The sequence below is a fragment of the Thioalbus denitrificans genome, from assembly GCF_003337735.1.
Taxonomy (GTDB): Bacteria; Pseudomonadota; Gammaproteobacteria; order DSM-26407; family DSM-26407; genus Thioalbus; species Thioalbus denitrificans.
Genome location: NZ_QPJY01000010.1, coordinates 55,289 through 112,716 on the forward strand (window position 1 = coordinate 55,289; position 57,428 = coordinate 112,716).

The 57,428-nt window shown below is 70.9% G+C and carries 43 protein-coding genes (1 of these 43 cut by a window edge); 21 read left to right on the forward strand and 22 right to left on the reverse strand.

Going from position 1 to position 57,428, the window contains the following annotated elements; genetic code table 11:
• Positions 1-146: 146 nt before the first annotated feature.
• The gene (locus DFQ59_RS16180; protein ID WP_211314976.1) at positions 147-773 is read right to left on the reverse strand and encodes an arylesterase; all 627 of its coding nucleotides are present in this window, start codon (positions 771-773) and stop codon (positions 147-149) included.
• Between the two features lie 193 nt (positions 774-966).
• Between DFQ59_RS16180 and DFQ59_RS16185 the strand changes: the two genes are divergently transcribed.
• Both DFQ59_RS16185 and DFQ59_RS16190 read left to right on the forward strand, forming a co-directional pair.
• Positions 967-1,632 carry a response regulator gene (locus tag DFQ59_RS16185; protein ID WP_114280764.1) on the forward strand — a complete coding sequence of 222 codons (666 nt, stop codon included), beginning with the start codon at positions 967-969 and terminating at the stop codon, positions 1,630-1,632.
• Positions 1,633-1,638: 6 nt separating this feature from the next.
• On the forward strand, positions 1,639-3,009 hold the full coding sequence (locus DFQ59_RS16190; protein WP_114280765.1) for an ATP-binding protein: 1,371 nt from the start codon (positions 1,639-1,641) through the stop codon (positions 3,007-3,009).
• Positions 3,010-3,014: 5 nt separating this feature from the next.
• Here DFQ59_RS16190 and DFQ59_RS16195 read toward each other — a convergent pair whose 3' ends face one another.
• On the reverse strand, positions 3,015-3,836 hold the full coding sequence (locus DFQ59_RS16195; RefSeq protein WP_114280766.1) for a mechanosensitive ion channel family protein: 822 nt from the start codon (positions 3,834-3,836) through the stop codon (positions 3,015-3,017).
• A 431-nt stretch (positions 3,837-4,267) separates the two neighbouring features.
• Between DFQ59_RS16195 and DFQ59_RS16200 the strand changes: the two genes are divergently transcribed.
• The 3 genes from DFQ59_RS16200 to DFQ59_RS16210 are packed head-to-tail and all read left to right on the forward strand — an operon-like array spanning position 4,268 to position 8,255.
• Positions 4,268-4,981 carry an ABC transporter ATP-binding protein gene (locus DFQ59_RS16200; RefSeq protein ID WP_114280767.1) on the forward strand — a complete coding sequence of 238 codons (714 nt, stop codon included), beginning with the start codon at positions 4,268-4,270 and terminating at the stop codon, positions 4,979-4,981.
• Positions 4,982-5,019: 38 nt separating this feature from the next.
• The gene (locus DFQ59_RS16205; RefSeq protein ID WP_114280809.1) at positions 5,020-7,533 is read left to right on the forward strand and encodes an ABC transporter permease; all 2,514 of its coding nucleotides are present in this window, start codon (positions 5,020-5,022) and stop codon (positions 7,531-7,533) included.
• 29 nt (positions 7,534-7,562) lie between these two features.
• Entirely contained in the window at positions 7,563-8,255 is a 693-nt protein-coding gene (locus DFQ59_RS16210; RefSeq protein WP_114280768.1) for an HAD family hydrolase, read from the forward strand.
• Positions 8,256-8,272: 17 nt separating this feature from the next.
• On the opposite strand, the gene scpC is transcribed toward DFQ59_RS16210, so the two are convergent.
• Entirely contained in the window at positions 8,273-9,784 is a 1,512-nt protein-coding gene (gene scpC / locus DFQ59_RS16215; RefSeq protein WP_114280769.1) for a succinyl-CoA:acetate CoA-transferase ScpC, read from the reverse strand.
• A 159-nt stretch (positions 9,785-9,943) separates the two neighbouring features.
• Positions 9,944-10,909 carry a 2-hydroxyacid dehydrogenase gene (locus DFQ59_RS16220; RefSeq protein ID WP_114280770.1) on the reverse strand — a complete coding sequence of 322 codons (966 nt, stop codon included), beginning with the start codon at positions 10,907-10,909 and terminating at the stop codon, positions 9,944-9,946.
• Between the two features lie 136 nt (positions 10,910-11,045).
• Between DFQ59_RS16220 and DFQ59_RS16225 the strand changes: the two genes are divergently transcribed.
• Positions 11,046-14,084 carry a bifunctional diguanylate cyclase/phosphodiesterase gene (locus tag DFQ59_RS16225; protein ID WP_114280771.1) on the forward strand — a complete coding sequence of 1,013 codons (3,039 nt, stop codon included), beginning with the start codon at positions 11,046-11,048 and terminating at the stop codon, positions 14,082-14,084.
• 78 nt (positions 14,085-14,162) lie between these two features.
• Positions 14,163-14,672, forward strand: a complete 510-nt coding sequence (locus tag DFQ59_RS16230; protein ID WP_170142199.1) for a GNAT family N-acetyltransferase — start codon at positions 14,163-14,165, stop codon at positions 14,670-14,672.
• A gap of 194 nt (positions 14,673-14,866) precedes the next feature.
• Here DFQ59_RS16230 and DFQ59_RS16235 read toward each other — a convergent pair whose 3' ends face one another.
• The 6 genes from DFQ59_RS16235 to DFQ59_RS16260 all read right to left on the reverse strand — a co-directional run bounded on the left by DFQ59_RS16235 (position 14,867) and on the right by DFQ59_RS16260 (position 21,282).
• Positions 14,867-15,805, reverse strand: coding sequence for an N-carbamoyl-D-amino-acid hydrolase (locus DFQ59_RS16235; RefSeq protein WP_114280773.1), 939 nt, complete (start codon positions 15,803-15,805; stop codon positions 14,867-14,869).
• A gap of 13 nt (positions 15,806-15,818) precedes the next feature.
• A complete protein-coding gene (locus DFQ59_RS16240) occupies positions 15,819-17,099 on the reverse strand; it encodes a Zn-dependent hydrolase (RefSeq protein ID WP_114280774.1) in 1,281 nt (426 codons plus the stop codon).
• Positions 17,096-18,325, reverse strand: coding sequence for a diaminopropionate ammonia-lyase (locus tag DFQ59_RS16245; RefSeq protein ID WP_114280775.1), 1,230 nt, complete (start codon positions 18,323-18,325; stop codon positions 17,096-17,098). Before DFQ59_RS16245 ends, DFQ59_RS16240 begins: the two co-directional genes overlap by 4 nt.
• Before the next feature lie 67 nt (positions 18,326-18,392).
• Positions 18,393-19,433, reverse strand: coding sequence for a TRAP transporter substrate-binding protein (locus DFQ59_RS16250; protein ID WP_114280776.1), 1,041 nt, complete (start codon positions 19,431-19,433; stop codon positions 18,393-18,395).
• A gap of 26 nt (positions 19,434-19,459) precedes the next feature.
• On the reverse strand, positions 19,460-20,740 hold the full coding sequence (locus tag DFQ59_RS16255) for a TRAP transporter large permease (protein ID WP_211314977.1): 1,281 nt from the start codon (positions 20,738-20,740) through the stop codon (positions 19,460-19,462).
• Positions 20,737-21,282 carry a TRAP transporter small permease gene (locus tag DFQ59_RS16260; RefSeq protein WP_114280777.1) on the reverse strand — a complete coding sequence of 182 codons (546 nt, stop codon included), beginning with the start codon at positions 21,280-21,282 and terminating at the stop codon, positions 20,737-20,739. Before DFQ59_RS16260 ends, DFQ59_RS16255 begins: the two co-directional genes overlap by 4 nt.
• Positions 21,283-21,437: 155 nt before the next feature.
• On the opposite strand from DFQ59_RS16260, the gene DFQ59_RS16265 reads away from it, so the two are divergent.
• Complete coding sequence (locus DFQ59_RS16265) at positions 21,438-22,340, forward strand: MurR/RpiR family transcriptional regulator (protein ID WP_170142200.1); 903 nt, start codon at positions 21,438-21,440, stop codon at positions 22,338-22,340.
• A gap of 60 nt (positions 22,341-22,400) precedes the next feature.
• A complete protein-coding gene (locus tag DFQ59_RS16270; protein ID WP_114280779.1) occupies positions 22,401-23,420 on the forward strand; it encodes an AIR synthase family protein in 1,020 nt (339 codons plus the stop codon).
• Positions 23,421-23,486: 66 nt separating this feature from the next.
• Here DFQ59_RS16270 and DFQ59_RS16275 read toward each other — a convergent pair whose 3' ends face one another.
• Positions 23,487-24,725, reverse strand: a complete 1,239-nt coding sequence (locus tag DFQ59_RS16275; RefSeq protein ID WP_114280780.1) for a hypothetical protein — start codon at positions 24,723-24,725, stop codon at positions 23,487-23,489.
• Between the two features lie 128 nt (positions 24,726-24,853).
• On the opposite strand from DFQ59_RS16275, the gene DFQ59_RS16280 reads away from it, so the two are divergent.
• The 8 genes from DFQ59_RS16280 to DFQ59_RS16315 all read left to right on the forward strand — a co-directional run bounded on the left by DFQ59_RS16280 (position 24,854) and on the right by DFQ59_RS16315 (position 31,298).
• Entirely contained in the window at positions 24,854-25,726 is an 873-nt protein-coding gene (locus DFQ59_RS16280) for an NAD(P)-dependent oxidoreductase (protein ID WP_114280781.1), read from the forward strand.
• Positions 25,727-25,808: 82 nt separating this feature from the next.
• Positions 25,809-26,297 carry a TIGR00645 family protein gene (locus DFQ59_RS16285; protein WP_114280782.1) on the forward strand — a complete coding sequence of 163 codons (489 nt, stop codon included), beginning with the start codon at positions 25,809-25,811 and terminating at the stop codon, positions 26,295-26,297.
• Positions 26,298-26,585: 288 nt separating this feature from the next.
• On the forward strand, positions 26,586-26,951 hold the full coding sequence (locus DFQ59_RS16290; protein WP_114280783.1) for a sirohydrochlorin chelatase: 366 nt from the start codon (positions 26,586-26,588) through the stop codon (positions 26,949-26,951).
• A gap of 96 nt (positions 26,952-27,047) precedes the next feature.
• The gene (locus DFQ59_RS16295) at positions 27,048-27,824 is read left to right on the forward strand and encodes an NYN domain-containing protein (RefSeq protein WP_114280784.1); all 777 of its coding nucleotides are present in this window, start codon (positions 27,048-27,050) and stop codon (positions 27,822-27,824) included.
• 6 nt (positions 27,825-27,830) lie between these two features.
• Positions 27,831-28,961 carry an MlaE family ABC transporter permease gene (locus tag DFQ59_RS16300; RefSeq protein ID WP_245937296.1) on the forward strand — a complete coding sequence of 377 codons (1,131 nt, stop codon included), beginning with the start codon at positions 27,831-27,833 and terminating at the stop codon, positions 28,959-28,961.
• Between the two features lie 2 nt (positions 28,962-28,963).
• Positions 28,964-29,743 (forward strand): ABC transporter ATP-binding protein, encoded by a 780-nt coding sequence (locus DFQ59_RS16305; RefSeq protein WP_114280785.1) that lies wholly within the window; start codon positions 28,964-28,966, stop codon positions 29,741-29,743.
• Positions 29,728-30,672 carry an MlaD family protein gene (locus DFQ59_RS16310; protein WP_114280786.1) on the forward strand — a complete coding sequence of 315 codons (945 nt, stop codon included), beginning with the start codon at positions 29,728-29,730 and terminating at the stop codon, positions 30,670-30,672. Before DFQ59_RS16305 ends, DFQ59_RS16310 begins: the two co-directional genes overlap by 16 nt.
• A 5-nt stretch (positions 30,673-30,677) precedes the next feature.
• A complete protein-coding gene (locus DFQ59_RS16315) occupies positions 30,678-31,298 on the forward strand; it encodes an ABC-type transport auxiliary lipoprotein family protein (protein WP_114280787.1) in 621 nt (206 codons plus the stop codon).
• A gap of 196 nt (positions 31,299-31,494) precedes the next feature.
• Here the strand turns inward: DFQ59_RS16315 and DFQ59_RS16320 are convergent, their stop codons facing one another.
• Positions 31,495-31,980 carry an FKBP-type peptidyl-prolyl cis-trans isomerase gene (locus tag DFQ59_RS16320; RefSeq protein WP_114280788.1) on the reverse strand — a complete coding sequence of 162 codons (486 nt, stop codon included), beginning with the start codon at positions 31,978-31,980 and terminating at the stop codon, positions 31,495-31,497.
• A gap of 340 nt (positions 31,981-32,320) precedes the next feature.
• Here DFQ59_RS16320 and DFQ59_RS16325 point away from each other — a divergent pair, with 340 nt between their 5' ends.
• Positions 32,321-36,256: a PAS domain S-box protein gene (locus DFQ59_RS16325; RefSeq protein WP_114280789.1), complete on the forward strand. Its 3,936-nt coding sequence runs from the start codon at positions 32,321-32,323 to the stop codon at positions 36,254-36,256.
• A gap of 244 nt (positions 36,257-36,500) precedes the next feature.
• Here DFQ59_RS16325 and DFQ59_RS16330 read toward each other — a convergent pair whose 3' ends face one another.
• The 4 genes from DFQ59_RS16330 to DFQ59_RS16345 form a co-directional block, all read right to left on the reverse strand.
• Complete coding sequence (locus DFQ59_RS16330) at positions 36,501-37,400, reverse strand: NAD-dependent epimerase/dehydratase family protein (protein WP_114280790.1); 900 nt, start codon at positions 37,398-37,400, stop codon at positions 36,501-36,503.
• 4 nt (positions 37,401-37,404) lie between these two features.
• Positions 37,405-40,863 (reverse strand): translocation/assembly module TamB domain-containing protein, encoded by a 3,459-nt coding sequence (locus tag DFQ59_RS16335; protein ID WP_114280791.1) that lies wholly within the window; start codon positions 40,861-40,863, stop codon positions 37,405-37,407.
• Positions 40,860-42,614, reverse strand: a complete 1,755-nt coding sequence (locus DFQ59_RS20555) for an autotransporter assembly complex protein TamA (RefSeq protein ID WP_114280792.1) — start codon at positions 42,612-42,614, stop codon at positions 40,860-40,862. The genes DFQ59_RS16335 and DFQ59_RS20555 overlap by 4 nt, the downstream gene beginning before the upstream one ends.
• A gap of 76 nt (positions 42,615-42,690) precedes the next feature.
• Entirely contained in the window at positions 42,691-45,771 is a 3,081-nt protein-coding gene (locus tag DFQ59_RS16345; RefSeq protein WP_114280793.1) for a mechanosensitive ion channel domain-containing protein, read from the reverse strand.
• 129 nt (positions 45,772-45,900) lie between these two features.
• Between DFQ59_RS16345 and DFQ59_RS16350 the strand changes: the two genes are divergently transcribed.
• On the forward strand, positions 45,901-46,878 hold the full coding sequence (locus DFQ59_RS16350) for a YbgA family protein (RefSeq protein ID WP_114280794.1): 978 nt from the start codon (positions 45,901-45,903) through the stop codon (positions 46,876-46,878).
• Between the two features lie 210 nt (positions 46,879-47,088).
• On the opposite strand, the gene DFQ59_RS16355 is transcribed toward DFQ59_RS16350, so the two are convergent.
• Positions 47,089-47,502 (reverse strand): glutamate-ammonia-ligase adenylyltransferase, encoded by a 414-nt coding sequence (locus DFQ59_RS16355; protein ID WP_114280795.1) that lies wholly within the window; start codon positions 47,500-47,502, stop codon positions 47,089-47,091.
• 167 nt (positions 47,503-47,669) lie between these two features.
• Here DFQ59_RS16355 and DFQ59_RS19640 point away from each other — a divergent pair, with 167 nt between their 5' ends.
• A complete protein-coding gene (locus DFQ59_RS19640; protein WP_147275277.1) occupies positions 47,670-48,005 on the forward strand; it encodes a hypothetical protein in 336 nt (111 codons plus the stop codon).
• Between the two features lie 68 nt (positions 48,006-48,073).
• Positions 48,074-48,589: a c-type cytochrome gene (locus DFQ59_RS16360; protein WP_114280796.1), complete on the forward strand. Its 516-nt coding sequence runs from the start codon at positions 48,074-48,076 to the stop codon at positions 48,587-48,589.
• A gap of 81 nt (positions 48,590-48,670) precedes the next feature.
• On the opposite strand, the gene DFQ59_RS16365 is transcribed toward DFQ59_RS16360, so the two are convergent.
• From DFQ59_RS16365 to DFQ59_RS16385, 5 genes are all read right to left on the reverse strand, one after another.
• The gene (locus DFQ59_RS16365; protein ID WP_170142201.1) at positions 48,671-49,243 is read right to left on the reverse strand and encodes a bacteriohemerythrin; all 573 of its coding nucleotides are present in this window, start codon (positions 49,241-49,243) and stop codon (positions 48,671-48,673) included.
• A 151-nt stretch (positions 49,244-49,394) separates the two neighbouring features.
• Positions 49,395-49,760 carry a cupin domain-containing protein gene (locus DFQ59_RS16370; RefSeq protein ID WP_114280798.1) on the reverse strand — a complete coding sequence of 122 codons (366 nt, stop codon included), beginning with the start codon at positions 49,758-49,760 and terminating at the stop codon, positions 49,395-49,397.
• Positions 49,753-54,651, reverse strand: a complete 4,899-nt coding sequence (locus DFQ59_RS16375; RefSeq protein ID WP_114280799.1) for an NAD-glutamate dehydrogenase — start codon at positions 54,649-54,651, stop codon at positions 49,753-49,755. Before DFQ59_RS16375 ends, DFQ59_RS16370 begins: the two co-directional genes overlap by 8 nt.
• 59 nt (positions 54,652-54,710) lie before the next feature.
• Positions 54,711-54,983 (reverse strand): DUF6489 family protein, encoded by a 273-nt coding sequence (locus DFQ59_RS16380; RefSeq protein ID WP_114280800.1) that lies wholly within the window; start codon positions 54,981-54,983, stop codon positions 54,711-54,713.
• Between the two features lie 288 nt (positions 54,984-55,271).
• Positions 55,272-57,428, reverse strand: the 3' portion of a protein-coding gene (locus DFQ59_RS16385) for a putative bifunctional diguanylate cyclase/phosphodiesterase (RefSeq protein WP_114280801.1). It continues 453 nt past the right edge of the window; 2,157 of the gene's 2,610 nt are visible here — the last part of the coding sequence; its start codon lies off the right edge, out of view — the gene reads right to left on this strand; the stop codon is at positions 55,272-55,274.

Here is a 57,428-nt window from a genome sequence, read left to right on the forward strand (position 1 = left end):
CGCACCGAGCCGGCATGGGGTCTTCGCGACAACCCCGTCGCCATGCAGGATGAAGGGCTGACGCAGCTGCACTCCGTCCGCGAACCGCACAGTCCATGGACGTCATCCGTGTAATCTGCGCAATCTACGGATAAACAGAAGATCCCTCACAGCAGCGGGGCGAGGGCGGGCCAGACGTTCTCCAGCAGGCGGGGCTGGGCCTCGGCGGTGGGGTGGATGCCGTCCTCCTGCATCAGCCCGTCGTCGCCGCCGACGCCGTCGAGGAAGCGGGGCACCAGGGGCACGCCGCGGGTCCGGGCCACCTCCCGGAACACGGCGGCGAAGGCGTCGATGTAGAGCGGGCCGTAGTTGGGCGGCAGGCGCACGCCCACCAGCAGGACCCGGGCTTCCCGCTCCAGGGCCAGGTCCACCATCGCCTCCAGGTTGGCGCGCATCTCCTCCAGGGAGATGCCGCGCAGCCCGTCGTTGCCGCCCAGCTCGATCACCACCAGGGCCGGCCGCCAGCGCTCCAGCAGCTCCGGCAGCCGGGCCCGGCCGCCGCGGGTGGTGTCGCCGCTGATGCTGGCGTTCACCACCCGCCACGGGCGGCCGTCGCCGTTGAGCCGCTGCTCCAGCCGCGCCACCCAGCCCCGGGCGGGATCGATGCCATAGCCGGCGCTGAGGCTGTCACCCAGCACCAGCAGCACCGGCGCGGCGGGGGCGGCCACGGCCGGCAGCCCCCAGACGCCCAGGATGAGCAGCAGGATGGCCGGGCCGTGGCGCAGTCGGGGCATGGGCGGGATACTCGGGCTGTCGGGGGTCGGGATGACCGCCAGGATTAAGACGGACTTAAGCTAGTCCCGTTAGGGTGCTCGCCAATGTCGATGATTGTGAGGCTACACTATGGAACACGGACAGTGTAAGACGCTGTCCGTTCCCCTGCCGGCCACGGAACCGGTCCGGGGGGAGCGTGCGGGAGAGGAGTCGATGCGGCTGCTGCTGGTGGAGGACGATTCGCTGCTGGGCGACGGCATTCGCGCCGGCCTCGAACAGGGCGGGAACACGGTGGACTGGGTCCGTGACGGCGTGGCCGCCGACCTGGCCCTGCGCGACGGCGCCTATGACGCCGCCATCCTGGACCTGAACCTGCCGCGACGCGACGGACTGCGGGTGCTGCGCGACCTGCGCGAGCGCGGCGACGAGGTTCCCGTGCTGATCCTCACCGCCCGCGACACCGTCTCCGACCGCGTGACCGGGCTCGACACGGGCGCCGACGACTACCTGGTCAAGCCCTTCGATCTGGACGAGCTATCCGCCCGCCTGCGGGCCCTGGTGCGCCGGCGCGCCGGCCGCGCCACCCCCCTGCTGACCCACGGCAGCCTGGTGCTGGATCCCGCCGCGCGGACCGTCACCGCGGCGGGCCAGGCGGTGGATCTGGCCCCGAAGGAGTTCGCCATCCTGCTCACCCTGCTGGAGAACGCCGGGCGGGTCGTCTCCCGCGGCCGGCTCGAGGAGAGCCTCTACGGCTGGGACGAGGGGGTGGAGAGCAACGCCATCGAGGTCCACATCCACCACCTGCGGCGCAAGCTCGGCCGGGATCTCATCCGCACCGTCCGCGGGGTGGGCTACCTCGTGGATCGTCGCGACGGCTGATCCGGCATGCCCTTCATTCCCTCCATCCGCCGCCGGCTGCTGCTGGTGCTGATGCCGGTGCTGCTGCTCGGCTGGACCGGGATGGCGGCCTGGACCTGGTACGACACCGCCCACGAGATCGAGGAGGTCTACGACGCCACCCTGGCGCAGACGGCGCGGCTGCTCCTGGCCCAGGTCCGCTACCTCCTGCACGAGAAGTCCGAGCAGGAAGCCGACCGCCACGACATGGAGATCTCGGCGGAGGGACCCGGGCACAAGTACGAATCGAAGATCGCCTTCAGCGTCCGCACCACCGCCGGCGCCCGGCTGCTCCATACCCCCGGCGCACCGGACTTCGCCACCGCGGCAGCGGACGGCTACCGGGACGAGGTGCTCGACGACGCGCCCTGGCGGGTCTTCAGCCTGCAGGATCGCGAACGCGGCATCCTGGTGCAGACGGGGCAGAAGTACGAGGTGCGCCACGAGCTCGTACTCTACATCACCCTCAACACCCTGGGTCCCATGCTGCTGGCCCTGCCGCTGCTGGCCCTGCTCACCTGGTTCAGCGTCGGCCGCAGCCTGCGGCCGCTGAACCAGCTGGCGGCGGCCGTGGCACGGCGCCGGCCCGACGCCCTGGAGCCGGTGGCCGAGAGCCGGGTGCCCAGCGAGGCGCGCCCCCTGGTCGCCGCCATCAACCAGCTGATCAAACGGATGGCCCAGGCCTTCGACCGCGAACGGCGCTTCACCGCCGATGCCGCCCACGAGCTGCGCACTCCGCTGGCCGCCCTCAAGACCCAGGCCCAGGTGGCGCTGCGGGCCGGGGACGACACGGTGCGGGCCAACGCCCTGCGCCAGATCAACCACGGCGTGGACCGTTCGACCCGGCTGCTGGAGCAGCTCCTGACCCTGGCGCGGATGGATGCGCACCACGCGACGACCGGGGCGGAGTCGGTGGATCTCGGCAGGCTGGTCGCGGAGTGCGTGGCCGAGGCGGCGCCGGAGGCGCTCGCCCGCGACGTGGAGGTGGGGCTCGACGCGCCCGCCGGGGACTACGTGATCCATGGCAGCGCGGGCGCCCTCGGCGTGCTGCTGCGCAACCTGCTGGACAACGCCCTCCGCTACACGCCGGCGGGGGGCGAGGTCAGCGTCGGCCTCCAGGAGCAGGCCCGGGGCGTCACGCTCTGCGTCACCGACACCGGGCCGGGTATTCCCCCGGAGGAGCGCGAGGCGGTGTTCGAACGCTTCCGCCGCGGCGCCGATGCCGCGGCGCCGGGCAGCGGCCTGGGGCTGTCCATCGTCAAGCGCATCGCCGAGCTGCACGGCAGCCGGGTCCGCCTGGAGGCGGGCCCCGGCGGCGCGGGGCTGCGGGTCTGCGTGACCCTGCCCCGCGACCGCTGAGCGCCTCAGGCGGCCTGCTGCCCCTTGAGGTGCACATCCCGCTGCGGATAGGGGATGGAGATGCCGGCGGCATCGAAGCGGCGCTTCACCGTCTCGTTGAGATCGAAGTAGACGCTCCAGTAGTCGGCCGTCGCCACCCAGGGGCGCACGGCGAAGTTGACGCTGCTGTCCGCCAGCGCCAGCACCCCGATGGTGGGCGCGGGATCCTTCAGCACCCGTTCATCGGCGGCGAGAATCTCCTGCAGGAGCGACTTCACCTGCTGCAGGTCGTCCCCGTAGCCCACGCCGAACACCAGGTCGATGCGGCGGGTCTCCTTGGCCGAGTAGTTGGTGATGCTGTCGCCCATGATCTTGTTGTTGGGGACGTAGACGGTCTTGTTGTCGCCCGTGCGCAGCTTGGTGGTGACGATCTGGATCTCCTCCACCACGCCGGCCACCCCCCCGGCCTCGATGAAGTCACCCACCCTGAAGGGGCGGAACATGATCATCAGCGCGCCGGCGGCGAAGTTGGCCAGCGAGCCCTGGAAAGCGAGGCCGACGGCCAGGCCGGCGGCGCCGATGACCGCGATGAAGGAGGTGGTCTGCATGCCCAGCTGGCCGAGGGCGGAAATGACCACGAACACCAGCAGCGCCACGTAGGCCACGTTGACGATGAAGCTGGTGAGGGTCGCGTCCACTTTCGCCCGGACCAGGCCCCTGCGCAGCAGGTTCGCGAGCATCCTGGCCACCCAGCGGCCGAGGATCAGTACCACCAGTGCGCCGAGCACCTTCAGCCCGTAGAGCGCCAGGAGCTCCTGGCCGCTGGCGAGAATGTTCTGGAAGTCCATGTTGTCTCTCTCCGTCCGGAAACCGCGTGGGAACCAATCAACCCGGCACTTGCCCAACAGGCAGGAGCCCCGCCCCGGAAATCATGTTCAGCGGCGCTTCCCCGGGGCTCTGCATGTACCTTCCGGGTCAAGGCACTACACTAGTGTACTGCGCCGCTCTTGGAGGTACTTTCAGAGCCCCCCGAAAGTGCCAGGACAAGGCGCAGTGCGCAGGCAATGGTTGTTCCCTTGCCAAGCGCTGCAACGCCGTCATGGCGCTTTCGGGGGGCTCCCTGCGGGCGCGCCGCTGGCCGGCGACTCGCTGAATGTGCCTCCAAGAGTGGTGCAGTACACTAACCCGAATGACCGGCGACCGCGGCCATCACTTTGTAAACTTTTGCGGCCCGCCGGCCCGGCGCCCGCAACCGCCCGCAGACAGGAAATCCACCACCATGACGTCGAACCGGGGTTCCACTCCCATGGTCCATGCCGAGGCGCTCGGCAAGCAGGTCACCACCACCGCCGGTGAACTGACCATCCTGGAGGACGTGCGCCTCAGCGTCGCGGCCGGCGAGTCGGTCGCGGTGGTGGGCGCCTCCGGTTCCGGCAAGTCCACCCTGCTGGGGCTGCTGGCGGGGCTGGACACCCCCAGCCACGGCCGGGTCCTCCTCGACGGGGTGGAGCTGGGCGCCCTGGACGAGGACGGCCGCGCGGCCGTGCGCGCCGGCCGCGTGGGCTTCGTGTTCCAGGCCTTCCAGCTGCTGCCGAGCCTCACCGCCCTGGAGAACGTGATGCTGCCCCTGGAGCTGGAGGGGCAGGCCAGCGCCCGCGGGCGGGCCCGCGAGCTGCTGGAGCTGGCCGGGCTCGGCAGCCGGCTCGACCACTATCCCAGCCAGCTCTCCGGCGGCGAGCAGCAGCGGGTGGCCATCGCGCGGGCCTTCGCCAACGAGCCCCGGGTGCTGTTCGCGGACGAACCCACCGGCAACCTGGACCGCGGCACCGGCGCCCGGGTGATGGAGCTGCTGTTCAACCTCAACCGCGATCACCACACCACCCTGGTGCTGGTAACCCACGACGAGGCCCTGGCCGGACGCTGCGACCGCCGCCTGCTGCTCGACGCCGGGCGCATCGTCGGCGAGCAAGCCGGCGCCCTGCGGGCGGGATAAGGGACAAAATCCCCCCCACCCGGCAGGCGACCATGCTCATGCAGACACCACGCCCCTCACTCACCCGCCAGGCCCTGCGCCTCTCCCTGCGGCTGCTCAAGCGCGAGTGGCGCTCGGGTGAGCTGCGGGTGCTGGCGCTGGCGCTGGTGGTGGCGGTGGCGGGCATCACCTCGGTGGGCTTCTTCACCGACCGCATCGCCCGGCTGCTGGAGGACCAGGCCGGGGAGCTGCTGGCCGCGGACCTGGTGGTGCGCGGCTCCCGGCCGCTGGAGTCCGGGCTCTCCGACCAGGCCACGGCCGCCGGGCTCGAGCAGACGCGGACGGTGAGCTTCGCCAGCGTGGTGAGCAGCAACGGCCGGCTGCAGCTCGCGGAGGTGAAGGCGGTGGCCCCGGGCTATCCCCTGCGCGGGCAGCTGCGCACCGCGCCGGCGCCCTATGCCGCGGATGCTCCCACCGACGCCATTCCCGCCCCCGGCGAGGCCTGGCTCGATCCGCGCCTGCTGGCCCAGCTCGGGGTGGGCGTGGGAGACCCCGTCACCGTGGGCGCGGCCGAGCTGCGGGTGGGAGCGGTGCTCGCCTTCGAACCCGACGCCGGCTCGGTGTTCTTCTTCAACTTCGCCCCGCGCATGCTCATGAACGCCGCGGACCTCCCCGCCACCCAGGTCATCCAGCCCGGCAGCCGGGTCTCCTACCGCCTGCTGGTGGCCGGTCCGCGGGACGCCCAGCAGCGCTTCCGCGACTGGCTCGAGCCGCGCCTGCAGGCGGGCCAGCGCCTGATCACGCCCCGCGACGCCCGCCCGCAGCTGCGCACCGCGCTCGATCGCGGCGGGCGCTTTCTCACCCTGTCGGCGCTGGTGAGCGTCATCCTGGCCGGGGTCGCCATCGCCACCGCGGCCCGCCGCTACACCCAGCGCCACTACGACACCGCCGCGGTGCTGCGCTGCCTCGGCGCCACCCAGCCCCTCATCAGCCGTGTCTTCACCCTGCAGCTGCTGTGGCTGGGACTGGCCGCCTCGCTGGCCGGCTGCCTGCTGGGCTACCTGGCCCAGGCCGGGCTGGCGCAGTTCCTCGGCGACCTGGTGGCCGGCCAGCTGCCGCCGCCGTCGTTCGCCCCGGTGCCCCTCGGGTTCGCCACCGGGCTGGTGATTCTGCTCGGCTTCGCCCTGCCGCCCCTGCTGCGCCTGCGCCGGGTCCCGCCGGTGCGGGTGCTGCGCCGCGATCTCGGCCCCGCCGGCACCGGCAACCGGCTGCTCTACCTGCTCGCCACCGCCGCCGTCGCGGCGCTGGTGGTCTGGCATACCCGCGACCCGCGCCTCTCGGGCATGGTGCTGGGCGGCGGCGCCGTCACCCTGGCCGCCCTCTACGGCCTGGCGCTGCTGCTGGTGCGCGCCACCGGCGGACTGCGCGGCCGGGTGGGCGTCGCCTGGCGCTTCGGCCTGGCCAACATCGCCCGCCGCTCCCGCGGCAGCGTGGCCCAGGTGCTGGCCTTCGGCGTCGGCATCATGGCCATGCTCCTGCTCACCCTGGTGCGCGCCGACCTGCTGGCCGGCTGGCGCGACACCATCCCGCCGGACGCCCCCAACCAGTTCCTCATCAACATCCAGCCCGACGAGGTGGCGCCCCTGCGCGCCTTCCTCGCCGGGCGCGGCCACGGCGATCCCGGGCTCCACCCGATGGTGCGCGGGCGGCTGGTGGGCATCAACGGCCGCGCCGTGACGCCGGGGGACTACGAGGAGACCCGCGCCCAGCGGCTGGTGGCGCGGGAGTTCAACCTTTCCTGGACGGGGCGGCTGGCCCCGGACAACCGCATCAGCGCCGGCAGCTGGGCCGACACCGAGCGCCGCGGCGGACTGTCGGTGGAGGAGGGGCTGGCCGAGACCCTCGGCATCGGGCTGGGGGACACCCTGCTCTTCCGGGTCGCCGAGCAGACCTTCAGCGCCCCGGTCACCAGCCTGCGCACGGTGGAATGGGACTCGTTCCGGGTGAACTTCTTCGTGCTGTTTCCGCCCGGGGTGCTGGACGGGATGCCGGCCACCTGGATCACCAGCTTCCACCTGGCGGAGAAGGATCGCGCGCTGCTCGGCGCGCTGGTGCAGCGCTTCCCCAGCGTCACCATCATCGACGTGGAGGCGGTGATGACCCAGGTCCGCTCCATCATCGAGCGGGTGAGCCTGGCGGTGGAGTATGTCTTCCTGTTCACCCTGCTGGCCGGGCTGGTGGTGCTCTACGCCGCCATCCAGTCCACCCAGGACGAGCGCCTCTACGAGGGGGCGGTGCTGCGCACGCTGGGCGCGCGCCGGCGCGTTCTGCTGCAGGGACTGGCGGCGGAGTTCCTCACCCTCGGCCTGCTGGCCGGTCTGCTGGCGGCGCTGGCCGCGAGCGCGGTGGGCTACGTGCTGGCGGCCCACGTGTTCCACCTCGCCTACCACTTCAATCCCTGGCTGTGGCTCGCCGGGGCGCTGGGCGGTACCCTGGGGGTGGGCATCGCCGGGGTGGCCGGCACCCGCGCCGTGCTGCGCCAGCCCCCCCTGCGGGTCCTGCGGGGACTGTGAGAGTTCGGGAGACCATCCAGCCGCTACCCATGGACACCGTTCGCGCCATCACCTTCGACCTCGACGACACCCTGTGGGACAACCGCCCGGTGCTGCTGGCTGCCGAGGCGGCGCTCCACGCCTGGCTGGAGGAGCACTACCCGCGCATCACCGCCCGCCACTCGGTGGAGTCGCTGCGGGCCGAACGGCTGGCCCTGGCCGAGCGGGAGCCGCGGCTGCGCCACCACATGACAGCCCTGCGCAAGGCCTCGCTGGCCGCGGCGGCAACCGCCGCCGGCTACCCGGCGGAACCGACGGCGGAGGCCGCCTTCGAGGTGTTCCTGGCGGCCCGCCAGCGGGTCACCCCCTACCCCGACGTGGTGCCGGCCATCCGCCGGCTGCAGGCGGCGGGCTTCGTGGTGGGCGCGCTCACCAACGGCAATGCCGACGTGCGGCGCATCGGCCTGGGAGACCTGTTCGCCTTCGCCCTCCAGGCCGAGGAGGTGGGTGCGCCGAAGCCCCATCCCCGGCTGTTCGAGGCCGCCTGCGAGCGGGCGGGCGTCGACCCCGGGGCCCTGCTGCACGTGGGCGACGAGCCGGAGACCGACATCGCCGGGGCCCGCGCCGCCGGCGTCCGCGCGGTGTGGATGAACCGCCTCGGCCACCCGCCCCCGGCGGAGCACCGCCCGGACGCGGAGGTCCGCGACATGGACGGGCTGCTGGAGCTGCTCGGCCTCCGCTGACCCGACCGGCTGCCGGGCTACATGTGCCCGTCGCGCCCGTAGCGCAGGTGCCAGCCGAACGCCTCCTCCAGCAGGTGGGGCGTGTGCCGGCCCGGGGCGCCGTCCAGCGCCCGCCGGTAGTAATCGCGCAGGGCCGGCCGGTAGTCGGGATGGGCGCAGTTCTCGATCACCAGCCGCGCCCGCTGCTTCGGCGACAGCCCCCGCAGATCGGCCAGCCCCTGCTCGGTGACGATCACCTGCACGTCGTGCTCGGTGTGGTCCACGTGGGAGACCATGGGCACGATGGCGGAGATGGCCCCGCCCTTCGCCGTGGAGGGCGTCATGAAGATGGAGAGGTAGGCGTTGCGGGCGAAGTCCCCGGAACCGCCGATGCCGTTCATGATGCGGGTGCCCATCACGTGGGTGGAGTTGACGTTGCCGTAGATGTCCGCCTCGATGAGCCCGTTCATGGCGATGACGCCCAGGCGCCGGATCACCTCGGGGTGGTTGCTGGTCTCCTGGGGCCGCAGGATGATGTGCCCGCGGTAGCGTTCCAGGTTGGCGTTGAGATCCGCCAGCGCCTCCGGACCGAGGGAGAAGGCGGTGGCCGAGGCGGTCTCCAGCCGGCCGCAACGGATCAGGTCCAGCATGCCGTCCTGCAGCACCTCGGTGTAGGCGGTCAGGTTTTCGAACGGACCCTCCCCGAGGCCGGCCAGCACGGCGTTGGCGATGTTGCCCACCCCCGACTGCAGCGGCAGCAGCTCCGGCGGCAGCCGCCCCCTCCCCACCTCGTGCTCGAGGAACTCGAGGATGTGGCCGGCGATGCGGCGCGAATCCCCGCCGGGCGGGGTGAAGGCGGAGTTGCGATCCGGGGCGTGGGTCTCCACCACCGCGATGACCTTCTCCGGCGGGCAGCGCAGGTAAGGCTCGCCGATGCGGTCGCCGGGCGCCAGGATGGGGATGGGCTGGCGCCGGGGCGGGCGCGAGGCGCCGTACCAGATGTCGTGCATCCCCTCGAGCCGCTCGCTCTGCCAGCCGTTCACCTCGAGGATCACCCGGTCGGCCTGCTCGAGCCAGGTCTTGTTGTTGCCCACCGAGGAGGAGGGGATCAGTCGGCCGTCCTCCAGCACCCCGGATACCTCCACCACCGCCACGTCCAGGTGGCCGAGAAAGCCGAACCAGACGAACTGGGCGACGTGGGAGAGGTGGATGTCGATGTACTCCATCTCCCCGGCGTTGATGCGCCGGCGGCAGGTGGGATCGGACTGGTAGGGCAGCCGCAGCTCCACCCCGTCCGCCTCGGCCAGGGCCCCGTCCAGCTCCGGCGCCGTGGAGGCGCCGGTCCAGACCCCGATGCGGTACTTCTCCCCCCGCTCGTGCAGGGCACGGATGCGGCGCGCCAGCGCCTGGGGCACCGCTTTCGGATAGCCGGCGCCGGTAAAGCCGCTCATGCCCACGTTGGCGCCGTTCGGTATCAGTGACGCCGCCTCGTCCGCGGACATGATGCGCCCTGGCAGCGCCGGACAGAGAATGCGTTCGCTCCCGGCCATGATGATTGGCGCCTCCGATATTGATTGTCATGACAATTTTATGGACGGTGAAAGCCCCGCCGCCCCTCGCGCGCCGCCCCGGCGCGCAGTTCATGGGCATTGTAGCCCGAACCCCCGCGGGAACCGAACCCCTCCGCCCGCCACCCCCGGGCGCCGACCTCAGGCCACCCGCCGGCGCGGCTCGCCGTGCAGGAAGGCGACGATGTTCTCCGTCACCTGGTCGATGACCCGCTGGCGCGCCTCGCGGCTGGCCCAGGCGGTATGGGGGGTGAGGACGAGATTGGGAATCCCCGGCTCCAGCAGCGGATTGCCTTCCCGCGGCGGTTCCACGCTCAGCACGTCGAAGCCGGCGCCGCCCAGGCGCCCGGCGCGCAGGGCCGTCGCCAGCGCCGCCTCGTCCACGATGCCGCCGCGGGCGGTGTTGATGAGCAGCGCGTCGGGCCGCATCAGGCCGATCTCCCGGGCGCCGATCAGGTTGCGGGTCGCGGGGGTGAGCGGGCAGTGCAGGGTCACGATGTCCGCCGCGCCGAGCAGCTCGTCCAGGGACAGCCGATCCTGCCGCTGGTCCTCCCCGCCGGGGCGCCGGGCCACCAGGACCTCCAGCCCGAAGGCCTCGGCCACCCGCGCCACGCCCCGCCCCAGCTCACCGTAGCCGACGATGCCGATTCGCTTGCCCGCCAGCTCCCGCACCGGGTAGTCGAGCAGGCAGAAGCCGGGCGCCGCCGCCCAGCGCCCCGCCCGCACCGCGCCGGTGTACTCGAACAGGCGGGTGGTGAGCGCCAGGATCAGGGCGAAGGTGTGCTGCACCACCGAGGGGGTGCCGTAGGCCACCACGTTGCACACCGGGATGCCCAGCCGCGCCGCCGCCGCCAGGTCCACGTTGTTGGTGCCGGTGGCGGCCACGCACACCAGCTTCAGCGCGGCACGGTGGCGCTCCAGCGTCCCGGCGTCCAGCACCACCTTGTTGGTGACCACCACCGCCGCCCCGGCGATGCGCCCGTCCACCTCCTCCGCGGTGGTCAGCCCGTGGCTGCGCCACTCCGGCAGGCTCACCTCGAGGGCGGCCAGGTCCAGGTCGCCGCAGTCCACCGTATCGCGGTCGAGAAACACGCCCCTCATCGTCATCGCCCCCTCTGTGTGACCGGGTTCACAGATCGTGCGGCCGGGCTTGGTGCCCTGGCAGCCGCCGACCTAACCTTAACTGATAAATACCTGAGCACATCCGCGTGATATTACCCGCCGGGAGGGAGTCCGGCCTACCATGGAGCGTCGGATCCGGCACTGGTCCGAAGTCGGGATCCTGGCGCTGGCCTATTTCGCGAGCGCCCGCATCGGCCTGGAACTGGCCACCGTCAACGCCACCGTGGCCCTCGTCTGGCCGGCCAGCGGCATCGCTTTGGCCGCCCTGCTGCTGGGCGGCCCCGGACTGTGGCCCGGGATCCTCATCGGCCTGCTCGCCGCCCACCTCAGCCTCGGCACCCCGCCGGCCTTCACCCTGTTCGCCATCGCGGGCAACACCCTGGAAGCCGTGCTCGGCGCCTGGCTGCTGCGGCGCCAGGGCTTCGACCCCGCCCTGGCCCGGCTGCGCGACGTGGTCCTGCTGACGCTCTTCGGGGCCCTCGCCGCCAGCGCCGTGAGCGCCACCCTCGGCAGCCTGGGGCTGCTGGCCGCCGGCATGATAGCGACCCCGGCACTGCCCGGAGCCTGGCTGGCGTGGTGGCTGGGCAATGCCACCGGGGTGCTGCTGCTGGCCCCGCTGCTGCTCACCTGGGGCCCGCCCCGCACTTGGCGCCGCCCGCTCCGCCCGACGGAGGGCGTGCTGCTGGTGCTCACTTTGCTGCTGGCCTCCCGGCTGGTGTTCGGCCACTGGCTGACCGTGGAGGATGCGCGCTACCCCCTCGGCTTCCTCCCCTTCCCCCTCCTGGTCTGGGCCGCGCTGCGGTTCGGCCCCGGGGGGACGGCGCTGGCCAACCTCATCCTGGTGGGGACCGCCATCTGGGAGACGGCCATCGGCCAGGGGCCGTTCGTGAGCGCCGCCGGCGAGGATCGCCTGTTCCTGGCCTGGACCTACCTCGCCGCCTGGATCCTGACCGGGCTGTCCCTGGCCGCGCTGCTGACGGAGCGGCAGCAGGCCCGGCAGCAGGCGGAGGAAAACCAGGCACTGCTCGAGCGACGCGTGAGCGAACGCACCGCCGAACTGGCCGGGACGACCGAGCGGTTGCTGCGGGAGATGGAGGAGCGCACCGGCGCCGAGCGGCAGGCGGATTTTTTCCGTGAACTGCTGGATCACTCCAGCGACAGCATCTTCATTATCGACCCCGACAGCGCCCGGGTCATCGATGCCAACCGCAGTGCCTGGGAAACCCGCGGCTACAGCCGTGCCGAACTGCTCGCGCTCTCGATCCCCGATCTGTCGCTGACCACGCCCGACCAGGATGCCTGGCAGGAGCTGTTGCGACGCCTGCGTCAACAGCAACACCTGACCCTCGAAGGGCAACACCGGACCCGGCGCGACCTGGTGTTCCCGGTGGAGCTGACCGTGGAGCTGATCCGGCGGAATGGCATGGAATACGTCGTCAGCATCGCCCGTGACATCAGCGGGCGGAAACAGGCCGAAACGGAGCTGCGCCTGGCGGCGAGCGTGTTCCGCGACAGCCACGAGGCAATCATGATCACCACCACCGCGGGCCGCATCCTCAAGGTCAACCAGGCCTTCACCGAGATCACCGGCTACACCGAGGCGGAGGCGGTGGGACAGACGCCGGCACTGCTGCACTCCGACCGCCATGACCCCGACTTCTACGAAAACCTGTGGAACACCCTGACCCACAACGGCCAGTGGCAGGGCGAGATCTGGAACCGGCGCCGCAGCGGCGAGCTGTTTCCCGCCTGGGAGAACATCAGCGCGGTCCGGGACGAGAGCGGCCGGCAGACCCGCTACGTCAGCATCTTCTCCGACCTCACCGAAAAGCACCTCTCCGAGCAACGCATCTACCGGCTCGCGCACTACGACGTGCTCACCGGGCTGCCCAACCGCGCCCTGTTCCAGGAACGGCTCGAGCAGGGTCTGCTCCACCACCGGCGCCAGCGGACCACCATGGCGCTGCTGTTCCTCGACCTCGACCGGTTCAAGCGGGTCAACGACTCCCTGGGCCACGCCGCGGGGGATCGCCTGCTGCAGATCGCCGCCGGGCGGCTGGCCGCCTGCGTGCGCGAGTCGGACACCGTCGCCCGGCTCGGCGGCGACGAGTTCACCATCATCCTGGAGGATATCGGGACACCGGAGGACGCCACCGGGGTGGCCCTCAAGATCCTGGCCGCCCTGGCCGAACCGGTCCCGGTGGCGGGGCATGATCTGTTCGTCACCACCAGTATCGGCATCGCCCTCTATCCCCGCGATGCCGGGGATGCCCATACCCTGCTGCGCCACGCCGACGCCGCCATGTACCTGGCCAAGGAGCGCGGGCGCAACAACTGGCAGATGTTCACCGATGCGATCAACGTGGCGGCGGCCGAACGCATGGCCCTGGAGAGCAGCCTGCGCCGGGCGCTGGAGGCCGGCGAGCTCGTCCTCGAGTACCAGCCCCAGGTGGAGCTCGGTGCCGGCCGGGTGGTGGCGGTGGAGGCGCTGGTGCGCTGGTCGAGCCCGCAGCGGGGCATCGTCGCGCCGTCCGAGTTCATCCCGGTGGCCGAGGAGAGCGGAATCATCGTCGATCTCGGCGCCTGGGTGCTGGACACCGCCTGCCGCCAGCTCCACGAGTGGAAGACCGCCGGCCTCGGCCCGGTGCAGATGGCCATCAACCTCTCCGGACGCCAGTTCCGGGACCCGCAGCTGCCCGAGCGGGTGGCCCGGGCGCTCGAGCGGCACGCCATCCCGCCGGGGTGCCTGGAGCTGGAGATTGCGGAGTCCTGCGTGATGACCGACGCCGGGGAGAGCATCGAACGGCTCACCCGGCTCAAGGCGATGGGCCTGCACATGACCGTCGACAACTTCGGCATCGCCTACTCCTCGCTCAACCACCTCAAGCGGCTGCCCATCGACAAGCTGAAGATCGATCGCTCATTCATCCGCGATCTGCCCGAGGACGCCGATGCCGCGGCCATCGCCGCCACCATCATCGCCATGGGCCGCAGCCTCGACCTGACGGTGGTGGCCGAGGGCGTGGAGAGCGAGGAGCAGCTGGCGTTCCTGCGCACCCGGGGCTGTACCCAGATCCAGGGCCACTACTTCTGCCCGCCCCTGCCGGCCCGCGGCTGCACCCACTTCCTCGCCACCCGGCCGCGGCTGGCGCTCGACTGAGCATGCGGGCAGCGGACCCGGAACGCCGCCCGCCATGGCATCATGAACGGTCTGCGAACGGGAAGAGGAGACACGGCCATGGAGGTGCGGGAACTGCTCAGGGAGGATGCGGCGGCGTTCAACGCCATGGTCAACAGCGTCTGCCGGGAGCGGCGCTTCCTCATCCGCCTGGAGGGTTTCAGCCTCGCGGAGACCGCGGGTTTCATCGAGCGGCTGCTCGACGGCGCGTGGCCCCACGTGGTGCTGGAGGAGTCCGGCCGGCTGGCGGGCTGGTGCGTGGTGATGCCGCGGGAGCCGGAGGGTTTCCGCCACGCCGGCCTGCTGGGCATGGGTCTGCTCCCGCCCTGGCGCGGCCGGGGCCTGGGTTGCCGGCTGCTGGACGAGTGCCTGGAGCGGGCCTGGGCGAGCGGCCTGGAGCGGGTGGAGCTGGAGGTCTATGCCGCCAACACCCCCGCCGTGCGGCTCTACGAGCGGGCGGGCTTCGTCCGCGAGGGCCGCAAGCGGCGCGCCCGCAAGCTCGACGGCGCCTACGAGGACATCCTGCTGATGGCCCGCTTCGCCGGAACGGAGACCGGATCTGTCGGGTGACGTGAGTGCGTGAATGCGTGAATGCGTGAATGCGTGAATGCGTGAATGCGTGAATGCGTACAATGTTGCCTTTTCCCATCACCCATCACCCATCACCCATCACCCATCACCGTGAGCGCCTGAAGGCGCCGGCGTCTTCAGTCTTGGTCATGGACGGTGGGAACCGCCCGCAACGGGAGGGAGCGGCACCGGAATCAGGCCGCCGGCGGCACGGCGCCCCGGCGCTCGGCGATGAGACGGTACTCCTCGGGCCGGCGGTGCAGTTCGAAGTTGAAGATATGCTCCTTGATTTCGCGGGTGCGGTCGAGGTCGCACTCGGCGGTGATGAGCTCGTCGCCGAGCGTGGAGCTCATGGCCACGATCTCGCCGGTGGGGGCGATGATGCAGCTCTGACCGAGCAGGTCGCAGCCCTCCTCCCGCCCCGCCTTGGCCACGGCCACCACCCAGGTGCCGTTCTGGTAGGCGCCGGCCTGCATGCACAGGTGGTTGTGAAAGCCCTGCAGGTGATCGTGCCCGGGCACCGGCGGATAGTGCATGGGCGTGTTGTAACCGAGCAGCAGCATCTCCATCCCCTTCAGCGCCAGCACCCGGTAGGTCTCGGGCCAGCGCCGGTCGTTGCACAGCGCCATGCCGAACACCCCGCCGAATGCCTGCCAGGTCCCGAAGCCGAGATCGCCCGGCTCGAAGTAGCGCTTCTCCAGGTGCTGGAAGGCCCGCCAAGGCTCGTTCTCCGCATGGCCCGGCAGGTGGATCTTGCGGTACCGGCCCACCACCTCGCCGCGCCCGTCCACCAGGATGGAGGTGTTGAAACGCCGCACCCGGCCCCCCTCCTCCACCCGCTCGGCATAGCCTAGGTAGAAGCCGATGCCGAGCTCCCGGGCCACGGCGAACAACGGCTCGGTCTCCGGACCCGGCATGGCGGTCTCGAAGAAGGCGTCGATCTCGGCCTGCGATTCCATGTACCAGCGCGGGAAGAAGGTGGTCAGCGCCAGCTCGGGAAAGACCACCAGGTCGCAGCCGCGTGTCCGGGCCCGGCGCATCAGCGCCAGCAGCCGCTCCACCACCCGGGCGCGGGATTCATTGCGGGCGATGGGGCCCAGCTGCGCCGCCCCCACGGTCACGATTCGGGACATGTGCATACCTCGGTCAGAAGGACTGGGACGGGAGCCCGGCCAGCTCCAGGACCGTGTGCAGGAGGACATTGGCCCCCGCCTCCAGGTCCCCCGGCTCGGTGTGTTCCCGGATGTTGTGGCTGATGCCCCCGGCGCTGGGCACGAAGATCATCCCCGCCGGGCACATGCGCGCCAGGATCTGGGCATCATGACCCGCGCCGCTGGGCAGGCGCCGGACGCTGTGGCCCAGCGCCGCGGCGATGCGCTCCACCCGCGCCACCATCTCCGGGGCGAACGCCACCGGCTCGAACCGCGCCAGGGTGCGGCGGCCGACCCGCACTCCTTCCGCGGCCGCCAGCTCGTCGACGAAGGTGAACAGCCGTGCCTCGGCCTCGCGCAGCGTCTCCGCGTCGGTGTTGCGCAGATCCACGGTGAAGCGGGCATGGTTGGGAATCACGTTCACCAGGTTCGGGCCCAGCTCCAGGAAGCCCACCGTGGCCACCTGGTCACCCCCCAGCTCCAGCGCCAGCTCGCGGGCGAAGCGGATCACCGAACCGGCCAGGAAGCCCGCGTCGTGGCGCAGCCGGGTCGGGGTAGTGCCGGCGTGGTTGGAGGTGCCGGTGACAGTGAACTCGGTCCAGGAGATCCCCTGCACCCCCTCCACCGCGCCGATGGCCACCCCCTCCAGCTCCAGCACCGGGCCCTGCTCCACGTGCAGCTCCACGTAGGCGTGCACCGGGTTCACCGCCGCCCCCACCGGGGCGGCGCCGGCATAGCCGATGCGCTCCAGCTCCCCGCCAACGGTGGCCCCGTCGATGCCGCGGGTGGCGAGGGCCGCTTCCAGGGGCAGATCGCCCTGGAACACCAGGCTGCCCATCATGTCGGGGGCGAAGCGGGCCCCCTCCTCGTTGGTGAAGAAGGCCACCGCCAGCGGCCGGCGGGTGCGGATGCCCGCCGCGGCCAGGGTCTCCACCACCTCCAGCCCGGCCAGCACGCCCAGGTTGCCGTCGTAGAGACCCCCGGTGCGCACCGTGTCGATGTGCGAGCCCATCATCACCGGGGCCCCCGCCTCCGTGCCGGCCCGGGTTCCCACCACGTTGCCGATGGCGTCGATGCGCACCTCGAGGCCGAGCTCGCGCATCCAGCCGGTCACCAGGTCGCGCCCTTCCCGGTCGGCGTCGGTGAGCGCCAAACGGCAGACCCCGCCGCCCTCCAGCGCTCCCCGCCGGCCCAGCTCCCGCAACCGCGCCAGCAGCCGGGCGCCGTCGATGCGCAACCCGATGGCGCCCGGCGCCCGGCGCGCATCCCGGTTCATGCCGCCCTCCGTACCGCCGCGGCGCTGCGCCCCACGATGCGGGCGTAGAGCTCGGGGTCGGTGTCGCCCTCGCTGCCGAACAGCAGCACCCGGCTGCCGGGGCCAAGCCCCAGGGCCGCCGCCAGTTCCGGGCGCGCCAGGGCGAGCAGCGTGCCGGCCAGGCCGGCCACCGCCGATTCCCCGGCCACCACCGGCGCATCGCCGCCCACGCCGTCGGCCAGCAGGCGCATGCACTCCTCCGCCGCGCCGTCCGGCACGGTGAGGAAATCGTCGGCGCCCTCGTCCAGCACCTCCCAGGCCAGCAGCGACACCTCGCCGCAGGCGAGCCCCGCCATGATGGTGTCCAGCCCGCCGTGCACCACGGTCGGCTCGCCGGCGCGGGCGCTTTCGAACAGGCAGGCGGCCTGGTCCGGTTCCACCACCACCAGCCATGGGCGCTGCCCGCCGGTGCGCAGCCAGAAGTGGGCGCAGACCGCCGCGGCCAGCCCGCCGACCCCGCCCTGGATGAAGATGTGGGTGGGCGGCTCGTCGGCGGGCAGCTGCCGCAGCGCCTCCTCCACCATCACCGTGTAGCCCTGCATCACGTCGCGGGGCACCTCGGTGTAGCCCGGGTAGGAGGTGTCGGAGACCACGAACCGACCCTCCGCCTCGGCGTCGCGGGCGGCCTGGCGCACGGCGTCGTCGTAGGTGCCGGCCACCCGGATCACCTCCGCGCCGTAGCGGGCAATGGCGTCCCGGCGCGCCTCGCTCACGGTGGCGTGGATGTAGATGATGCAGCGGCAGCCGAACTGCTGCGCGCCCCAGGCCACGGAGCGGCCGTGGTTGCCGTCGGTGGCGCAGGTGACGGTGATCTCCGCCACCGCCTCGCGGTGGCGGCCGGCCAGCAGGTCGGCGGCGGTGACGCCCGCGTGACCGTGGCGCGACAGCTCGCCGGTGAGCAGGCGCAGCACCGCGTAGGCGCCGCCCAGTGCCTTGAAGCTGCCGAGGCCGAAGCGGCCCGACTCGTCCTTGTACCAGAGCCGTCCGACGCCGGCCGCGGCGGCCAGGCCGTCCAGCCTCCGCAGGGGTGTGGGGGCATAGCCGGGCCAGGACGTTATCTCGCGCCAGGCGTCAGAGAACGCCTCCGCGTTGAGCACCGCAAGCTGGCGCGGGCCGATGGGCGCGCCGGGACGGGCGTGGGCGTTGGCCACATGCGCCACCGGCCAGGATTCGGAAATCAGTGCCATGACGGGATGTACCTGCACGGTTGTGGAACCCGCGGCGGCGGGGTCGGCCGCCGCGGGTCCCGATTGTTCAACGGGTCGCTTCGATGGCGGCGAGGAAGGCGTCGAGCATCTCCTCGCCCTCAGCGCCGAAGCGCTCCACGATCACCTTGCGCACGGCCGGCTGGGCCGCCTCGCGGAAGGCTTCGCGCTCGGCGGCGGTGGGGGTGTAGACCTCCATGCGCTGGGCCAGGTGCGGCAGGCCCCGGTCGGAGGCCTCGATCACCCGCGCCATGCCGCGCCCGGCGACGATGGCCGAGCGGGCCGCGTAGCGCACCACTGCCTGCTCCTCCGGGGTGAGGCCGTCGAAGAATTCCCGGTTGATGACCCAGACGTAGGGGGCGAACAGGTGCTGGGTCAGGGTCAGGTACTTCTGCACCTCGTCGAACTTGGCGAACGAGACGATGGGCACCGGGTTCATCTGGCCGTCCGCCACCCCGGTCTGCAGGGCGGTGTAGACCTCCGACCAGGCGATGGCCGCGGGCTGACCGCCCAGGGAGGAGACCAGGGTCTTGTGGGTGTCGAGCCCCATGGTGCGGATCTTCAGCCCGTCGAGATCGGCCGGCGAGTGGATGACCCGCTTGGAGTTGGTGAAGGCGAAGAAGCCGCCCGAGTCGCCGAAGCCGAGCACCTCCAGCCCGGTCCTGGCCTTGATGTCACCGGCCAGCCGGTCGCCGAAGGGGCCGTCGAAGACCGCGTAGGTGCTGCTAATGTTGGGGAAGGCGAAGGGCATGTCGAGCACGCCGATCATCGGGTAGGCGGAGGCGAAGCCGCCCACCGAGTGGATGCCCGACTGCACCACCCCGGCCTTGATCTGCTGCAGCACCTCGGCGTCCTTGCCCAGCTGGCCGTTGGGGAAGGTCTGCACGGTGACCTCGCCGTTGGTCCCCGCCTCCACCAGGCTCTTGAACACCGTGGCCATGGCGCCGGTGGGATTATCGAAGGGGTCGTCGTTGTTCAGGTGGTGGAGCTTGATCACCTTGGCGGCGAAGGCCGGGGCGGCTCCGAGGGTGGTGGCCAGGACGGCGGCGACGGCGGTGGCGGCAACTCTCTTCAGCAGTCTTGTTTTCATGGGTCGGAACTCTCCTTGGTGACGGGTCAGAACCCGAGCAGGCGTGGCACGTACAGCGTCAGATCGCCCCAGTAGGCGACCAGGAACAGCACCCCGACCTCCACCAGGATGAAGGGCCAGAGGGCGGCGCTGATGCGCTCGATGCTCTCCCCGGTAACCGAGGAGAGCACGAACAGGCAGGCCCCCACCGGCGGGGTCATCAGGGAGATGTTGAGGGCCAGGATGATCATGATGCCGGCATGGACCGGGTCCATGCCGATGGTGACGGTCAGGGGCGCGAGCACCGGCGCCAGGATGATGAGCGCGGCGTTGATGTCCATGAACAGCCCCACCAGCAGCAGCAGGCCGAGGATCAGGGCGATGATCACCTGTGGGTCATGGGACAGGGCCAGGAAGGCCGCGGCGATGGCCTGGGGAATCTGGTTGAAGGTCATCCACCAGCCGAGGATGGAGGCCGAGGCGATGACCAGGAACACCACGCCGGTGATGCGCGCGGTGCGCACCAGCATCTCCCCCAGGTCCTGCAGGCTGATGCTGCGGTAGATACCCGCCCCCACGACGAGGGCGTAGAGCACCGCGATGGCGGCCGCCTCGGTGGGAGTGACCACCCCGCCCAGAATACCGCCGAGGATGATCAGCGGCATCAGGATCGCCAGCAGGCTGGAGCGGAAGCTGCGCAGGATGAGGCGCAGGCTCGGCCCGCCCTCGCCCTTGGGCAGACGCAGGCGCCGGCCGAGGGCCGCGATGACCGCCATGCACAGCAGCGCCACCAGCAGGCCCGGGATGATGCCGGCGGCGAACAGCCCGGCGATGGAAACCCCCATCAGGGAGCCGTAGATGACCATCAGGTTGGAGGGCGGGATAGTGGGACCGATGATGGAGCCCGCCGCCGTCACCGCACAGGCGAAGGGTCGGCTGTAGCCCTTTCGCACCATGGCCGGCACCAGGGTGTTGCCGAAGGCGGCGGCGTCGGAGACCGCCGCGCCGGTCATGCCGGCGAACAGCACCGAGGCCACCATGTTGGAGTGGGCCAGGCCACCGCGCAGGTAGCCCACCAGGGCCTCGGCGAACCCGATGAGGCGCTCGGTGATGCCGGAGCGGTTCATGATCTCGCCGGCAAGGATGAAGAAGGGCATGGCCATGAAAGTGAACAGATCGAGCCCCTCGAAGAAGCGCTTGGGGGCCATGGCCATGAAGTTCCAGCCGCCCAGCTGCAGCAGGCCGGTCACCCCGGCCACGCCCAGCACGTAGCCGATGGGCATGCCCAGCAGCAGCAGGCCGAAGAAGACGATGGCGACGGTGATCATGCGGCGCCCTCCAGCTCCCGGCCGGGGGGAATGCCGGGACCGGCCACCAGGTCTCGGGCCAGCACCGCCAGGATCTGCACCGCCGTGAGGGTCGCGGCCACCGGCACCGCGGCGAAGGGCAGCAGCATGGTCATGCCGAAGATGTTGGCGTACTGGTGGGCGCCCGTGACGGCCATCCCCACGCCGAACACCGCCATGAAGACGAAGAACGCCAGCCCCACCCCGTCCACCGCGAAGCGCAGCACCCGGCGCACCGTCGCCGGCAGGCGCAGGAACAGGAACTCCACCCCGATGTGCTCGCGCCGCTGGGCACCGGCGGAGATGGCCAGCAGCGCCGCCCAGATCATCACGTAGCGGGCCAGCTCCTCGCTCCAGGTCTCGCCCAGATGCAGGACGTAGCGGGACAGCACCCCGAACCAGACGATCAGCACCATGGCCGCCAGCAGGAGCGCGCAGACCCGCTCCACCCAGCGGTTGAGGTGCACGCTGAAGGCCACGAAGCGGCCCAGCGCATGCTGCAGGTTGGTGCGGTCGGCTTCCATGGACCCTCCAGCGGGCGGCGTGTGGAGCGAACGTTCCACCGAGAATGAAACAAGATTTTCATTCTGTCAATATATGATACGATTGTTTCAACGATTGGCAAACCGGTGCCGACGTGTTCTCTTAAGGGAGCGTGGCCATGCAAGAGAGCGGGGAGATGACGGACAAAGAGGGCCCGGACCTGGAGAGCCGGATCCGGGAGCATTACGAGACGCTGCCGCCGGCGGAGCGGCGTCTCGGCGACCTGCTGCTGGACTTTCCCGGCGACATCGCCACCTACTCGGCCACCGAGCTGGCGCGCATGGCGGGCACCTCCAAGGCGGCCGCGACGCGGCTGTTCCGGCGCCTCGGCTACAGCGACTTCAATGCCGTCCGGCGCCAGGTGCGCGCGGCCCGGCGCTGGGGCTCTCCGGTCTACCTCACCGGCACCGACACCCTGCGCTCCCGCAGCCGCACCATCGCCGAGCACCTGGAGCGGGAATCGGCCAACCTCAGCCGCACCCTGGAGAGCCTGCGCCCGGACACGGTGCGCACGGCGGTCCGCGCCCTGGCCCGCGCCCCGCGGATATTCGTGGCCGGGTTCCGCAACAGCCACTTCCTGGCCAACTATCTCTACCGCCAGCTGACCCTGATGCGGCCCGGCGTCCGGCTGGTGCCCTCGGCCGGGCAGACCCTGGGCGAGGACCTGGTGGACCTCGCCCAGGGCGACGTGGTGGTGGTGGTGGCCCTGCGCCGGCGCGTCACCGCGGTGCAGAAACTGGTGGAGGCGAGCCGGGCGCGGGGGGCGCAAGTCCTGCTCATCACCGATCCCTCCGCCACCCGCTGCACCCGGCTCGCCGACTGGACCCTCACCTGCGAGGTGCGCAGCATCTCGCCCTTCGACTCCTACGCCGCCGCCATCAGCGTCCTCAACCTGCTCTGCGCGGTGCTGTTCCAGCGCGAGCTGAAGAACGGCTACCAGCGCCTGCGGGAGATCGAGACCTGGCACGACGCGCTGGAAGAGCTGGAGACCTACGACCGCTTCCCCTTCGAGCAGGAAACCGGCGCCGGGGAGGAGTGACCCGTTCACCGCACACCGGGGCTGTCACCGTCCCCTCATCCCAACCATCCGCAACCGCCCATGTCCGACACCCCGCTGCCCCTCGGCAAGCTGCCCCCCGCACTGCTCGCCCGACTGCTCGCCCGCACCCCCGCCGACGACCCCCGCATCCTGGTGGGACCGGGCGTGGGGCTGGACTGCGCGGTGGTGGAGATGGGCGATCGGCTGCTGGTGTGCAAGTCCGACCCGGTCACCTTCGTCACCGACGCCCTCGGCCACTACCTGGTGCAGGTGAACGCCAACGATCTCGCCACCACCGGCGCCGAACCGCGCTGGCTGCTGGTCACCCTGCTGCTGCCGGAGGGCCGCGCCGCACCGGCGCAGGCGGAGTCAATCATGGCGCAGGTGGGAGAGGCCTGCCGGGCGCTGGGGGTGAGCGTGGTGGGCGGTCACACGGAGGTGACCCGCGGACTGGATCACCCGGTGGCGGCGGGCACCCTGCTGGGGGAGGTGGCGCGGGAGCGGCTGGTCACCCCCCGCGGCGCCCGCCCTGGCGATCGGCTGCTGCTCACCAAGGGGGTGCCCATCGAGGGCGTCTCCATCCTCGCCCGGGAATTCGCCGGGCGGCTGGCGGAGGCGCTGGAGCCGGCGGAGCTGGCCGCGGCACGGGACTTCCTCCACAGCCCGGGCATCAGCGTCGTGCGCGACGCCCGCACGGCCCTGGCGGCGGGCACCGTCACCGCCATGCACGACCCCACCGAGGGCGGCGTGCGCGCGGCCCTCTGGGAGCTGGCCGAGGCCAGCGGCCGGCGGCTGCGGGTGGATCCGGCGGCCATCCCGGTGCCGGCGCTGGCCGGGCGCATCTGCGCCGCCCTCGGCCTCGACCCGCTGGCCACCATCGCCTCGGGCGCGTTGCTGCTCACCACCCCGGCGGGGGACGCCGCCGCCATCCGCGCGGCCCTGGCGGCGGCGGACATTCCCTGCGCCGAGATCGGTACCGTGGAGGCGGGTCCGCCGGAGGTGGTGGCCCAGGGTCCGGAAGGAATCGCCCCCTGGCCCGCCCCGCCCCGGGACGAGATCGCCCGGCTGTTCGAGGGCTGATCACGGCCCGTACACCTGCCGCACCGGCTACTGGAAACCGGAAACCGGAAACCGGTGACAGGCGCCTCAAAGAAACACGAACGGCAGCTCCCGCCGCGCCCCGTAGCCCGGTGCGGCCAGCCGCGCCGCCTCCGCCTCCCGCCGGGCCGCCCGCAGGGGCGCCTCGATGCGCCGGTCGGCGACGCGGTAGCGCGGCTCCAGGTCGATGTCCGCCAGCCCGGGACAGGGCGCGGCGAACACCTCCCGGTAGAGCCCGGTCATCATGCCATGGCGGCTCGCCATGAGCAGGTTGGTGGCCCCCTTGATGGACGCCACGTCCTCCTCGCCGTGCACCAGCAGGCTGGTGACCAGCATCACCGCCACGGCGTGCAGCACGTCGCCCTCCACGTGGGCGATGAAGACCGAGAGGTGCTCGCGGGTCAGCGGCACCTGAGCGCGCCAGGCCCAGCGCACCATCCCCCGCAGCAGCAGGCTGAAGAACTCCGGCACCCCCCATTCCATGCCCAACCCCACCGAGGCCAGGGCCTCGAGGCGGGTGAAGGCGGGATCGCCCGCCACCAGCCGCTGGGTGAGGACATTGTCGGCCACCTCCGGGAGCAGTGGCACGTCCTGCGCCGCGAAGGGCACCCCGAGGCCGTCGAACAGGCGCCGGTAGAGGGCCATGTGGGTGACCGAGTCGAGCACTCCGCGCAGGTCGGCGAAGTCCTCGGGGTGGGCGCTGCTCACCCCGTACTCGTCGGCCAGCAGCTGGGCCAGCACCGTCTGCACCAGCTCCGAGACCCGCTCGTTGAGCACGCCGTAGGGCAGCGGCATGAGGCCGTGGAACCGCCCCAGCGCCAAGGCCACGCACTGGCGGGTGTTCTTCACCTGGTTGAAGTAGTGCAGGGCGAAGCGCAGGAACTCGTCGCGGCTGAACGCCCCCTCGGCGAAGCGCAGGAAGAAGGGGTGGCGCCAGACCGGGTGCTCCATGACGTGGGCGTGCAGCTCCCGGAACAGTTCATGGAGCCGCGCGCCGTCGAACAGCAGCGCCCGGGGAAAGGCGCTGCCCGGATCGGCCGCGGCCACGGAGCGCAGCCCCTCGAGCAGGCCGCGCAGGGGGTTGCCCGGCGCATCGAGCTGGCCGATGATGCGGGCGAAGTCGGCCGCCTGGCCGGTCTTGAACCGCTCCAGCAGCGCCAGGGGCTCCAGCTCGGGCAGGTCGGGGAAGGGATGCACGCCGGGCAGCAGGCGCAGGGCGCCGTCGGGCTGCTGTTCCAGCAGGTCGGTGAGCCGGTGGGGAAGAGAGCGGTTCGCGGACTGGGTCATGCTAGTCTTGTGGGCTGGCCCTGGAGGCAATTCAGCAAATCCTTATGTTACTGTCGGCAGCCGGCGAACAAAACGCCACCGATTGCGCGGCCATTCCCCGCCCGCGCCCCGGGAACTAGGAGGACGAGATGAACATCGCGCTGCTGGGCACCGGCCTCATGGGCCAGCCGCTGGGCGCCCGCCTGCTGGCCGCCGGTCACAGCCTGTGGGCCTGGAACCGCACTCCCGGCCGCGCCGCCGGGCTGGTGGAGCTCGGGGCGGGCCTGGCCCGGGACCCGGTGGAGGCCCTGCGCCACGCCGAGGCGGTGGTGCTGATGCTGGCCGACGCGGCGGCCATCGGGACCACCCTGCTCACCGCCGCCGCCCGGACGGAGCTGCGGGACCGGCTGGTGGTGCAGATGGGCACCATCGCCCCCGCCGAGAGCCGCGCCATCGGGGCGGTGGTGGAGGAGGCCGGCGGCACCTACCTGGAGGCGCCGGTGCTGGGCAGCATTCCCGAGGCCCGCGACGGCACGCTCCTGGTCATGGCGGGCGGCTCGCCCGCGGCGCTGGAGCGCGCCGCTCCGCTGCTGCGCTGCTTCGGCGCCGATCCGATCCACGTGGGCCCGGTGGGCCAGGCCGCGGCGCTGAAGCTGGCCCTGAACCAGCTCATCGGCGCGCTCACCTCCGGCTTCGCCCTGAGCCTGGGGCTGGTGCAGCGCGAAGGCGTCCCGGTGGAGACCTTCATGACGGTGCTGCGCCAGAGCGCCCTCTACGCCCCCACCTTCGACAAGAAACTGGAGCGGATGCTCGGCGACGACTACGCCAACCCCAACTTCCCGGTGAAGCACCTGCTCAAGGACCTGCGCCTGTTCGCCGCGGCGGCCCGGGCACAGGGCCTCGACCCGGCCCTGGCGGAACTGGTGGGCGGGGTGCTGGAACGGGCGCAGGCGGAGGGGCTGGGGGATCAGGACTACTCGGCCCTGTTCTACGCCCTGCGCGGCCCGCGGCCGGGAACCTGAGCCGGCGCCGCCGGTCTCAACCACACTGCCGGAGAGCCGGCGCGGAACCGCCCGGGACATTCACTTCACTTTACGGATATCCATGGAACGCTTCATCGAAAACACGCTCTACGCCAGCCGCTGGCTGCTGGCCCCCATCTACCTGGGACTGAGCCTGGCGCTGCTGGCGCTCGGCATCAAGTTCTTCCAGGAGCTCGTCCACCTCCTGCCCCACGTCTTCGACACGCCGGAGACGGACCTGGTGCTCACCGTGCTGGCGCTCATCGACATGACCCTGGTGGGCAGCCTGCTGGTGATGGTGATGTTCAGCGGCTACGAGAATTTCGTCTCGCGCCTGGATCTCGAGGAGAGCAGCCACAAGCTCGAGTGGCTGGGCAAGCTCGACGCCGGCAGCCTGAAGCTGAAGGTGGCCGCCTCCATCGTGGCCATCTCCTCCATCCACCTGCTGCGCGCCTTCATGAACGCCCAGCACATCCCCAACGACAAGCTGCTCTGGTATGTCATCATCCACCTCACCTTCGTGGCCTCGGCGGTGTTCATGGGCCTGCTGGACAGGATGACGAAGCATTGAGCGATGGGTGATGGGTGATGGGTGATGGGTGATGGGTGATGGGTGATGGGTGATGGGTGATGGGTGATGGGTGATGGGTATGATGATGTCTTTTCTCATCACGCATCACTCATCACCGTGAATGCGTGAAGGCGTGAAGGCGTGAAGGCGTGAATGCGTGAATGCGTAGGGCCGGATTCATCCGGCCGGGCAGGGCGCAACGCTCATCACCAATGCGTAGGGCCGGATTCATCCGGCCGGGCAGGGCGCAACGCTCATCACCATGCGTGCGACGACAGGAGAGAGCCCATGAAGACCAGCCTGCTGCTGGTGGCGCACGGCAGCCGCCGCGCCGCCTCCAACGACGAGGTGCGCCGACTCACCGAGGCCCTGGCCGAGCGGGCCGGCGAGCGTTACCACGGGGTCAGCTGCGCCTTCCTGGAGCTGGCCGAGCCCTCCATCCCGGACGGCGTGCGCGCCTGCCTCGACGCCGGCGCCGGGGAGGTGGTGGTCCTGCCCTTCTTCCTCTCCGCCGGCCGCCACGTGGCCGAGGACATCCCCGGCGAGGTGGAGAAGGTGCGCGCGGAGCGGCCCGAGGCCCGCATCCGCATCGCCCCCTACCTGGGCGCCGCCGACGCTATCCCGGCCCTGCTGCTGGAGCTGGCCGGGCACTAGTGCGGGCGGCGGCACGGGCCCCGGGCGGCCATCCGCCGCCAGCCTGATATACTCCGGGGAACCGGGCCGTTCCGTGCCCGCTTTCCGGGAGCGTCCATGTCCTCCGAAGAACCTCTCATCGCCGTTTTCGTCGACTACGAGAACCTCGCCATCGGCGTGCGCGACATGAACAGCGGCGAGTTCCAGATCGAGCTGGTGCTCAAGCGTCTGCTGGAGAAGGGCCGCATCGTCTTCAAGCGCGCCTACTGCGACTGGAGCCACTACCGCTCGGCGGTACGGGAATTCCATCTGCAGGGCATCGAGCTCATCGACATCCCCCAGAGCAAGGTGAGCGGCAAGAACAGCGCCGACATCCGCATGGTGGTGGACGCCATCGATCTCTGCTATGCCAAGCAGCACATCGACATGTTCGCCCTGCTCTCCGGCGACAGCGACTTCTCCCCCCTGGTCTCCAAGCTCAAGGAGAACGACAAGCGGGTGCTCGGCTGCGGCGTGAAGAGCTCCACCTCGGATCTGCTCATCAGCAACTGCGACGAGTTCATCTACTACGACGACCTGATCCGCGAGACCCAGAAGCCGAAACCGAGCCAGCGCCGCAAGCGCGGCTCCAAGGCGCCTCCCGCCGACGCCAAGCAGCAGGAGTCCCTGGACCGGCTGATGGAGATCATCCACTCCCTCGAGCGCGACTACGATCCCCTCTGGGGCTCGCTGGTGAAGCAGACCATCCGCCGCGTCTACCCCGGCTTCAACGAGTCCTACTACGGCTACCGCAGCTTCGCCGAGCTGCTGAAGGCGGCCCAGGCCGAGGGGCTCATCGAGCTGGAGTACGACGAACAGCGCGGCAACTACGAGGTCCGCACCAAGGGGGACTGAGCGCCCGTGAACAGCGCCCTCCCGCCGCCCGGCGACATCGAGAGCGGTCCCGAAGCGGGAACCTTCCGGCTCACCGGCGCCTGGACCACCGCCCACCTGGAGCGGCTGCGGCTGCGGCTGGACCGCAGCCCGTGGCCGGCCGCCGGCATGGTCCGGCTGCAGGCCGGGGCGCTGGACGCCCTGGACACGGGCGGGGCCTGGCTGCTGCAGGGCCTGCTGGGAGAGCTGCGGGGCCGCGGCCTGGAGCCCCGGCTCGACGGCCTGCGCGGGGAGTTCTCCGCGCTGCTGGAGCTGGTACGGGAGCGGCTCGGCGAAGCGGCCCCCGCCGCCCCGCCGCCCCGCGAGGGGACATTGGCCTGGCTCGGCCGCGAGGCCTGGCGCCGGGCCGAGGAGGGCCTGGCCCTGCTCGCCTTCTTCGGCGAGACGGTGGTGGCGCTGGGCCGCAACCTCCGCCACCCGGGCCGCATCCGCCGCCACGCCCTGCTGGAGAACCTGCAGAGCGCCGGGGTCAACGCCCTGCCCATCCTCGCGCTGCTCTCCTTCCTCATCGGTGTGGTCATCGCCTACCAGGGCGGGGTGCAGCTGAAGACCTACGGGGCCAATATCTTCATCGTGGAGCTGGTCACCATCACCATGCTGCGCGAGCTGGCCCCGCTGATGGCGGCCATCATCGTGGCCGGGCGCACCGGTTCCGCCTTCACCGCGCAGATCGGCACCATGCAGGTGACCGAGGAGATCGACGCCCTGCGCACCATCGGCATCGCCCCCATGGACCTGCTGGTGCTGCCCAAGCTGTTCGGGCTGGTGCTGGCGCTGCCCCTGCTCACGGTCTTCGCCGACACCTTCGGCGTCCTGGGCGGCATGACCATGGCCGCCCTGATGCTGGACGTGAGCTTCGGCGACTTCCTCGACCGCATCCCCCAGGCGGTGTCGGCCACCTCGTTCCTGATCGGCGTGGGCAAGGCGCCCGTGTTCGCCGCCATCATCGCCCTGGTGGGCTGCTACCAGGGGTTCCGGGTCAGCGGCGGGGCCGACAGCGTGGGCCGCCAGACCACCAAGAGCGTGGTGCAGTCCATCTTCCTGGTGATCATCGCCGATGCCGTCTTCTCCATCCTCTACAGCTGGCTGGGGATCTGAGCATGGCCGCGGACACCGTCATCGAGGTCGAGGGGCTGCGCACCTGCTTCGGCGAGACCTGCATCCACGACGGGGTGAACCTCTCGGTACGGCGTGGTGAAGTACTGGGAATCGTGGGCGGCAGCGGCACCGGCAAGTCGGTCCTGCTGCGGGAGATCATCATGCTGCACGAACCCACCGCCGGCACCATCCGCCTGTTCGGAGAGGAGACCGGGGACCTCGACGAGGCCGCCGCCGATCGCCTGCGCCGGCGCATGGGGGTGATGTTCCAGCAGGGGGCCCTGTTCAGCTCGCTCACGGTGCTGGAGAACGTGATGGTCCCGCTCCGGGAGCAGCTGCGGCTGCCGCCGGCACTGATGGAGTCGGTGGCCGCGCTCAAGATCGCCCTCGCCGGACTGCCCGCCGACGCCGGCCCGAAGTTCCCCCGCCAGCTCTCCGGTGGCATGCTCAAGCGGGCCGCGGTGGCGCGGGCGCTGGCCCTGGACCCGGAACTGCTGTTCCTGGACGAGCCCAGCGCGGGGCTGGATCCGGTTTCCGCCAACGCCCTGGACGAGCTCATCCTGCAGCTGCGCGACTCCCTGGGGCTGACGGTGGTGATGGTGACCCACGATCTCGACTCCCTGTGGCGGGTCTCCGACCGGGTCGCCTTCCTGGGGGAGAAAAAGGTCATCGGACTGGGTAGCATGGAGGCACTGAGCCGCTCTGAGCATCCGCTCATCAGCACCTACTTCCAGGGACCGCGGGGCCGGGCAGCCAAGGAGCACGCATGGGCGGGAAGGTAAACTACACGCTGGTGGGGCTGTTCGTCCTGCTGCTCGGCACCGGGTTCATCGCCACGGTGCTGTGGCTCACCGCGCGCACCGGCGCGGCGGAGTACGACACCTACGTCGCCTACTTCTCCGAGTCGGTCTCCGGCCTCAACCCCAAGGCGTCGGTCAAGTACCGCGGCGTGGAGGTGGGGCGCGTGGACCGGATCGCGCTGGACCGGGACAACCCCGAGCGGGTGCAGCTGCTGCTGGCGATCGAGCGGGGCACCCCGGTGAAGGAGGACACGGTGGCGATCCTCTCCACCCAGGGCATCACCGGGCTCGCCTATGTGGAGCTCACCGGCGGCAGCCGCGAGGCCCCCATGCTGGCCGCCGCCCCGGGGGCGCCCTGGCCCGAGATCAAGACCGGCCCCTCGCTGCTGGTGCGCCTGGACACGGCGGTGACCACGGCGCTGACCCAGCTCAGCGAGGTGGCCCAGAGCTTCGACCAGATCAGCGAACGGCTGCTGGCCCTGCTGGATGCCGACAACCAGCGCGCCATCGCCGGCACGCTGGCCAACGTGGAGTCCATCACCGGCGGCCTCGCCGGGCGCATGGACGAGCTCGGCCGCGGCCTGGAGGAGCTGAAGGTGGTGCTGGAGAATACCGCCAGGGCCAGTGCCGGGCTGCCCGAGGTCATGCGCCAGGCCCAGGCCGGCATCGAGACGGTCAAGGCCAGCGCGGCGAGCATCGACCGCCTCGCCCGCGACCTCGACGGGGTGGTGGTGGAGGGCGGTGCGGAGATGAACCGGCTCACCCGGGAGACCCTCGCCCCGCTCGGCCCCCTGCTGGCCGAGCTGCAACGCCTGGTGGGCGCCCTCAACCGCTTCACCCAGGACCTGGAAGACAAACCCAACCTGCTGCTGCTCGGCCGTCCCGCCCCGGCGCCCGGGCCCGGGGAGTGATCGCCATGCACCCTGTCCGTTGGCTGCTGCTTGCCCCGTTCCTCATCCTGCTGCCGGGCGGGTGCGCCAACTTCCCCGGCCAGAGCGCGGGGAAGCCGATGCAGACCTACATGCTGGCGCCCGCGCCGGCCGTCCCCGCAGCGTCGCCGACGACTGCGACGGGCCCGGTGCTGCTGGTCTCCACGCCCCAGGCCGAGGCCGGCTACGACAGCCGGCGGATGGCGTACACCGAGCGGCCGTTCGAACTGCGCTACTTCGCCAGCAATTCCTGGGCGGACGACCCGGCACGGATGCTGGAGCCCCTGCTGGTGCGGCGGCTCGAGGCCCTGGGCAGGTACCGCGCGGTCATCACGCCGGGCGCCGGCGCCGATGCCGGGCTGCGCCTGGACACCTGGCTCGAGGCACTGGTGCAGGAGTTCCAGGCCACACCGGCACAGGTGAGAATCGTGCTGCGGGTGCAGCTGACGGATCTGGCCGGCCGGCGGATACTGGCCAGCGAGCGTATCGAGACGACGGCGCCCACGCCCAGCGCGGATCCCTACGGCGGGGTCATCGCCGCCAACCGGGCGCTGGAGCAGGCGCTCGACCGGGTGGCCGATATCTGCGCGGGGGCGACCGGAGAGTAAGGCCTGGAAAAGATTCGACGCCAGGACGCGAAGGCGCGAAGGACGCCGGGGAGCAACAAGGCCATATCGCGGGCAGACTGAACCGGAGTGGCCGCAGACCACGGGTCCGGGTCAGGGGATTTCCCGGCGTCTCTCGGCGGTGAAAAACAGGCGCATCGAGGCGGCGGGAGCGGGGCGCTCCCGCCGCCGTCTTCGATCAGTCGTGGTGATGGCCGCCGGGGCCGTGGACGTGGCCGTGCTCCATCTCCTCGGCGGTGGCGTCGCGCACTTCGCGCACGGTGACGTCGAAGTTCAGGGTCACGCCGGCGAGCGGATGGTTGCCGTCGACGGTGACCGTGTCGCCCTCGATATCCACCACCGTCACCACCAGCGGCCCCGAGTCGGTGCTGGCGTGGAACTGCATTCCCACCTGCAGATCCTCGGCGCCCTGGAAACGGTCCTTCGGGACCTCCTGGCGCAGGGTATCCATCCGTTCGCCGTAGCCCTCTTCCGGCGGAACGCGCACGTTGAGCTGCTCACCCGTCTGCTTGCCCTCGAGAGCCGACTCCAGGCCCGGGATGATGTTGTTCATCCCGTGGATATAGGCCAGGGGCTCGCGCCCGTCCGAGGAGTCGATGACCGCGCCGTCATCATCGGTCAGGGTGTAGTCGATGGTGACGACCTTGTTCTTGGCAATCTGCATATTCGGAGAACCTGTATTCGCTGATAAAGCTTTCAGCATACGCGCCCCATCTCACGATGTCCAAGACAGCCCCCGGCTCAACAGCCTAAATATTTGATAAATGTCGCAAAACGGAACCGGCAACCGGGCTATCCTACGGAGTCGGCAGTAGCGTGCGCCTGGACGTTCCGCCCCGCCGACCCGCCGGCTCCGGCCGGGCGAGGGCCCCACGCCCTGGCCGTGCATTGCGCCCCCTTCCGCCACAACCGGGGTGCCGAATGTACCCGCGGGTCCGACGCAGTACACTGGGCGGCAGCGCCGGTCCGGACCGGCGGCTGTCGCGAAATCACAGAGGCACTTCATGTCACAGACCCGGCCCCGCCTCACCCCCCTGAACATCGCCCTCGGCTATGGACTGCTGGCCGCCCTGTGGATTTTCATCTCCGACGGACTGATCCTGGAGCTGGCCGACGGCACCGCCCATCTCCACCGGCTGCAGACCCTCAAGGGCTGGGCCTTCGTGGGCGTCACCGCCATCCTCCTGTTCCTGGTCATCAACCGCCTGCAGCGCCAGCTGGTCCGTTCGCGCCGGGAGCTCGCCGCCAGCGAGGCCCACTACCGCAACCTGGTGGAGAATGTCTCCGACGCGGTGGCGGTACTCGATGCCCGGGGGATCATCCACTACCAGAATCCGAGCTCGGAGACCCTGCTGGGCTACCACCCCGGCGACCTGGAGGGACGGGATGTCTTCGAGATCATCCACCCCGAGGATCAGCCCCGGGCCCGCGCCCGGCTCGAGGCGCTGGTGGCCCACCCGGGCAGCCGGACGAGCCTCGAGCTGCGCCTGCTGCGTCACGACCATGCCTGGGCCCCGGTGGAGGCTGCGGCGCGTTCGGACCTGCATACCGATGGCCGGATCGAAATCGCCGTCGTGAGCCGCGACATCAGCGACAGGCTCCGCGTCCAGCGCGAAGTCGAGCAGCACCAGGCGGACCTGGAGAGCCTGTTGCGGCTCTCCGGCGAGCTGGCCTCCAGCAGCGAGTTCGACCGCATCGCATCAAGGGCGCTGCAGACCGCGGCCAGGCTGCTGGGACTGGATACCTGCGCCCTGATGCAGCCGGGGCCGGACGGCGACACCCTGGTGGCACGGCAGGTGCTGGGCTGGCCGGCGGAGCACGTGAACCGGATCGTTCTCTCCTCCGGGGAGGGGATCTCGAGCCATGTACTGCACACCCGTCGCCCCGCCACGGTCCTCGACTACAGCCGGGAACAGCGCTTCACGGCACCCCCGGCCGTACTGGAGCACGGCATGCGCTCCGCCCTGGCCGTACCCATGCTGGCCGAGGAAGAGGTGACCGGCGTCCTGGTGGGACACACGCGGGCTGTCCGGCAGTTCACGGAACGGGAGATCGCACTCCTGCAGACGGTGGCCAACCAGACCGCCCTGACCCTGCGCAACGCCGACGCCCGGGCCGCCCTGTCCGCCAGCGAAGCCCGCCACCGCTCCCTGGTGGAGCAGCTCCAGGAGGGGATCTTCCGCACCGACGCGAAGGGGCGGGCCACCTTTCTCAACCCGGCCTGGGAGACCATCACCGGCTTCCCGGTGGCCGAGGCCCTCGGCCAGTGCATCTTCAACTTCACCCCCTGGCGCGAGCGCACCGCCAACAAGCGGCGCTTCTACGCGCTGCTCACCGGCGAGAGCGCCGAGATGCGGGACGAGATCCGCTTCCGGACCCGGGACGGCAGCCCGCGCTGGATCCAGGTGCACGCCCGGCGCATCGAGGACGAGACCGGAGCGGTGATCGGCTGCACGGGCACCCTCGTGGACATCAGCGAACAGCGCCGGCTCAAGCACTCGCTGGAGGAGAGCGAGGCGCGGCTGCGCTCGCTCATCAACGCCACGCCGGACATCATCTGCTTCAAGGACGGCGACGGCCGCTGGCTGGAGGCGAACGCGGCGGACCTGGATCTGTTCGAGCTGGAGTCGGTGGACTACCGCAACCACACCGATATCGAGCTCGCCGGATTCTCGCCCGCCTACCGGAAGTACTTCGAGGCGTGCGTCCTCAGCGACGACCGGGCCTGGCGCCACGGGGCGCCGAGCCGCGGCGAGGAGCGCATCACCCGCGCCGACGGCGTGGAGAAGGTCTACGACGTCATCAAGGTGCCCCTGTACGATCCCGACGGCAGCCGCAGGGGACTGGTGGTGCTGGGCCGGGACGTGACCGAGCAGAGCCGGGCCCTGGAAGCCCTGAGCGAAAGCGAGCGGCGCTACCGGCAGATATTCGAGAACAACAGCGCCATCAAGCTGCTCATCGATCCCGCGGATCTCACCATCGTGGACGCCAATCCGGCGGCGGCCGAGTTCTATGGCTACCCGCTGGAGCGGCTGCGGGGGATGCGGATGGCCGAAATCAACCCCCTCTCCCGGGAGGCCATCGAGGCGGAGAAGGCCCGGGCCCGGAGCGAATCAAGACCCCTCCATTTCCGTCACCGCCTCGCCTCCGGGGAGATGCGGACCATCCAGGCCCACGTGGGGCAGGTGGAGGTGGACGGCCGGGAACTGGACTACGCCATCATCCAGGACGTCACCGATCGCCAGCGGGCGGAAGAGCAGCTGCGGCTCGCCGCCCGCGTGTTCGAGAGCACCAACGAGGGCGTGGTGGTGACCGATACCGACGGCATCATCCTGACCGTCAACAACGCCTTCGAGCGCATCACCGGCTACGGGGCGGCGGAGGTCAAGGGGCAGAACCCGCGCATTCTCAAGTCCGACCGCCACGACGAGCTGTTCTACCGCACCCTGTGGGAGAACATCCTCACCACCGGCCAGTGGCAGGGCGAGATCTGGAACCGGCGCAAGAGCGGCGAAATCTATCCCGAGTGGCTCACCATCAGCGCGGTGCGCGACACCGCCGGCGAAACCACCCACTTCGTGGGCGTGTTCGCCGACATCAGCGCCATCAAGGAGTCGGAGCAGCAACTGGAGCACCTCGCCCACCACGATCCCCTTACCGGGCTGCCCAACCGGCTGCTGTTCAACGCCCGGCTCGCCCACGCCCTCCAGCGCGCCCGCCGCGAACAGTCCCAGGTGGCGGTGCTGTTCCTGGATCTGGACCGGTTCAAGAACGTCAACGACAGCCTCGGCCATCCCGCCGGCGACCGCCTGATCCAGGCCGTGGCGGGACGCCTCGTGGGGTGCGTGCGCGATCAGGACACGGTGGCCCGGCTGGGCGGGGACGAGATCACCATCATCGCCGAGGACATCCGCCACTCCCGCGACGCCGCGGCGGTGGCGCAGAAGGTCCTCGAGGCCTTCGCCCGCCCCTTCGCGCTGGACGACCAGGAGGTCTACATCACCGCCAGCATGGGTGTCAGCCTGTTTCCGGACGACGGCGGGGAGGTGGCCACGCTGGTGAAGAATGCCGATGCGGCCATGTACCGGGCCAAGGCCCAGGGCCGCAACAACTACCAGTTCTACACCGCCGAGCTGACCACCATGGCCTTCGAGCGCCTGGCCCTGGAATCGAGCCTGCGCCGGGCGCTCGAGCGGGGCGAGCTGGTGCTGCACTACCAGCCCCAGGTGGCCTGCGGCGACGGCCGCATCACCGGGCTGGAAGCACTGGTGCGCTGGCGACATCCGGAGATGGGGCTGGTGGCGCCGGGCCGCTTCATCCCCATTGCCGAGGAGACCGGCCTCATCATCCCGCTCGGCGCCTGGGTCCTGGAGGCCGCCTGCCGGCAGGCCCACGTCTGGCACACGGCGGGCCATCCCGGCCTGACCCTGTCGGTGAATCTCTCCGCGCGCCAGTTCCAGCAGCCCGACCTGGTGGAGACGGTGGAACGCATCCTCGCCGAGACCGGCCTGGAAGCCGGCACCCTGGAGCTCGAGCTCACCGAGAGCGCCTTCACGGACAATGCCGAGGAGGCCGTACGCAGCCTGCACCGGCTCAAGGCGCTCGGCGTGACCCTGGCCATCGACGACTTCGGCACCGGCTACTCGTCCCTGTCCCAGATCAAGCAGTTTCCCATCGACCGGCTCAAGATCGACAAATCCTTCGTGGACGACATCCCCCACGACGCCGACGACATGACCATCACCCGGGCCATCATCGCGCTGGGCCGCAGCCTGCAGATGGAGGTGGTGGCCGAGGGGGTGGAGACCGAGGCCCAGCGGGCCTTCCTCGAGGCCGAGGGCTGCGACACCCTACAGGGCTTCCTGTTCAGCACCCCCGTCCCCGCCGAGGCCTTCGGCGAACTGCTGCAACGGGAGGCCGCAGAAAACAAACCGGTTTAACCGCAGATTGACAGGATTTTCACTGAGGTAAGCGTTCCGATGACCTGGCTGAACAGCAACCGCGGAAACCGCGCTTCGTCTCCGATCAGGACCCTGACCAGCTCCAGGCCAAGGCCGGAACCGCCCGCTTCCCGGCCGCACCCGGATACAGGGTGGATGGCAGCAGGGCCGGAGATGCTCCAACCCCCGGTGCCGGGCTCCTCTGCCGAAAAAGCAATCCACGCCAATCAACGCAAATCTGCGGTCAGGTCTGTTTGCGGCGCTTGGTTTCTCCCGCCTTCACGCAGGCGGCCAGGCCGGTGGCGAGATCGGGGTAGTCCGGCACGACGCCGAGCTCCTCGCGCATGCGGCGATTGTCGAGGCGCTTGGACTCGGCGAGGTAGGAGCGCATGCCGGCGCTGAGCCGCCCGCCCGCCTCCGCGGGATCGATCTGGGGTGGGCGCGGCAGGCCGAGGGCGTCGGCCACGCGGTTGAAGTAGTCGGTCATGGTGGTGGGGTGGCCGTCGCTGACGTTGTAGACCGCGCCGGGGCGGCCCCGGTCCATGGCCGCCAGGCAGGCCCGCACCAGGTCATCCACGTGCACCCGGTTGCTCCACGGGGACTGCGCCTCCCGCAGCACCGGCTCGCCGCGGCGCAGGCGCGCCTCCGGCAGCTTGCCCGGGCCGTAGAAGCCGGGCACCCGCAGCACCACCGCCGGCACGCCGGCGGCCGTGCTCCACTCGGCCAGTGCCCGCTCGGCATCCCGGCGCCGCCGGGCCCGCTCCGCCTGCGGGGCCGGAGGACGGCTCTCGTCCACCCAGGCCCCGCCGCAGTCGCCGTAGACGCCGGTGGTGCTGATGAGCACCACCCGCTCCGGCAGCCTGTCGGCGGGGATGGCCGCCAGAAAGCCCCGCAGGCGCGTGTCGACCTCGCCGTCCGGCGGGGGCGGGGCGAACCAGTAGAGCCGGGCGCCCCCCAGCGCCAGGCCGGCCGCGGCGTCCGGCCGGTCCAGGTCGGCGCGGACCACGGCCACGCCGGGCGCGGAGAGCGCCGCGGCGCTCTCCGCGCCCCGCACCAGTCCCGTCACCCGGCGGCCCGCCGCCCGCTCCCGCCGCGCCACCCGGCGGCCCACGTAGCCGCAGCCCACGATCACCACCTCGTTCATGGATTCACTTCTCGATGCTGTAGAGGATGTCCATGCCGCTCTGGGTTCCGCTCTCGGCCCGGAGCTTGAAGCGGCGGCTGAGATCGTAGCGCATCTGCACCGAGGTACCGGGCTCGAACAGGCCCACGCCATAGCTGACGTAGAGCTTCGGTGACAGGTAGCGGCCCAGCACCAGGCTGGTGGACTCCAGGCCGCTCTCGGACTCCACCCGCACATCGTCCAGCCCCAGCGTGTTTCCGATCTGCTTGGCGAGCAGGTTGCCGCCGCTGACGCCCAGCGCCCCCACCGCGCCCATCAGCATCTGCCCGTCGCTCCCGGAGGCCTGGTTCAGCGGCCGCCCCAGCAGCAGGTAGGAGAGCACCTCCGCGTCCTCCATGGGCGGAGTGGAGAACAGGGTCACCCGCGAGGCCTGGGCGGTCCCGGTGGCCTGCAGCCCGGCGACGATGTCGCCCACGCTGCGGGTGGCGCGCAGGTCCAGGGCCGGGTTGTCGATGGGGCCGGCGAAGATCAGGCGGCCGCGGTCGATGGTCAGATCCTGGCCGTAGGCCTTGTAGCGCCCCTCCAGGATGCGCAGCTCGCCCTCGCCCCGCGGGGCCTGCCCGGGAGCCTCCCGCACCCGCAGCGAACCGCCCAGGCGGGCGCCGAGGCCGAAGCCGGTGAACGTGACCTTCTCGCCCAGGCGCACGGTCAGGTCGGCGAACAGCGCGAGCGGGCTCCTCTCCGCCGGCGGCGACTCGGCGTCCACCACCACCACGTCATCGGAGACCGCCACCGCGGAGGTGGGCAGCTCGCGCAGGGTGATGCGCGCCTCGGGCACGGCCACCTCGCCGCTCACCTGCAGGCGCTGTCCCTGCAGGTCGAGGGCCAGCGCCGGGTCGACGAGGGCCCGGGCCTCGGGCAGGTTCACCGCCTCGAAATCCTTCCCCCGCACCTGCAGCCGGAGCGGCCAGCCCTGCTGCGCATCCAGCACCACCCGCCCGTCCAGGCTCACCGCGCCAGGCCCGGAACGGGCCCGGCCGGTCAGGGCGATGACGCCCTGCTCGTCGCCGCGGGCGCGCAGCTCGCCCTCGCTCACCCGGATGCCCAGCGGCGGGATGGCGGCCTCGAAGCCGGTCAGCGCCGCCTCGCCCTGCAGTCGCGGCGCGGCCACCGTGCCGGCAAAGGCGAGGTTCGCCCGCACCTGTCCCCGCGGCCGCTCCAGGCCGGGGGCGAAGGCCGCGACCAGTTCCAGGTCGGGCAGCTCGAGCTGCGCCTCGCCTCCCAGCCGCGCCTCCCCCCAGCCGGCCGCGCCCCGCGCCAGGGTCAGGCGCGATTCAACCCCGCCCCCGCCGGCCAGCGCCGCCTGCAGCCGCGCCTCGGCCCGGGACCCCTCCAGTGCGCCGCTGAGGTTCAGCCCGGTGAGCGTCACCGCCGCGGGCTTGCCGTCCGGGTCCCGGTAGCGCACCACCGTCTCCGGGACCGCCAGCCGCAGGTCGGCCTTGACCGCCGGACCGAGACCCGCCGCCTGGACCTCGCCCCCGGCGGTTCCCTCCACGGCCACCCCCTCCGGGAGCCAGGGCCCGAGCCGCTCCAGCGGCAGTTGCTCCAGGCGGCCGCTGGCCGACCAGCCGCTCGGCCGGGCCCAGCGCCCCTCGACACAGAAACGGGCCGGGGCGCTCGCCAGGCAGAGGGTATCGCCGCGGGCCGACGCGGGCCCCAGGCTGAGCGCCGCGGGGCGCTCCAGGGTCCAGGCGCCGGCCTGCTGCTGGGCCAGATCCAGGCGCTCCAGCCGTCCCTCCCAGGCCTTGCCGTTCCAGCCGCCGCTGGCGGCCAGCGCCAGGGTCGGCTCGCCGCCGGTGAGATCGAGCCGCAGCCGGTGGGACGTGGTCCGCCCCTCCCCCGCCAGGCGCAGGTTGCCGATCGTTTCGCCATCCAGCGCCAGCCCCCCGGCGGCCAGGTCGAGCCGGGAGGGCGCCTGGTCCAGGGGATCGAGGTCCACGCTGCCATCCAGGCTCGCCATCCGCATCCCCTCCAGCGCCAGGGACTCCCCGTGCACACTGGCCTGCACCCGGGGCGCGGCCCGCGGACCGCGCAGGGTGCCGCTGGCCTGCAGGGCGCCGCCCAGCTGCGGCAGCAGCTCGGCGAGATTGGCCGAGGCGACCCGCCAGGTGAGCGCCCACTCCCGGTCCAGGCCACCGGCGGCCTCGATGCGGGTCTCACCGGAACGCAGCGTGGCCCGCTCCACCCTGACGGACTCGCCCGCCACCCCGGCCGCCAGCTGCGCTTCCAGCGGATAGCCGCGGAGGGTGCCGTCCAGGCGCTCCAGGCGGATTTGCGCCTCCACCCCGCCCTCGCCGAGCCGACCCTCGCTGCTGCCCGCCAGGGCCAGCCGGCCCGGCCATTCCGGCCACCGGGTACCGGGGTCGAGCCCGCTGCCCGCCAGCTCGACCCGCCAGCTCGGCGCCGGGGACCAGGCCAGCTCGCCGGCGGCGGTCAGCTCCCCGTCCAGTATGCCGCCGCGCAGCGCCTCCAGCCTGAGGCCCGTGCTGTCGCCCCGGGCCTCGGCCGACCACTGCCCGGGCGGTATCTGCGCCCCGGTGATCGCCGCCTCCAGGCTCGCGCTCCACTGCGCCGCCCCGCCGCTGAAGCGGTAGCCGCCGCTGGCGCTCGCCACCGTCACCGCATCGCCCGCCAGCGGCCAGCGCAGCCCCTCCCAGCGGCCGCTCAGCTCGGCCGCGGGCGCCTCCCCGCCGAGCGCCAGGCGACCGCTGGTGGACAGGGCGAACGGCGCCGTCAGACGGTGTTCGAGCGTGGGGGTGAGCAGCGGCCCGGACAGCGTCCCCGCGCCCGCCAGCTCGGGTTGCTCAGGCAACTTCAGGCGCCATTCCAGGGTCAGCTCCAGCGGCCACTCCGCCGTCGTGGCCAGGCTGCCGCTGCTGCGCACGGCCAGTTCCGGCGCATCCGCCTCCAGCCGCTCCAGGCGCAGGACGCCGCCCTCGAACCCGGCGGCCAGCTCGACCCGGTCCAGCGGCCAGGACTGCGCCTCCCGGTGGATCACCGCCCGCTCCAGGCGCGCCTGGTCGACCCGCAGGTCCAGGGGCAGCAGGAGATCCGCCAGCACCGGGGCGCCGGCGGGGGGGACGTCGGGGGCCGGCGGGGGGAGCCGCAGGTCCAGGTCTTCGAGGGCCAGGCGGGTGACGTGCAGCCGGCGCAGCGTAAGCGCCGATGGCCGCCAGTCCAGCTCCAGCCGCCCGAGCGTCAGCTCCAGCCCCGCGCCGCGGTAATTCAGACCCTCCAGCCGCAGCCCCCCGAGCAGGGTGCCGCCCACGCGCTCCGCCGCCAGCTCCCCGGGAACCAGGGGCTGGGCAAACCGCCACAGCCAGCGGGTGCCCGGCTCGGTCCCCGCGATAATCCCCAGCGCCGCCAGCAGCAGGGCGAGCAGCAGCAGCAGGTTGGCCAGCCCGGCGGCGAGCAGTCGCTTCACAGGTCGGGCCCCATGTTGAAGTGGAGGCGCAGCGGCGTGCCGGGCTCGCTCACGGCCACTGCCAGGTCCACCCGGATGGGTCCCACCGGCGATTGCCAGCGCAGGCCCGCGCCCACGCCCTGCTTGAGCTCCCCGTCCCAGTCGTCGAGGGCGTTGCCCACGTCGTAGAAGGCCGCGGCGCTCCAGTTGCCGGTGATGCGGTGCTCGTACTCCACGCTCCCCACCAGGAGGAAGCGGCCGCCGATCACGTCGCCGGCGCTGTTTTCCGGGCCCAGCTCGTTGTAGCCGTAGCCGCGCACGCTCTGGTCGCCGCCGGCGAAGAAGCGCAGGCTGGCCGGCAAAGACTCCACGTCCTCCACCAGGGTGGCGCCCAGGTTGCCCCGCGCCAGCACCCGCCCCCCCGCGCCCAGGGGCTCGATGAACTTCGCATCCACCCGGCCCTGGAGGAAGCGGGCGTCGGAGCCGAGCGCCGGGTCGCTGCCCTTCACCTCCAGTCCGAGGCGGCGGCCGCGGCGCGGCCGCATGCGGTCGTCCGCGTCCACCCGGGTCCAACCCACCGCCGGATAGAGCAGGCGCGCATCCACCTCCTCCCCGGCCACCGTGGAGTATTCCTCGAGGAAGTTCAGGGAGAGGTCCCGCAGCCAGCCGCTCTCCAGGCTCTCCACCCGGCGGGCGCTCAGCAGCAGGCTGGTGGACTCGGCGGTGTCGGTGGACTCGTCGCGCAGGCTGGCCTGGAACAGGAGGCGGTCGCTCATGGGCTTCGCCAGGGGAATCTCGTAACCGGCGGTGAGGGCGTAGCGGATGGCCGAGAGCTCCAGCTGGGCGTTGGCGCGTTCGCCGTTGCGGCGGATGCGCCGGCTCTCCCAGCCGGCGCTCGCCCGCGGCCCGGTGTCGGTGCCGTAGCCCAGGCCGAAGCTGTACTTGTGGCGCCTGCGGTCCACCAGCTCGACCCGTACCGGCACCTCCAGCCCCTCGGCCTCCTCCGGCGGCGCGCTGATGTTCACCTCGGCGAAATAGTCGCTGTTGACCAGGGCCGTCTGCAGGGCGGTGATGCGGTCCACCAGGTAGGGATCGCCCGGCTCGATGGTCACGAACCGGCGCAGGAAGGACTCCTCCAGGGCCGAGTCGCCGAACCGGACCGCCCCGAAGCGGTAGCGGGGGCCGGTGTCGTAGTCCAGTATCACCTCGGCGCTGTCCGCCCCCCGCTCCACCCGCACCTCGCTGCGGGTGAAGCGGGCATCGAAGTAGCCCCGCGCCAGCGCCAGGTTCTGCAGGCTGCGCTTGGCCTCGGCGTAGCGGCCATGGTGGAGGACATCGCCCTCCTTGACCGGCAGGCGCCCGCGCAGTTCGCGGAAGGCCCGGTCCTCCGCCCCGGCGCCGCTGAGCGTGAGGGCGAAGCGTGTGACCCGCACCGGGGGGCCGGGATCGATGCGGAACTCCGCCACCCAGGCCTCGCCATCAGGGTTCAGCGCCGGCTCGATGCGGGGGCGGTAGTGGCCCAGGGCGGCCAGGGCCTGTTCAATCTCCGCGGGCGCCTGCCGGTAGAGCCGCCGCAGGTGGGCCTCGCTGTCCGGCGGGCTCTGGATCAGGCTCAGGTAGGCGCGCACGTTGTCGGCCAGCTCCCCCTCGATCCCTTCCAGGCGCACCTCCACCCGCGGCTGCGCCAGGGCCCCGAGGGACCACAGCAGCAGGACGGCCCAGGCCAGGGCGGCGGACAGGGCACGGACAGCTTGAGCATGATTCCGCATCATGGCGACGGCATCACTGTTTGGCGCAGTTCCCACGAGTCTGCCGGATTCAGCCACCCGGCGCGAACCGGGCGGCGCTTCACGCGGCCCCTTCCGGCATGTCCGCGACGGCCGGCGGGTGCGTCCGCTCGGGCCACTCCTTGATGTAGAGATCCTGCTGCGGGAAGGGAATCTCGATGCCGGCCTGCCTGAGGGCGTCCCAGATCGCGAACAGGATTTCGGATTTCACCTGGAACGGCGAATGGCGGCGCACGTCCACGAAGTAGTGCACCCGGAAATCCACCGAGGAGGCGCCGAAATCGATCAGGTAGACCCGCGGCTCGGGCTGGGCGACCACCGCCGGGTGGGCGTTGACCGCCTCCAGCATCACCTTCTGGGCGAGGCGGGGATCGCTCCGGTAGTGCACCCCCACCTGGAACACCGTGCGCACGTAGTTGTCGCTGCGGGTCCAGTTGATGAAGGCCGTGCTGATGATGTCGGCGTTGGGGATGATGACGTCCTGGTTGTCCCAGGTGGTCACCGTCACCGAGCGCATGCCGATGCGGGTCACCTCCCCCTGGTTGCTGGAGATGGTGACCCAGTCGCTGGTGCGGATGGGACGCTCCACCAGCAGGATGATGCCGCTGATGAAGTTGTTGGCGATGTTCTGCAGGCCGAAACCGATACCGACACCGAGCGCGCCGGCGAAGATGGCGAGGCTGGTGAGGTCGATGCCCATGGTGTTGAGGGCGATGAGCACCCCGAGCAGCACCAGCGCGTACTGGGTGAAGACCGACAGGCTGTTGCGCACCCCCAGGTCGCTGATGCGCGCATAGAGCCAGCGGTAGGTGAACTGCCGCGCCCAGCGCCCGAGCCAGATCACCACCACCAGGGTCAGGGCCGTCCCCAGCAGCTGGCGCAGCGTCACCGAAATCTCGCCGATGCTGAACAGCGGCGCATCCAGCCACTGTTTCAGCGTCACCACCACGGCCGACTCGGCCCCCCAGCCGTAGAGCCGGAACAGGACCGCCAGCGCCACCAGCGCCAGCACGACACGGGCCAGCTTCTGCAGGGGATCGATGACGCCCTGGGCCCACAGCAGGCCGTTGTGGGTGCGCTCCACCACCAGGCTCTTCAGGCTGTTGACCAGGTCGCGCATCACGCCCCGCACCACCAGCCAGACGAACAGCACCAGCAGCAGCCAGCCCAGGTGCGAGGCCACCGACCAGGCCAGGTTGATGAAACCCACCAGGCCCAGCACCGCCGCGGCCAGCATCGACAGCGGCACGGTGAAGCTGAGCAGGCTCAGCAGCTGGGCCCATTGCCGGCGCATGCGCTCGCGGACCGAATCCATCAGCACGGTGCGCAGGCGCAGCGATACGAAGATCAACGGAAGCAGGAACACCATGAACAGGCGGTCGAGCAGATCCCGCAGGGTGGTGGAGAAAAAGCCCAGGTGACCGAGCATCACCACCACGGCGAACAGCGCCGCCACCGCCGTGACCCCGCGCACCAGCCGGTGCATGCCGTGCTGCCGGCGCTCCACGGGCACCAGCTCCGAGACCAGCAGCCAGCGTGACAGCCCCACCAGCAGCACCGTGCCCAGCCACAGCGAGCCCAGCAGCAGGATGATCCCCTGCGCAGGCGGCGCCGCGCCGGTGATCCAGGCCAGCAGCAGCAGGGAGCCGCCCACCAGCAGCGCCAGGCGGCTGCCGTGGAGCAGGGCCAGCCCCACCCGGATGAAGCGCAGGGTGAAGTTGTCCGTGGCCGCGATGGCCGCACCGTCCGGGGTGCCCATGCGCCACAGAGGCAGCAGCACGGCGAGCAATACCAGCTCCAGCAGGGCGAACAGCAGCCAGCGCCCGACATCCGCCTGGGCCAGGGCACCCCGGAGCTTCAGCGCGGTGTCGAGCAGGGCATCGGCGATAACCCGGGGCAGGCCGGCCAGCTCGTTCGCCAGGTCGCCCCAGGCGGCCAGATCGCCGGGCAGGCGATGGCGCACGGTCAGTCCCCGCTTGACGCTTTCGCGGTAGGCGGCATCGATGGCGTCGAAGCGGGCCTGGGCCTGCTCCAGCAGGGGTTCCAGTTGCTTTATCTGCGTGTCGAAACGCTTCGCCAGCTGATCCAGGAGCTGGCGCTCCCGCTCCACCTGCTTCTGGATCTCCGGACTCAGGGCCTGGCGCTTCTCGAGCACCTGGATCTGCTGCTGCAGCAACGATTGCTTGCGGCGCGCCAGGTCCAGCGCCGTGCGCAGCTCACCCAGGCGCGCCCCCAGGTCGGTCCGCGCCGTGTCGAGCACCTCGCCCGACACGTCGAGATCAGGCAGCGCCTGTTCCAGGTTGCCCACCAGGGTGCGCAGTCGTTCGCCCTTGAGCTGCAGCTGCAGCAGGTAGACGCCCTCCTCCACCTCCTGGATCTGTCCCTCCAGCAGCAGGCGCTCACCCTCCTTGCCTTCCGCGGGCAGCTGCCGCAGCTGCTCGCGCAGCTTGTTGGCGCGGGCCATCTGCTCTTCCTGGGCCTTGGCCAGGCGCTGTTCGAGGTCTTCGAGCGCCTGCTTGCGGCTGCGCTCCTGCTGGCTGAGATAGCGCTCCTGGAGCAGCGAGTACCACTCCTCGGCCAGGGTCTGGCGCTGCCGGGCCAGGTCGGCGCGCTGATTGAGGTTGTCCAGCTGCTGGCGCTGCAGCGCCAGCTGGTTCTGCAGATCCTTGAGTGCCGCCTCGGCGGTGGCGATGGCCGCCTCCCGCTTCGCCGGCGACTGGTCGCCACCGCCCCCCGAGCGCAGCGACTTGAGCTGATCGTCCTGGCGCTGGATGCTGCCCTGCAGATCGCTGACGCGGCGCTCCGCCGCCACCGCATCCAGCCGCGCCGACTCCTGCTGCACCCGCGCCGACTCCAGGGCCAGACGGGCCTCGTCCACCATCGCCGCATCCACCAGGCGCTGGTCCTGGCCGCTGCGCAGGCGCTGGATTTCACCGCGCCGGGCCTCGATCTCGGCCCGACTAGTATCGAGCGCCGCCGACTCGTCCTCCAATCCGCGCTGCCGCGTGGCCGTGCCGCTGTCCCCCACGGGGGCCGGCTGGGCCGGCAGGGGGGACTGCCAGAGTCCGGCCAGCAGCAGGAGCAGCACGCCGCCCAGCCGCGTGCGGCGGCGGCGATGCCTGTGTGACGCCTGGGAATCCATGCTCGGGTCTGCCCCTGTCCAGCCGGTTGAGCCGGAGACTATCCAGCGTGACTATCTAGAGTGACTATCTAGAATGTTAGTGTACTGTGCCCGCCGTCGATTACGCGACCAGCTCAGGAGTCCCGCGCCATGAGCGAAGACGTGCAGCAAGCCGCCGTCCAGCCCCGCATCCGCCTCGGCGTCAGCAGCTGCCTGCTGGGCGAGGAGGTCCGCTTCGACGGCGGACACAAGCGTTCCGGGTTCATCAGCGACATTCTCGGGCGCTACTTCGAGCTGGTGCCCCTGTGCCCGGAAGTGGCCATCGGCATGGGCATCCCGCGCCCCCCCATCCGGCTCCAGGGCGACCCGGAGCGGCCCCGCGCCGTCGGGGTGCGGGACCGGTCCACGGACGTCACCGGCAAGCTGGAACAGTACGGACGCGACATGGGCCGGACCCATGACGACTTCAGCGGCTACCTGCTCAAGAGCAAATCGCCCAGTTGCGGCATGGAGCGGGTGAAGGTCTACGGCGAACCCGGTACCCCTCCCGCCGCCAGCGGCGTGGGCATCTACGTCCGCAGCTTCCGGCAGCAGCAGCCGTTGCTGCCGATGGAGGAGGAGGGCCGGCTCAACGACCCCGCGCTGCGGGAGAACTTCATCGAGCGCGTCTACGCCTACTACCGCTGGCAGCAGCTGCGCACCACCCGTATGACCCCGCGCAAGCTGGTGGAGTTCCACGCCGCCCACAAGCTCGTGCTCATGGCCCACGGCCAGGAGCACTACCGGGCGCTGGGCCGGATGGTGGCGGAGGCGGGCAAGGGACCCATCGGCGAGCTGGCCGACGCCTACATCGCCCGGTTCATGGCGGCACTGAAATTCCGCGCCACCCCCAGGCGCCACAGCAACGTGCTCATGCACCTCATGGGCTACCTGAAGAAGCACCTGGACCGGGAGGACAAGGCCGAACTGCTGGAGCTGATCGACCGCTACCGCACCGGCCGGCTCCCCCTCATCGTACCCATCACCCTGCTCAAGCACCACTTCCGCCGCCACCCCCACCCCTACGTGGCCGGCCAGGTCTACCTGGAGCCCTACCCCGAGGAGCTGCTGCTGCGGAACATGATTTGATGGTTTGAATAGACAGGATTGACAGGATTTTTTCTGTCGGTGGATGGTGCGGATGAGACGGAACATGCCCGGACATCGCAGCCAACCGCGGGCAATAGCCTGATCATTGAATATAAATCTGCGTAAATCTGCGTAATCTGCGGTTCACAGGTCTTTGTCTCATTTCATCCTGTGAATCCTGTAAATCCTGTCTATTTCAACAACAAATCTTCACGGCACGCCGACGCCGTGGGCGCGGAGCCATTCGCGGTCGAGTTCCCAGCGGGCGTCGGTGATGCCCGGGTGCTCCAGGACCAGGCGCCGGGCCAGCTGCTGGTGGGCGGCGAGCTTATGCTGGGCGGCCTGGAATTCCGGGGTGTCGGGACCGAGGCCGGCCACCTCGGGGTGGAGCAGGCCCAGGATCCGGGCCACCGGCACCTCCGGGGAACGGGGTGTGCCCATGACGGCCGTGTCGCCCTCCAGCCGCAGGACGCGGAAATGGTAGGGGTAGGCGGAGAGTTCGGGATTCGCCGCCAGCACGCGGTTCAGCTCCGCGCGGCGCGGATCCTGGTGGAGGCTCACGGCGACGACCCCGGCGAGCGCCGCCAGGAGCAACAGGGCGAAGATTCCGGTGGTCCTATCCATGCGCTGACTCCGGTCGGCAGTCCCAGGAGCCAGTCAGGTTAGACCCCTCCGGACGTCCCGGCATTGACCCATCGCAATCGCTGGCCGGGGCAGGTCTTGACCTCGCGCCATACCGGAGCGATATTGTCAACTACTACCCGGCAATCACCGCCCGCCCCGGAATGACCATGCCCCGCCGCCAGCATCGACTCCCGCGAATACTGCTGCTGTTTCTGGCGGTGGCGGTGGCGGTGATGTTGCCCGCGGTCGGTACCGCCGGCGCAGGCGTCCCGGCCATGTCCCACGCCGATTGTCCACTGGCCGGCCCGGACTGCCCGGACTCAGCGCCCCATGGCTCCGAATCCCGGCATTGCGGCGGCTGCCTCCCGGCCACCGCCGCGGCGCTTTCCGAGCCGCGCCTCCCGATCAGTCCCCGCACCGGCTGCGCGGCACCGCCCTTCAACGACGACGGCCCGTTGCGGCCCGGCCACCGCCAGCCGCAGCTCCGGCCACCCCGCGCCTGAACCCCTGCCCCGCAGCGCGCCCACCCCCACCGGGGGTGGCACCCCATGCCGCAACGAGGTTCAGACCCATGCACAGACTCACGCTCATCGCCTGCGCCGCTCTCCTGCTGGGCGGCTGCGACTCCAGTGACCAGGCCAGCGCCGACGGCGGCACCGCCCTGGCTTCCACCCAGGCACCGGCGGGCTCCGCCGCTCCCGCACCGCGCTGGTACAGCGCCGCCCAGGTGCGGCAGGGAATGGCGATCTATGGCCGGCACTGCGCCGAGTGCCACGGCCCGGCCGCCCAGGGCGCATCCGACTGGCGCCAGCCGGGCCCGGACGGCAGGTATCCCGCCCCGCCGCTGAACGGCAGCGGGCACGCCTGGCACCACCCGCTGGGCATGCTCCGCTACGTGATCCGCAACGGCAGTCCCGGCGGCCAGGGCAACATGCCGGCCTGGGGCGGGAAACTGGATGAGGAGGAGATACTGGCGGTCATCGCCTGGTTCCAGTCCCGCTGGCCCGAACAGGCCTACGCCAACTGGAGCCAAATCGACGCCCGGGCGCGATCGCGCCGGGCGGAAGGGGATCAGGGCGGCCGGTAGGGCCGGATTTATCCGGCCGGCAGAGATCGGAGCGGGGGGAGCGTGCAGATGAATCTGCACCTACAGCCCGCCACTGTGCCCTCAACGCACCCCCTGCTCCTGCAGGTAGGGAACGTACTTCTTGTCGGTGCCGTTGATGTGCTGCAGCAGCCACAGCCTGAGGTAATCGGCCACCTCCGCCAGGGCGTCGCGGCCGCGCTCCTCGTAGCGGCGCACGAAGGTGTCCACCTGGTTGATCATCTGGTCGTGCTGGGCCTTGTGCCCCACCAGGTCGGGATAGCCGTGCTGCTCCATCAGCTTCTCCTCGCGCTGGAAGTGGTAGCGGGTGTAGTCCACCAGCTCCTCCAGGGCCTGGCGCTCGAACTCCTCGCCGGTCCGGAAGCGCACCGCCGCCTGGAGATTGTTGATGAGGTTGAGCAGCCGCTTGTGCTCCAGGTCGATGACCTCGATCCCCACGGCATACTCCTCCTTCCAGGCGAGGAAACCGCCCTCCCCCTCGCCGCGGCGCGACAGGTAGACGCCGCCCGCCAGGGCCAGGAGCACCAGCCACGGCAGCGGGCTGCCCGCGCCGGGGCCCAGGAACGCCAGCAGGGCCGCAACGGTCAGGACCACCAGGAGCGCCGCCTGGAGATATCGGTCGAACAGCTTTTTCATCGGCAATCGTCTTCCAGAGAGTGAACGGGCACGTGCGGTGGATTTTAACACCCGGAACGGGATGGTCATTGGCGGCTGGCAATTCAGTCACCAGTCACCAGTCACCAGTCACCAGTCACCAGTCACCAGTCACCAGTCAGGAATAATCCTGTCAATCCTGTCTAGTCGGTTTTTCATGCGGCTCCGTGTAGAACACCGCCAGCCACACCGTTTCCCGCTCCGGGTCGGTCCACTCCACCCGGTGGCGGCAGCGGGCGGGCAGGTGGATCCAGTCGCCGGGGCCCAGCTCGCGGGGCCGTGCCTCCCCCGCCACCCGCAGGCGGGCACGGCCCTCCACCACCAGTACCCACTCCGCCTCGTCCTGGTCGTACCAGAACCCCGCGGGGCTGACATGGCCGCGGGAGACGATGCGCTCGATACGCAGGCCCGGCCGTTCCAGGAGCGGGTCGCAACACTCCCCCGTCCCGGGTCCCGGCAGGGGAAACAGCCCTCCGGTTGTCGGGTAGCGCTCACTCATCGCCGGCAGGATCCGGCTCCGTTTCCAGGTCCACCTCACAGGCCTGTTCAGCGCCCGGCTGGCAGGCGGAGACCAGTTCGCGGAGCTCCTGCACCGCCACGGTGAGCATCTCGTAGCTCACCCTGGTGGCCACCTTCAGCTCGCCGAGCACCTGCTCCCAGCGACCGAGGTAAGGCTCGCAGCACTGTTTCCAGGCGCGCAGGCGGGCGGCCGTGGACTCCTCCTCCGGGGCCAGCGCGAGGGTGGCCATGGTGAGCGCGGCCTGCTGCTCAAGCAGCTCGTCGCGCAGGGCGGTCCGCGCGCGGGCCTGCCAGTAGTTCTGCTGGGGCAGCGCGGCGATATGCTGGCGCAGCCACCAGGTCTCCAGCGCGTCGCCGAGATGGAAATAGAGGTGGGCGACGCTCTTCACGTCCACGCCGTTCTCGCCGGCCACCTCCACGATATCCAGGGCGGAGGGCAGCTGCCCGAGTCCCGCCACCTGCCCGGCGAGCGCCGCCGGAACCCCTTTCTTGGCCAGGGCCTTGGCCTGCCTGCGCAGCCCCTGGCGCTCCTCGGCCACCAGCAGCCGGGGCAGATCGGCGGCAATCTCCGCCACCCGCGGCCGGAACCGCGCCAGGGTTCCGGCCACGTCCGGACAGGCGCGGTAGCGGCGCAGGAACCACAGCGCCGCACGCTCCACCAGCCAGGCGGCATTGCGCAGCATGTCCAGCTGCAGTTCCGCCGGCACCCGGTTGTCCAGCGCCTCGATGGCCTCCCACAGGGCCTCCGCCCCGTAGACCTCGCAGCCCCAGACGAAGGCCCGGGCCAGGTTGGCCGCCCCGGCGCCCGTCGCCTCTTCCAGGCGGTGGGCATAGAGGGGTCCCATGCGGTTGACCAGCTGGTTGGTGATCTGTCCGGCGATGATCTCGCGCCGCAGCCGGTGCTCGCCCATCCGCGCCTGGAACCGCTCGCGCAACGGCGTGGGGAAGTAGCGTTCCAGCAGCACCGCCACACCCGGGTCGTCGGGCAGATCGGATTCGAGCAGCTGGCCGTAGAGGTGGATCTTGCTGTAGGCGAACAGCACCGCCAGCTCGGGACGGGTCAGCCCCTGGTCGTCGGCCTGGCGTTCGGTGAGCTCCTCGTCGCCGGGCAGCCCTTCCAGCGCCCGGTCCAGCACCCCGCCCTTCTCCAGGGCGTGCAGGTAGCGGCTGTGCTGGGTCAGCAGCTGCGGGGCCTGGAACGCCATCAGGCTCAAGGTCTGGCTCTGGGCGTAGTTGTCCCGCACCACCTGCGCCGCCACCTCGTCGGTCATCTCCGCCAGCAGCTGGTTGCGCTGCTTCCCGGTGAGATCACCGCTGTCCACCACCGCGTTGAGGAGGATCTTGATGTTCACCTCGCGGTCGGAGCAGTCCACGCCACCGGAGTTGTCGATGAAATCGGTGTTCATGCGCCCGCCCGCGGCGGCGTACTCCACCCGTCCGAGCTGGGTGAAGCCGAGGTTGCCCCCCTCGCCCACCACCCGGCAGCGCAGATCGCGGCCATCCACCCGCACCCCGTCGTTGGTCCGGTCGCCGACGTCGGCGTTCCGCTCCCGGGCCGCCTTGACGTAGGTGCCGATGCCGCCGTTCCAGAGCAGATCCACCGGGGCGGTGAGGATGAGGCGGATGAGCTCGTTGGGGGTGAGGTGCTCGGCGCTCACGCCCAGCCACTCGCGTACCTCCGGCGACAGGGCGATGGACTTCTGGGTGCGCAGGTGGATGCCGCCCCCGCGGGAGAGCAGGGTGCGATCGTAGTCGGCCCAGCTGGAGCGGGGCAGCGCGAAGAGCCGCTGCCGCTCGCGGAAGCCGGCCTCCGGGTCGGGGTTGGGATCGAGGAAGATGTGCAGGTGGTTGAAGGCGGCCACCAGGCGGATGTGGGGCGAGAGCAGCATGCCGTTGCCGAACACGTCGCCGGACATGTCGCCGATGCCCACCACGGTGAAGGGGCTGGTCTGGATGTCCCGGCCCAGCTCGCGGAAGTGGCGCTTCACCGACTCCCAGGCGCCGCGGGCGGTGATGCCGATCTTCTTGTGGTCGTAGCCGGCGGAGCCGCCGGAGGCGAAGGCGTCCCCGAGCCAGAAGCCGTACTCCCGGGCGATGGCGTTGGCGGTGTCGGAGAAGGTGGCGGTGCCCTTGTCCGCCGCCACCACCAGGTAGGGGTCGTCGTCGTCGTGCCGCACCACCCCCTCGGGCGGCACCAGCCGGCCCTGGACCAGGTTGTCGGTCAGGTCCAGCAGGCCGCGCACGAAGGTCTGGTAGCTGGCGACCACCTCGCCCTGCAGCGCCTCGCGGTCGCCGTCGGCGGGCAGGCGCTTGCAGACGAAGCCGCCCTTCGCCCCCACCGGGACGATGACCGCGTTCTTCACCATTTGCGCCTTCATCAGGCCGAGCACCTCGGTGCGGTAGTCCTCGCGGCGGTCCGACCAGCGCAGTCCGCCGCGGGCCACCTTGCCCCCGCGCAGGTGCACCCCCTCCACCCGGGGCGAGTAGACGAAGATTTCGTACATCGGCCGCGGCAGGGGCAGGTCCGGAATGCGGGCCGGATCGAGCTTGATGGCCAGGTAGGGCTTGGGCGCCCCATCGGGCCCGCGCTGGTACCAGTTGGTGCGCAGGGTGGCCCGGATCACCGCCAGGAAGCGGCGCAGGATGCGGTCCTCGTCGAGGTTGGCCACCGCGTCCAGGGTCTCGGCCAGCATCTTCTCCAGGCGCGCGGCACGGGCCTCGGCATGGACCTTCTCCTGGGGCTTGGCCCGGGCCTGGAACAGGCGCACCAGCATGCGGGCGATTTCCGGATTGTTGGCGAGCGTCTGCTCCATGTAGGACTGGCTGAAGGGAATGCCGGTCTGCAGCAGGTAGCGGCAGTAGGCCCGCAGCAGGGCCACCTCGCGCCCGGACAGGCGCGCCTCGAGCACCAGCCGGTTGAAGCCGTCGTTCTCCAGGTCGCCGCGCCAGATGCCGGCGAAGGCCTCCTGGAAGATGGTGCGGACCACCTCCGGGTCCGGTTCGGGGCCGCGGGCGAACACCATCAGGAAATCGTGGATCCAGACCGGGTCGGCCCCGGCCGGGCGCACCTCGAAGGGTTGCTCTCCCACCACCCGCAGGCCCATGTTCTCCAGCACCGGCAAGGCGTCGGAGAGCGGGATGGGGGCACCGCGGGCGAAGAGCTTGAAGTGCAGGTTCCCGCCGGTCTCCTCCAGCGGCCGGTAGAGGCTCAGGCCGGGTCCGTCCGCCGGCAGGCGGGTGATGTGCTCCACGTCATAGACCGCGGTCCAGGCCGGGTGGATCTCGCGGTAGCCGGCGGGAAAGGCGTGCTGGTAGCTGGAGAGCAGGCGGTTGCCCCGCTCCTCGCCGAAGTGTTCCATCAGCGCCTGCTGGAAATCGTCGGCCCAGCTGCGGGCCGACTCCTGTAGACGCTGCTCGATCTCGCGCACCTCGTAGGCCGGCTCGCTCCCCACCGGCGTGTGGATGGTGAAGTGGATGCGCGCCAGGACCGATTCCGAGAACCGGGTGTTGAACTCGGCCCGGGTCCCGCCGAAGGCCTCCTGCAGGATGCCCTGCATCTTGATGCGCAGGGCGGTGTCATAGCGATCGCGGGGCACGAACACCAGGCAGGAGAAGAAGCGGCCGAAGGGATCGCGGCGGACGAACAGGCGGATGCGGCGCCGCTCCTGCAGGTGCAGGATGCCCAGCGTGATGTCGAACAGCTCATCCTCGCCGGCCTGGAACAGCTCGTCGCGGGGAAAGTTGTCGATGATGTTGAGCAGGGCCTTGGCGGCGTAGCTGGAGGCGGCCAGCCCCGAACGCACCATCACCCGCGCCACCTTGCGCCGGACCAGGGGGATGGCGGAGGGCGAGAGGTTGTAGGCCGCGGAGGTATAGAGGCCGAGAAAGCGGTGTTCGCCGACCACCTCGCCATTGCTGTCGAACTCCTTGACCCCCACGTAGTCCAGCGGCACCGGGCGGTGCACCGTCGATTGGGCGGAGGCCTTGTTCACCACCAGCAGCTCGGCCTCGTGGGCACGGCGGCGCAGCGGTTCGGGCAGGGCGGAGAAGCTTGCCGAGACCTCGTGCTCCTCGCGCCGGCGCAGCACGCCCAGCCCGGTTCCGGGCAGCGCCCGCAGCATGTCCTCCCCCCGCTCCTCCAGCAGGCGGTAGTGCCGATAGCCGATGAAGGTGAAGTGCCCGTCCAGCAACCAGTTCAGGAAGGCCCGATCCTCGTTGAGATCGGCCGGGTTGAGCGGCGGCGGGGTGCGGTCGAGCCCCTCGATCACCGCCTCCAGCCGCTCACGCATCCGGCTCCAGTCATCCACGGTGATGCGCACGTCGGCCAGCACCTGCTCCAGGGTCTGGTGCAGCCGTGCCAGCTCGGCCGGATCGGTCTGCCGGTCCACCTGCAGGTGCATCAGCGACTCCTGGATCCCCCGCTCCGCGGGGGCCCCCGGCGGCACGACGACACCGAGCCGCCCCCGGGCATCCCGCTCCACCCGCAGCACGGGATGAATCAGCAGGTGCAGCGTCAGCCCCAGCCGGTTGACCGCCATGCGCACCGAGTCCACCAGGAACGGCATGTCATCGGTGACGATCTCCACGACCGTGTGAATCGACTGCCAGCCGTGCTGCTCGTGGCTGGGGTTGTAGACATGGATCCGGGCATCGCCGGGCGTGCGCAGATGAAGGAAATTCCAGTGGGCCAGGACGATGCCGTAGAGCGACTCGGGCGAGTGCTCCAGCAGATCCTCCGGCGCGGCACGGAGGTAGTACTGCTCGATGAACGATTCCAGGGCCGCCAGGCGGGCCCCGGAAACCTTGGCCTGGGCCAGGGCGATCACCTTCCGGATGAGATCAGCCTTGAGCTGTTCCGGCTTTCTCGACATTCACCTCTCCCGCCGGGGTGTCCGGCTGCCGCCGCGGCCGCCCGGTGAACCGGCGTCTCCTACTCTTCCCCGCCGCCGGCCTTCTTTCCGCCCTGCTGGCCCATGCCCGCGGAGAAGGCGTCCCAGAAGCTCTTCTGCAGCGCTTCCATGGACTGCAGGTGGGGCGGCAGGAAGGGCTTCATCAGGGTCGCCGGGTCGAACCCCTCCATGCCGGAGAGCATCCGCTCCCGGATCTGGTCCATGAGCTCCCGCTGCAGGGGCTCCACGTCGGGCAGACCGAAGAACGTGCGCAACTCCTGGGGGGTGGCTTCCAGGTCAATCTTTATCTTCATCGCGGACTCCATCTCCTGTGGGGGCGTTACCGCAAGTGTAGCGCTACTTCGGCGCGCGGATGGCGGATGACCGCTGCGGCGGGCGCCGCGGCACCCATCCCCGCACGCACTCACGCATTCACGCATTCACGCATTCACGCATTCACGCATTCACGCATTCACGCATTCACGCATTCACGCATTCACGCATTCACGGTAATAGGGGCGGGAACACGATGCCACCCTGGCCACGGAACGCCCTTATCCTCATCCCTTGACTCTTCCGACCAACGCAATCGGCAAAGGGTTTCAGTTCCGTGCGGCAATCCACGCGGACAGGGCCTCGGCCGGCAGCGGTCGGGCGAACAGGAAACCCTGGAGCCGGTGACAGCCCAGCTCCCGCAGCAGCTCCACCTGCCCGGGCTGTTCCACGCCCTCGGCCACCAGGGTAAGGCCCAGGCCGTGGGCCAGGCCCGCGATGGCGCGCACCACCTCCACGCTGTATTCGTGGCGCGGCAGCTGGCTGACGAAGCTGCGGTCGATCTTCACCGTGTGCAGGGGAAAGCGCGTCAGGTAGCCGAGCGAGGAATAGCCGGTGCCGAAGTCATCGAGAGCCAGCTGCACGCCCAGCCGGTTGATGGACTCCAGCATCGCCAGCGTCCCGGCGCCGTGGCGCATCAGGGTGGTCTCGGTGATCTCCAGCTCCAGGCGCTCCGGCTGGAGCCGGGCCTGTTCCAGGTGCCGCTGCAGCCGCTGCGCCAGATCGCCGTCCTCCAGCTGGAGCGGGGAGAGGTTGACGGCGATCACCAGCGGCGGCAGGCCGGCATCATGCCAGGCGGAAGCCTGCCGGCAGGCTTCCGCCAGCACCCAGTCGCCCACCGGACCGATCAGGCCGGTCTCCTCCAGCAGCGGAATGAACTCCATCGGCGCGACGAGCCCGCGGCGGGGGCACTGCCAGCGCAGCAGCGCCTCCACGGCCACCACCGCGCCGGTCTGCAGATCCAGCTGGGGCTGGTAGTGAAGCCGCAGCTCCCGTCGCTCCAGGGCCCGGCGCAGATCCGCCTCCAGGACCAGCTGCTCGTGGGCCCGGGCATCGATGTCGGCGGTGTAGAACCGCAGGCCGGCGCGTCCCTGGAGACGGGCCCGGTGCAGGGCGGCCTCGGCATTGCCGAGCAGCTGGGCACCATCAATGCCGTCATGGGGATAGAGGCTCACGCCGATGCCGGCGCTGATGAACAGTTCGTGGCCGCCCAGCTGGAAGGCGGATGCGAGCACCGACTGCAGCCGCCGCACCCGGCTCATCGCCTGCTCCGGCGTGCGCACCTCGCCCAGCAGGATGGCGAACTCGTCGCTGCCCAGCCGCGCCAGCATGTCACCGGGCCGCAGCACCCGTCCCAGCCGTTCCGCCAGCTGGCGCAGGAGCCGGTCCGCGCCGCCCGGGCCGAGGGTATCGTTGATCATCTTGAACCGATCCACGTCCAGCAGCACCACTGCCGCGCCGCCGCCCCCTTCGCCCTCCTGCCTCAGCGCCGGGTCGATCCGCTCGAGGAAGGCGGCGCGGTTCGGCAGGCCGGTCAGGGGATCGCGGCTGCTCAGGTAGCGGATGAGCCGCTCGTCCTCGAGGCGCCGGGTGATGTCGCGGCCCGTTGAGATGTAATGGGTGATGGCGCCGCTGCCGTCGATCAGGGGGGTGATGGTCTTCTCTTCCGGGTAGATGCTGCCGTCGCGGCGGCGGTTGATCAGCGTGCCCTGGAAGGTGCGTCCCGCCGCCAGGTCCTGCCACAGGGCGGCGTAGAATCGCTCCTTGTGCCGCCCGGACTTGAGCAGTGACGCCGGCTGCCCCACAGCCTCCGCGGCGCCGTAGCCCGTGATGCGGGTGAAGGCGGGATTGACGAACTCGATGCGGCCCCCGGCGTCGGTGATCATCACCGCGTCGGCGGTCTGCTCCAGGGCCCGCGAGAGCACCCGCATCCGCGCATCCGCCGCCTGCCGCTCGGCGCGGGTGCGCAGGGCGGTGATGCCGTAGGAGAGATCGGCGGCCAACTCGTCGAGCAGTGCGACCTCACCCTCGTCGAAGGCATCCGGCTCCCCGGCATAGATGCACAACGCCCCGATGACGGCGCCGTCATGAAGCAGCGGCAACGCCAGCACCGAGGCGTAGCCGCGACGCAGCGCCTCCTCGCGCCAGGGGCTGAAGCCCGGGTTTTCGTGCACATAGCGGACCAGGGCCGGCACGCCGTCGCGGATGGCCCGGCCGGCCGGTCCCTGGCCCAGCGGACTGTCATCCCAGCGCACCTGGATGCGCTCGAGGTAACCCTCCACGTGGCCGGCCATCGCCACCGGTTCCACCACCCGCCCGGGCTGCTCCACGGCGAAGCCGATCCAGGCCATGCGATAACCCCCCGGCCCCACCGCCACCTGGCAGATCCGTTCCAGCAGGCGGGCCTCGTCCGGGGCCCGCACCAG

What these genes read in the sequence shown, in the direction of transcription:
- DFQ59_RS16180 (WP_211314976.1), bottom strand. Translation starts at nt 773, where the DNA reads ATGCCCCGACTGCGCCACGGCCCGGCCATCCTGCTGCTCATCCTGGGC.
- DFQ59_RS16185 (WP_114280764.1), top strand. Translation starts at nt 967, where the DNA reads ATGCGGCTGCTGCTGGTGGAGGACGATTCGCTGCTGGGCGACGGCATT.
- DFQ59_RS16190 (WP_114280765.1), top strand. Translation starts at nt 1,639, where the DNA reads ATGCCCTTCATTCCCTCCATCCGCCGCCGGCTGCTGCTGGTGCTGATG.
- DFQ59_RS16195 (WP_114280766.1), bottom strand. Translation starts at nt 3,836, where the DNA reads ATGGACTTCCAGAACATTCTCGCCAGCGGCCAGGAGCTCCTGGCGCTC.
- DFQ59_RS16200 (WP_114280767.1), top strand. Translation starts at nt 4,268, where the DNA reads ATGACGTCGAACCGGGGTTCCACTCCCATGGTCCATGCCGAGGCGCTC.
- DFQ59_RS16205 (WP_114280809.1), top strand. Translation starts at nt 5,020, where the DNA reads ATGCAGACACCACGCCCCTCACTCACCCGCCAGGCCCTGCGCCTCTCC.
- DFQ59_RS16210 (WP_114280768.1), top strand. Translation starts at nt 7,563, where the DNA reads ATGGACACCGTTCGCGCCATCACCTTCGACCTCGACGACACCCTGTGG.
- scpC (WP_114280769.1), bottom strand. Translation starts at nt 9,784, where the DNA reads ATGGCCGGGAGCGAACGCATTCTCTGTCCGGCGCTGCCAGGGCGCATC.
- DFQ59_RS16220 (WP_114280770.1), bottom strand. Translation starts at nt 10,909, where the DNA reads ATGACGATGAGGGGCGTGTTTCTCGACCGCGATACGGTGGACTGCGGC.
- DFQ59_RS16225 (WP_114280771.1), top strand. Translation starts at nt 11,046, where the DNA reads ATGGAGCGTCGGATCCGGCACTGGTCCGAAGTCGGGATCCTGGCGCTG.
- DFQ59_RS16230 (WP_170142199.1), top strand. Translation starts at nt 14,163, where the DNA reads ATGGAGGTGCGGGAACTGCTCAGGGAGGATGCGGCGGCGTTCAACGCC.
- DFQ59_RS16235 (WP_114280773.1), bottom strand. Translation starts at nt 15,805, where the DNA reads ATGTCCCGAATCGTGACCGTGGGGGCGGCGCAGCTGGGCCCCATCGCC.
- DFQ59_RS16240 (WP_114280774.1), bottom strand. Translation starts at nt 17,099, where the DNA reads ATGAACCGGGATGCGCGCCGGGCGCCGGGCGCCATCGGGTTGCGCATC.
- DFQ59_RS16245 (WP_114280775.1), bottom strand. Translation starts at nt 18,325, where the DNA reads ATGGCACTGATTTCCGAATCCTGGCCGGTGGCGCATGTGGCCAACGCC.
- DFQ59_RS16250 (WP_114280776.1), bottom strand. Translation starts at nt 19,433, where the DNA reads ATGAAAACAAGACTGCTGAAGAGAGTTGCCGCCACCGCCGTCGCCGCC.
- DFQ59_RS16255 (WP_211314977.1), bottom strand. Translation starts at nt 20,740, where the DNA reads ATGATCACCGTCGCCATCGTCTTCTTCGGCCTGCTGCTGCTGGGCATG.
- DFQ59_RS16260 (WP_114280777.1), bottom strand. Translation starts at nt 21,282, where the DNA reads ATGGAAGCCGACCGCACCAACCTGCAGCATGCGCTGGGCCGCTTCGTG.
- DFQ59_RS16265 (WP_170142200.1), top strand. Translation starts at nt 21,438, where the DNA reads ATGACGGACAAAGAGGGCCCGGACCTGGAGAGCCGGATCCGGGAGCAT.
- DFQ59_RS16270 (WP_114280779.1), top strand. Translation starts at nt 22,401, where the DNA reads ATGTCCGACACCCCGCTGCCCCTCGGCAAGCTGCCCCCCGCACTGCTC.
- DFQ59_RS16275 (WP_114280780.1), bottom strand. Translation starts at nt 24,725, where the DNA reads ATGACCCAGTCCGCGAACCGCTCTCTTCCCCACCGGCTCACCGACCTG.
- DFQ59_RS16280 (WP_114280781.1), top strand. Translation starts at nt 24,854, where the DNA reads ATGAACATCGCGCTGCTGGGCACCGGCCTCATGGGCCAGCCGCTGGGC.
- DFQ59_RS16285 (WP_114280782.1), top strand. Translation starts at nt 25,809, where the DNA reads ATGGAACGCTTCATCGAAAACACGCTCTACGCCAGCCGCTGGCTGCTG.
- DFQ59_RS16290 (WP_114280783.1), top strand. Translation starts at nt 26,586, where the DNA reads ATGAAGACCAGCCTGCTGCTGGTGGCGCACGGCAGCCGCCGCGCCGCC.
- DFQ59_RS16295 (WP_114280784.1), top strand. Translation starts at nt 27,048, where the DNA reads ATGTCCTCCGAAGAACCTCTCATCGCCGTTTTCGTCGACTACGAGAAC.
- DFQ59_RS16305 (WP_114280785.1), top strand. Translation starts at nt 28,964, where the DNA reads ATGGCCGCGGACACCGTCATCGAGGTCGAGGGGCTGCGCACCTGCTTC.
- DFQ59_RS16310 (WP_114280786.1), top strand. Translation starts at nt 29,728, where the DNA reads ATGGGCGGGAAGGTAAACTACACGCTGGTGGGGCTGTTCGTCCTGCTG.
- DFQ59_RS16315 (WP_114280787.1), top strand. Translation starts at nt 30,678, where the DNA reads ATGCACCCTGTCCGTTGGCTGCTGCTTGCCCCGTTCCTCATCCTGCTG.
- DFQ59_RS16320 (WP_114280788.1), bottom strand. Translation starts at nt 31,980, where the DNA reads ATGCAGATTGCCAAGAACAAGGTCGTCACCATCGACTACACCCTGACC.
- DFQ59_RS16325 (WP_114280789.1), top strand. Translation starts at nt 32,321, where the DNA reads ATGTCACAGACCCGGCCCCGCCTCACCCCCCTGAACATCGCCCTCGGC.
- DFQ59_RS16330 (WP_114280790.1), bottom strand. Translation starts at nt 37,400, where the DNA reads ATGAACGAGGTGGTGATCGTGGGCTGCGGCTACGTGGGCCGCCGGGTG.
- DFQ59_RS20555 (WP_114280792.1), bottom strand. Translation starts at nt 42,614, where the DNA reads ATGATGCGGAATCATGCTCAAGCTGTCCGTGCCCTGTCCGCCGCCCTG.
- DFQ59_RS16345 (WP_114280793.1), bottom strand. Translation starts at nt 45,771, where the DNA reads ATGGATTCCCAGGCGTCACACAGGCATCGCCGCCGCCGCACGCGGCTG.
- DFQ59_RS16350 (WP_114280794.1), top strand. Translation starts at nt 45,901, where the DNA reads ATGAGCGAAGACGTGCAGCAAGCCGCCGTCCAGCCCCGCATCCGCCTC.
- DFQ59_RS16355 (WP_114280795.1), bottom strand. Translation starts at nt 47,502, where the DNA reads ATGGATAGGACCACCGGAATCTTCGCCCTGTTGCTCCTGGCGGCGCTC.
- DFQ59_RS19640 (WP_147275277.1), top strand. Translation starts at nt 47,670, where the DNA reads ATGCCCCGCCGCCAGCATCGACTCCCGCGAATACTGCTGCTGTTTCTG.
- DFQ59_RS16360 (WP_114280796.1), top strand. Translation starts at nt 48,074, where the DNA reads ATGCACAGACTCACGCTCATCGCCTGCGCCGCTCTCCTGCTGGGCGGC.
- DFQ59_RS16365 (WP_170142201.1), bottom strand. Translation starts at nt 49,243, where the DNA reads ATGAAAAAGCTGTTCGACCGATATCTCCAGGCGGCGCTCCTGGTGGTC.
- DFQ59_RS16370 (WP_114280798.1), bottom strand. Translation starts at nt 49,760, where the DNA reads ATGAGTGAGCGCTACCCGACAACCGGAGGGCTGTTTCCCCTGCCGGGA.
- DFQ59_RS16375 (WP_114280799.1), bottom strand. Translation starts at nt 54,651, where the DNA reads ATGTCGAGAAAGCCGGAACAGCTCAAGGCTGATCTCATCCGGAAGGTG.
- DFQ59_RS16380 (WP_114280800.1), bottom strand. Translation starts at nt 54,983, where the DNA reads ATGAAGATAAAGATTGACCTGGAAGCCACCCCCCAGGAGTTGCGCACG.